The organism is Streptomyces sp. NPDC024555 (genome assembly GCF_055559335.1).
The window spans coordinates 397,992-455,356 of record NZ_JBVHKV010000004.1 but is presented as its reverse complement, the minus strand read 5'-3'; the positions used below and the strand labels follow the sequence as shown (position 1 = coordinate 455,356).

Sequence of the window (57,365 nt, the reverse complement as noted above, 5' to 3'; positions counted from 1 at the left end):
CAGAAGGACGAGATCGAGGCCGATCTCAAGAAGATGGACGTCGTCGACAAGGTCATCTACGAGTCGTCCGACGAGGCCTACAAGCACTACCAGGACGAGTTCGGCGACTCCCCGATGGCGGGCAACATCACGCCCGACCAGATGCCCGAGTCGTTCCGGGTGAAGCTGCACGACCCGACGAAGTACAAGGTCGTCGCCACCGCCTTCGCCGGGCGGGACGGCGTGCAGTCGGTCCAGGACCAGAGAAGCATCCTGGACAACCTCTTCGGGCTGATGAACGGCATGAACGTGGCCGCGCTCTTCGTGATGGCGCTGATGCTCGTCATCGCGCTGATGCTGATCGTGAACACCGTCCGGGTGTCCGCGTTCAGCCGGCGCAGGGAGACCGGCATCATGCGGCTCGTGGGGGCCTCCGGCTTCTACATCCAGATGCCGTTCATCATGGAGGCCGCGTTCGCCGGTCTGATCGGCGGTGTGCTGGCCTGTGTGATGCTGCTGGCCGGCCGCTACTTCCTGATCGACGGCGGTCTCGCGCTCAAGGACAAGCTCAACCTGATCGACTTCATCGGCTGGGACGCCGTCCTCACCAAGCTCCCGCTGGTCCTCGCGATCGGGCTGCTGATGCCCGCCGTCGCCGCGCTCTTCGCGCTCCGCAAGTACCTCAAGGTGTGAGATGCGCCCCGTGGGGCGCGCGGCCAACCCGCCGTGCGCCCCTGGGGCGTTGTCCTAGACTCGGCGCCATGCCGGACCCCGAGCACCGTGTGGGGCCCCGCGGCCTGCGCCGCGGGGCGGCCCTGACGTTGGTCTTCGCGGGCGTGCTCGCCACCGCCGCCGCCACCGGCTCGCTGCCGCGCGGCGCGGACCGGGACACCGAGATCGAGGCGCGCTCCGTCGCGGCCGCCGCCGACGGGGACACCGTGGCCGACGCCGCCGCCCGCGCCGTGGCCGACGGCAAGTCCGGCACCGAGGCCGCCGAGGAGGCCGTCAGCCGCAGCGGGGACCGCTGGGGCGCGGTCTACGACGAGCGGGAGTACGAGGAGTTCGAGCAGGCCCTGGACGGTTCGTACACCGGGGTCGGGCTCGCCGCCCGGCGCACCGCCGACGGGCTGGTCGCCGTCGGCCGGGTCCACCCCGGCGGGCCCGCCGCCCGCGCCGGCATCCGCCCCGGGGACCTGCTGCGCACCGTCGACGGCCGCGGGGTCGACCGCCGCCCCGTCTCCGACGTGGTGGCGCTGCTGCGCGGCGACCGCAGCGGGGCCGCCGCCGGGAGCACCGTGGTGCTGGGCGTCCAGCGCGGCGACCGGACCCGGACCGTGACGCTGCGGCGGGCCCGGCTCACCACCGAGGCCGTCTCCGTGAAGTCCGCCGGCCCCGGCCGCGCGGCCCCCTCCGCCGCCGTCGTGATCGATGTGGACGCCTTCACCAAGGGCTCCGGCGAGGCGGTCCGGGAGGCGGTGCTGAAGGCCCCGGCCGGGGCCGGGATCCTGCTGGACCTGCGGGGCAACTCGGGCGGTCTGGTCACCGAGGCCGTCACCGCCGCCTCCGCCTTCCTGGACGGCGGCCTGGTCGCCACGTACGACGTGCACGGCGAGCAGCGGGCCCTGTACGCGGATCCGGGCGGCGACACCGGACGCCCCCTCGTGGTGCTCGTCGACGGCGGCACCATGAGCGCGGCGGAACTGCTGACCGGCGCGCTCCAGGACCGGGGCCGGGCGGTCACGGTCGGCTCCCGGACCTTCGGCAAGGGGTCCGTGCAGATGCCGAGCCGGCTCGCGGGCGGTTCGGTGGCCGAGCTGACCGTGGGCCACTACCGCACCCCGGCGGGGCACAACGTCGACGGCCGGGGCATCACCCCGGACCTCGCCGTCGGCGCGCGGGCCCAGCAGCGGGCCGAGACGGTATTGAGTGGCCTCGGGGGCGGGTCGTAGTGCGAAAATGGCCGCACTATGGCTAAGGAAAAAGACACCGGGCGCAAGATGATCGCGCAGAACAAGAAGGCGCGGCACGACTACACCATCCTCGACACCTATGAGTGCGGACTCGTGCTCATGGGGACCGAGGTCAAGTCGCTGCGCATGGGGCGGGCCTCGCTCGTGGACGGCTTCGTGCAGATCGACGGCGGCGAGGCCTGGCTGCACAACATCCACGTCCCGGAGTACGTCCAGGGGACGTGGACCAACCACTCCGCCAAGCGCAAGCGCAAGCTGCTGATGCACCGGGCCGAGATCGACAAGCTGGAGTCGAAGGTCCAGGAGACCGGGCACACGATCGTGCCGCTCTCGCTGTACTTCGTGAACGGCCGGGTCAAGGCCGAGATCGCGCTGGCGAAGGGCAAGAAGGAGTACGACAAGCGCCAGACGCTCCGCGAGAAGCAGGACACCCGGGAGACGAACCGGGCGATCGCGGCGGCCCGCCGCCGCCAGCGGAGCGCCTGACCGGCCGGCCTCCCCGGACCGGTGGCCGGGGCGGAGGGAATACGCTGGCATCCGTGCGCGTTGGTCACGTACGATGGCGGAGCACCCCACGGGGGTGTGCACCACCTTTGAAAAATCAACATGGGGATGATCGGTTTCGACAGCGGATGTCGAAGCAGGGGAAGCGAGTCGAGGAAGCGGCAATGATCTCGTAAACCATATGTCGCAACCAATAATCGCCAATTCCAAGCGCGATTCCTCCGCCTTCGCCCTCGCTGCCTAATTAGCAGCTAGCGAAGACTCTGCGGAGTGTCAGCCCGGGGGTGATCCCGACCCGGATCCTGGCATCATTCAGGGATCTAAACTTCTGAGCCCGGTCACGGGGTTCAGAAGGAAATCAAACAGTGACTGGGCCTGTCGGAGGCTTGTCCGTGTGACCTCCGGGGCCGAGAAAAGCGCAGCGGACTGCACTCGGAGAAGCCCTGGTTCCGCACCGTTGGACGCGGGTTCGATTCCCGCCATCTCCACAATTCCCATGTGAACGAGGACCCCGTTGCCACCGGCAGCGGGGTCCTCGTCGTACCGGGCCGCGTGCCGTACCGGGGCATCCCCGGACCGACCGGACGGTCCGGGTGGGGCCCGAGCCACGGTTGGAGAACAACTGTGTCACTCATGATGAACAACACCTGTCCTCCGGCTCGGACCCTCCGCGGGGTGCGCTACATTCGTAGCCCGGGTGCACTGTGCTAGGGGGCGCGTGGGAGTCGGGTGGGGGCCCGGTCCGACGGCGCACAGACGGAACAGTTGCGAGCACCCCAGGTTCTGAGTGGGGGAAGTGCGGACAACTGTGGACACCTGGCGTGAAGGGGCCCGTGCGGGACACACCCACGAGCCTAACGAAGTCACCATCCAGCTCGACGGAATCGGCCGGCAGCTCTCCGAACTCCTCCCCGAACCGAACACCGCCCCCGAGGGCGACGGCCCCGTCTTCGTCGACGAGAGCGGCCGCCGCGGCAAGACGCTCCGGCGGCTCGGCTGGGTCCTCGCCGCGATCTGCGTCGCCTACGCCGTGACCCTCGTCGTCGCCGTGCTCGGCGGCAGCTCCAGCGCCCCCTTCCTGCCGATCTCCGGCCAGGAGGAGCACCGCAAGGCGGAGGACGTGACGACCCCGGCCACCCCGGGCGCCGGCCAGGACGCCTCCTCCTCGCCCGACGCGACGCCCGGCGCCTCGCCCTCCGCCTCGCAGGGCGGCCAGGACGCGGCCGCCACCACCGGCACCGGCGCCGGCACCGCGACCTCCGGCCCCGCGGGCGGTACCACCGCCCCGGCCACCGGAGCCACGGCCACCGATCCCACCGGCCCCTCGGGCCGGCAGACCACCGGCGCCACGACGGGCATCGGCGGCGATCCGGGCGGCGGGACGTCCACCACGCCCCCGGCCGCCGATCCCACGCCTCCGGACGGGGAACCCACGCAGTCCACCGCGGATCCCGTGACCCCGACCGCCGAGAACCCCGAACCCCCTGTGCAACAGCAAGAAGGCGCCAGCTAGATGACCACCCCCGCCCCGCGGGTCAGGCACCACCGGAAGAAGCCCAAGCGGCGGCGCAGACTGCCCATGCGCTACATGCTGCCGCTGCTTTTCCTCGTTGCCCTGCTCGCGATGTTGATGCTGCGCGGCTATGTGCACAGCGAGATCCTCGCCGACTTCCGGGTCCAGCCCCCGGCGGCCACCGACCAGGTGCCCGAGCAGGTGATGGAGGGCGGGCCGGTCATCGACGCCCGCTCCACCACCGAGCCCGCCAAGACGCTCCGGATACCCGACCACCGCATCGTGCTGACCTTCGACGACGGCCCGGACCCGGAGTGGACGCCGAAGGTGCTCGACGAGCTGAAGAAGTACGACGCGCACGGCGTCTTCTTCGTCACCGGCACCATGGCCTCGCGCTACCCCGAGCTGGTCGAGCGCATGGTCAAGGAGGGCCACGAGGTCGGGCTGCACACCTTCAACCACCCCGACCTCTCCTACCAGTCCACCCGGCGCATCGACTGGGAGCTCTCGCAGAACCAGCTGGTGCTCGCGGGCGCCGCCGGCATCCGCACCTCGCTGTTCCGGCCGCCCTACTCCTCGTTCTCCGACGCCATGGACAACAAGTCCTGGCCGGTCACCCAGTACGTCGGCAGCCGCGGCTACCTCACCGTCGTCAACAACACCGACAGCGAGGACTGGAAGCGCCCCGGCGTCAAGGCGATCATCGACCGGGCCACGCCGAAGCACGGCAAGGGCGCCATCATCCTGATGCACGACTCCGGAGGCGACCGGTCCCAGACCGTCGCCGCGCTGGGGAAGTTCCTGCCGAAGATGCAGGAGCGCGGCTACACGTTCGCCAACCTCACCGACGCGCTCGGCGCCCCCAGCGCCCACACCCCGGTCACCGGCTTCGCGCTGTGGAAGGGCAAGGCGTTCGTCACCGCCGTCGACGTCTCCGAGCACATCACGGACGTGCTGGTCGTCGGCCTCGCCGTCATCGGCGTGCTGGTCTTCACCCGCTTCGGCCTGATGCTGGTGCTCTCCTTCGTCCACGCCCGCAAGGTCCGCAGACGGAACTTCCGCTGGGGCGAGCCGATGACCCGCCCGGTCTCCGTGCTGGTGCCCGCGTACAACGAGAGCAAGTGCATCGCCAACACGGTCCGCTCCCTGGTGGCCAGCGACTATCCGCTGGAGGTCATCGTCATCGACGACGGCTCCACGGACGGCACCGCGGACCTCGTCGACCGGATGCGGCTGCCCGGTGTCCGGGTGGTGCGCCAGCGCAACGCGGGCAAGCCCGCCGCCCTCAACAACGGCATCGCGCACGCCCGCCACGACATCATCGTGATGATGGACGGCGACACGGTCTTCGAGCCCTCCACCGTCCGCGAACTGGTGCAGCCCTTCGCCGACCCGGAGGTCGGCGCCGTCGCCGGCAACGCCAAGGTCGGCAACCGCGACTCGCTGATCGGCGCCTGGCAGCACATCGAGTACGTGATGGGCTTCAACCTCGACCGCCGGATGTACGACATGCTCCGCTGCATGCCGACCATCCCCGGCGCCGTCGGGGCCTTCCGCCGCGAGGCCCTCGGCCGGATCGGCGGCATGAGCGAGGACACCCTCGCCGAGGACACCGACGTCACGATGGCGCTGCACCGCGACGGCTGGCGCGTCGTCTACGCGGAGAACGCCCGCGCCTGGACCGAGGCGCCGGAGAGCGTGCAGCAGCTCTGGTCGCAGCGCTACCGCTGGTCGTACGGCACCATGCAGGCGATCTGGAAGCACCGCCGCGCCGTGATCGAACGCGGCCCCTCCGGCCGCTTCGGCCGCGTCGGACTGCCCTTCGTCGCCCTGTTCATGGTCGTCGCCCCGCTGCTCGCCCCGCTGATCGACGTCTTCCTGCTGTACGGGCTGGTCTTCGGGCCCACCGAGAAGACGGTCGGCGCCTGGCTCGGCGTCCTCGCCGTGCAGGGCGTCTGCGCCGCGTACGCCTTCCGGCTCGACCGGGAACGCATGACGCACCTGCTCTCGCTCCCCCTCCAGCAGGTGCTGTACCGGCAGCTGATGTACGTGGTGCTGCTCCAGTCCTGGATCACCGCGCTCACCGGGGGCCGGCTCCGCTGGCAGAAGCTGCGGCGCACCGGAGCCGTCGAGGCACCCGGCACCCCCCAGAGCCACGGACGGCGCAGCAACGACCGGAGGCCCGTCGCATGACGTACCCGAGCCACCCCCCGGCGTACCCCCAGCAACCGCACGGGGACGCGTACACCATGCCGCTGCGCGTGGTGCCGCCCCCCGCCGCGCCCGAGCCGGCCGCCACCGCGGAGACCGCCCCGGCGAAGCCGGGCCGCGACCGCTACCTCGACCTGCTGCGGGCCGTCGCGCTCGTCCGCGTCGTGGTCTTCCACCTCTTCGGCTGGGCGTGGCTGACCGTCCTGTTCCCGTCCATGGGCGTCATGTTCGCCCTGGCCGGATCGCTGATGGCCCGGTCGCTGTCCCGGCCCGCGTGGAGCGTCATCCGCAGCCGGGTGCGCAGGCTGCTGCCGCCGATGTGGGCGTTCGTCGCCGTCACCGTCCCGATCGTCTTCGCGCTCGGCTGGAAGCCCGTCCGCGAGGAGGGCATCTGGTGGTTCCTCAAGCTGGGCTGCTACATCCTGCCGGTCGGCACCCCGCCCTTCCCGTGGGAGAACGGCTCCGAGGGCGGCTTCCTGGAGACGTCCTGGGCCGAACAGGCCATGGGACCGCTCTGGTACATCCGCGCCTACCTCTGGTTCGTACTGGCCTCCCCGCTGCTGCTGAAGGCCTTCCGGAAGCTGCCCTGGGCGACCCTGCTGGCACCGCTCGGCCTCACCGCCGTGATCGGCACCGGTCTGGTCACCGTGCCGGGCACGTTCGGGGAGGGGCTGGTCGACTTCGCGGTGTTCGGCTCCTGCTGGATCCTCGGCTTCGCCCACAACGACGGACTGCTGAAGACCGTCCCGCGCTACCTCACGGTGTCGATGGCGGCCTTCCTCATGGCCTTCGCCCTGTGGTGGGCCTCCGGACACCTCACCGAGGAGGGCTGGAACCTCGACGAGATCCCGCTCGCCCAGTCCGCCTGGTCGCTCGGCTTCTGCGTGATCCTGCTCCAGTACGCGCCCTCCTGGCGGCAGCTCCCGGGCCGGCTGGCCGGCTGGGACAGCCTCGTCACCCTGGCCAACAACCGGGCCGTGACCATCTACCTCTGGCACAACCTGCTGCTGATGGCCACCTTCCCGCTGATCGACCGCCTCTGGGACGTGCCGTGGGTCGGCGACCACCTCGGTACGTACATCGACGCCTCGTACAACACCCTGGCGCTGATCCTCATCTGGCCGCTGATCGGGCTGATGATCGTCTCCGTCGGCTGGGTCGAGGACGTCGCCGCCAAGCGCCGTCCGCGCCTGTGGCCCAACGGCACCGCCCGCACCCGGGACCGCGCCGCGGCCTGACACCGTGCCTCACCGGGCCGGCACCGGCCCGGTGAGAGCAAGGTTGCCCACCGGTCACCTCGCGGCACCGCACCGAAACGCGCGCTCCCTAGCGTCGGGGACAACACCCCCGACGACCCGTGGAGGCACGTGATGGCTGGCCGTTGGATCGAGCAGTGGGATCCGGAGGACGAGACCTTCTGGCAGGAGAAGGGCGAGCGCGTCGCCCGCCGCAACCTCTGGTTCTCCGTCCTGTCCGAGCACATCGGGTTCTCCGTCTGGACCCTGTGGTCGGTGATGGTCCTGTTCATGGGACCCGAGTACGGCGTCGACCCCGCCGGGAAGTTCTTCCTGATCTCCACCGCCACCCTGGTCGGCGCCCTGGTCCGGGTGCCGTACACCTTCGCCGTCGCCCGTTTCGGCGGCCGGAACTGGACCGTGTTCAGCGCCCTCACCCTGCTGCTGCCCACGGTCGCCGCGCTGGTGGTGATGGAGCCGGGGACCTCGTACACCACCTTCCTGATCGTCTCCGCGCTCACCGGCATCGGCGGCGGCAACTTCGCCTCCTCGATGACGAACATCAACGCCTTCTTCCCGCTGCGCCACAAGGGCTGGGCGCTCGGGCTCAACGCCGGCGGCGGCAACCTCGGGGTGCCCGTGGTGCAGCTCGCCGGACTGCTGGTGATCGGGACGGCCGGGGCCGCCCACCCGCGGATCGTGCTCGCCGCGTACATCCCGCTGATCCTGGTGGCCGCGGTGTGCGCCGCGCTCTTCATGGACAACCTGGCGCCCGTGCGCAACGACACCGGGGCCGCGAAGGACGCCGTGCGCGACGGGCACACCTGGATCATGGCGGTGCTCTACATCGGCACCTTCGGCTCCTTCATCGGCTACAGCTTCGCCTTCGGGCTCGTCCTGCAGACCCAGTTCGGGCGCACCCCGCTCCAGGCCGCCTCGCTGACCTTCGTCGGCCCGCTGCTGGGCTCGCTGATCCGGCCCGTCGGCGGCCGGCTCGCCGACCGGTACGGCGGCGCCCGCATCACCCTGGTGAACTTCGCCGCGATGGCCGCCGCGACCGGCGTCGTCGTCTACGCCTCGGGCATCGCCTCGCTCCCCGTCTTCCTCGTCGGCTTCACCGCCCTGTTCGCCCTCAGCGGCCTCGGCAACGGCTCGACGTACAAGATGATCCCGGGCGTCTTCCACGCCAAGGCGATCGCCCGGGGACTGCGCGGCGAGGAGGCCGCGGCCCAGGGGCGGCGGGTGTCCGGGGCGGCGATGGGACTCATCGGCGCGGTCGGGGCGCTCGGCGGACTCGCCATCAACCTGGCCTTCCGCCAGTCCTTCCAGAGCGCGGGCACCGGAACGGCTGCCTTCTGGTCCTTCCTCGCCTTCTACGGGGTGTGCTCGGTGCTCACCTGGGCGGTATACCTTCGCCGCGCCCGGACCGCACCCGCCACGCCCCGGCTCGGCTACGCCGAGGTCTGAGACGACGGCACGATGTCAGGTGACGTAACGGGCGGGAAATACGGGTGAACCGAGCCTGTCACGCTTCGTTGGCAGGCTCGGACCTCCGCATCATCGAGCAGCAGCGGGACGAGAGCCGGGTAGGGCACATGCACGACGAGGAACAGCACGGGCCCCTGGAGGGCTTCACGGTCGGGGTCACCGCCGCACGCCGGGCGGACGAACTCGGCACGCTGCTGCGGCGGCGCGGCGCCACCGTGGTGCACGCGCCCGCCCTGCGGATCGTGCCACTGGCCGACGACAGCGAACTGCTCGCCACCACCAAGGACCTCATCGACACCGTCCCCGACGTGGTCGTCGCCACCACGGCGATCGGCTTCCGGGGCTGGGTGGAGGCCGCCGACGGCTGGGGGGTGGGGGAGCGGCTGCTGGACACCCTGCGCGGGGTCGAACTCCTGGCCCGCGGCCCCAAGGTCAAGGGCGCGGTGCGGGCCGCCGGGCTCACCGAGACCTGGTCGCCGGCGTCCGAGTCCATGGCCGAGGTGCTGGAACGCCTCCTGGAGGAGGGGGTGGAGGGCCGCCGCATCGCCCTCCAGCTGCACGGGGAACCGCTCCCCGGCTTCGTGGAGTCCCTGCGCGCGGCGGGCGCCGAGGTCGTCGGCGTCCCCGTCTACCGCTGGATGCCGCCCGAGGACATCGCCCCGCTGGACCGGCTCATCGACATCACCGTCGCCCGCGGTCTGGACGCGCTCACCTTCACCAGCGCCCCGGCGGCGGTCTCCCTGCTGCGCCGGGCCGAGGAGCGCGGCCTGCTGAACGAGCTGATGGACGCCCTCCAGGGGGACATCCTCTCCGCCTGCGTGGGCCCGGTGACCGCACTGCCGCTCCAGGCCCGCGGCATCGACACCGCCCAGCCCGAGCGCTTCCGGCTGGGCCCGCTCGTCCAGCTGATCTGCCGCGAACTGCCCGCCCGCGCACGGACCCTGCCGGTCGCCGGGCACCGGGTCGAGATCCGCGGCCACGCCGTCCTGGTCGACGACGAACTCCGCGCCGTCCCGCCCGCCGGCATGGCCCTGCTGCACGCCCTGGCCCGCCGGCCCGGCTGGGTGGTGGCCCGCGCCGAACTGCTGCGGGCCCTGCCCGGCAGCGGTACGGACGAGCACGCGGTGGAGACCGCGATGGCCCGGCTGCGGACCGCGCTCGGCGCGCCCCGGCTGATCCAGACCGTCGTCAAACGGGGCTACCGGCTGGCGCTCGACCCGGCGGCGGACGCCAAGTACGCGGACTCCTGAGCCCGCCCGGCCCGCGTACGGGGGTGGCGGGCGACGAGGTACGCGGCCCGCAGCAGCAGGGCGAGCGCGGCGGTGCACAGGACCGCCCGCACGGCGTTCCAGACCACCCAGGTGTCCTCGAACCGCTCCCGGACGGCCGCCGGGTCCGCGATCCTCGCCGGGTCCCCGGCGTCCGCGAGGGTGTTGTTCAGCGGGACGTTGATCCCGCAGGTGAACAGGAACGCCAGCGCGTAGACCGCCAGCGCGGCGATGAGCCAGCCGCGCGGGCCGGGGGAGCGGCGCCACTGCCAGGCGGCCGCCGCGGTGAGGAACAGCGCACCGAGGAAGCCGGCGAAGAAGACCGGGTTCTCGATCACGTCGTTGATGTTCTGCATCACCTCGACGAACGTCCGGTCGCCGCTGCGGCCGAGCGCGGGCATCACCGCGCAGGAGAAGACGTAGAAGGTCCCGGCCATCAGCCCGGTGGTGACGGCGGCGCCGCCGAGGACGAGGTGGTGCAGTGCGGTGGTCGGCCGTCCGGCCCGGTTCTCTGTCATGCCCCCAGTCAAGCCAACGGGCCCGCGCCGTCCCATCGTTCAGACGCGCAGGAGCCTACGCGGGCGTCCACGCGCCGTCCCGAAGCCGCTCGTGGCGGTGGCCCTCGTCCGGCCACGGCGGGAACGGGGGCAGCACCTCCACGAGCGCGTACCCCGCCTTGTGCGCCACCCGGCAGGACGCCTCGTTCGTCACCTGGTGCAGCAGCTCCAGCCGGACGAGCCCGTCCCCGGCGAACGCCGTGAACGCCCAGTCGCCGAGCGCGCCCACCGCCCGGGGCGCCAGGGAACGCCCCCGGGCCCGCACCGACGTCCAGTACCCCACCTCGCCCGAGGCCGCGCCCGGTGCGGCCCGCATCAGCACCACATTGCCGACGGGCTCGTCCCCGAACTCCTCGTCCAGCACCGCGAAGGCGAACCGCCGCCCCGCCGCCAGGCCCTCCTCCTGCGCCCGCAGCCAGCGCTCCGCCGCCGCCTCGTCCTCCACCGGGGCACGCGACCCGGCCCGGATCGCCGGATCGCGGTACGCCTCGACCACCACCGCGAGATCGGCCGCGGTCCAGGGGCGGAGCGTCAGGGAACCGGCCAGGATCCGGATGCCGTGCGCGGGATCGCTCATCGGCTCATCGTACGAGGCGAGTTGACCGGACCGGACCCGGGGCGATGGGGGTTCCGGCCAAAGGCCCCAGGGGGCACTCTGGGGGGAACGGCGGCCGGACCGAGGCGGTGGCACGCGCATGGGAACGCGCAAGGGCTCGCGCGACTGGCGGTTCGACTCCGGGCGGCTCTGCCTCGACCTGGTCGCGACCGGGGCCGACGCACGCGGCGCGGGCGATCCGCTGGACCGGGCCGACCTCCTCGCGGACTGGCTCACGGCCGCCGGGGCCGTACCGCGCGGAACCCGGCTCGCCGGCGTCGACGGCCACTGGCTGACCCGCTTCCGGGAGCTGCGGACCGCCGTGGACCGGCTGCTGACCGCCCAGCTCGGCGGCCGGGGCGCGGACGGCGCTCTGGAGCGCGTCAACGCGCTCGCCGCGGGCGCCCCGCCGGGGCTGTGCGCCGTGCGCGCCCGCAACGGCGCGCTGGTGCGGGGGCTGAGCACGGAACCCGACTGCGCGGCGCTGCTGGCGGCCGTGGCGCGGGACGCGGTGGAACTGCTCACCGACCCGGCCGCCCTGGCCGGACTGCGCCGCTGCGAGGGCGACGACTGCCGCCGCGTCTACCTGGACACCTCGCGCGGCCGGCGCCGCCGCTGGTGCTCCAGCGAGGTCTGCGGAAACCGCGAGCGCGTCGCCCGGCACCGCAGACGCCACGCCGCCGGCCCCGGCCCGTGACATTCCCGCGCATCCCCCGCAACGCAATCGATATCGCGCCACGCGAGATCACGGCCCGCGGCGGATGCGCGGACGTTCCCCTTCGCATAAGGTTGACGGCTGCCCAATGCACGTCAGAAGGGGGCCTCGGTGGCCGCGCAGGATGCCGCTGTCGATTCGTTGCGGGACCGGGAGATCGGTGTCGAGCAGGAACATCTCGACCGGGTGTACCACCGTCTCGAGGAGAAGATCCACGAGGCGGAATTTCTCATGGACGACGCCGTCAAACGCGGCCAGGTCGGCACGCCCGGGGCGCTCGCCGAGCGCGACGCCCAGGTGTTCCGGGCCGGGATCCACCTCAACCGGCTGAACAGCGAGTTCGAGGACTTCCTCTTCGGGAGGATCGACCTGCTGCTCGGCAAGGACGGGGAGCGCGGCCCGGACGGCGCCTACACCTCCGTCGAACCGGCCGACGACGCCGTCCGCGAGGACGGCACCGCCGATATCGCCGAGACGCTGCACATCGGCCGGATCGGGGTCCTGGACGCCGACTACACGCCGCTGGTCATCGACTGGCGGGCGCCCGCCGCCGCGCCGTTCTACCGCTCGACGCCCAAGGACCCGGGCCGGGTCGTGCGCCGCCGGGTCGTCCGCTCCAAGGGCCGCCGGGTCCTCGGCGTCGAGGACGACCTGATGCGGCCCGAGCTGACCGCGTACCTGGACGGCCGGACACTGCCCGTGGTCGGCGACGGCGCGCTGATGGCCGCGCTGGGACAGGCCCGCAGCCACACCATGCGGGACATCGTCTCCTCCATCCAGGCCGAGCAGGACCTGGTGATCCGGGCCCCCGCCGCCTCCGTCACCGAGGTCTCCGGCGGCCCCGGCACCGGCAAGACCGCCGTCGCCCTGCACCGCGCCGCCTACCTCCTCTACCAGGACCGGCGGCGGTACGCGGGCGGCATCCTCGTCGTCTCGCCGACGCCCCTGCTCGTCGCGTACACCGAAGGCGTGCTGCCCTCGCTCGGCGAGGAGGGCCAGGTCGCCATCCGCGCGGTCGGCTCGCTCTCCGACGAGGCGGCCGGGCCCGAGGGCGCCACCGTCTACGACGAGCCCGCCGTGGCCCGGATCAAGGGCTCCTCCCGGATGCTCGCCGTGCTGCGCAAGGCGGCCCGGGGAGCCCTGGAGCAGCCGGCCCCCCGGCCCTCCGGCCAGGAGCAGGGACAGCTCTCGTTCGGGGAGGAGGAGGCGCCGCGCCCGGCGGGCACGCCGACCCGGCTGCGGGTGGTCGCCTTCGGCGCCCGCGTCGAGCTCCAGGAGGACGAACTGCGGCGCATCCGCAACAACGTCCTGTCCGGCACGGCCCCGGTCAACCTGCTGCGCCCGCGCGCCCGCAGACTGCTGCTCGACGCCCTGTGGAACCGCTCCTCGGGCCGGGGCCGCTACACCGATCCGGAGCTGGCGGCCGAACTGCGCTCCTCGTTCGACGAGGACGTGTCCACGGAGACGCCGTTCATCGAGTTCCTGAACGCCTGGTGGCCCGAGCTGGTGCCGCGCCGGGTGCTGGCCGCGATGGCGGACGAGAAGCGGCTCGCCCGGTGGGCCCGGCGCACGCTCAACCAGGGGGAGGTGCGCCGGCTCGCGCGCTCCCTGAAGCGGCTGGACGCCGAGGGGCGCGGTCCGGTGTCCGTGCACGACGTGGCGCTGCTCGACGAGCTCCAGACGCTGCTCGGCACCCCGCACCGGCCCAAGCGCAAGCGCGAGGCCGATCCGCTGGACCAGCTCACCGGTCTGGAGGAGCTGATGCCGCGGCGCGAGGAGACCCAGTGGGAGCGGGCCGAACGGCTCGCGGCCGAGCGCACGGAGTACGCGCATGTGATCGTCGACGAGGCGCAGGACCTGACGCCCATGCAGTGGCGGATGGTCGGGCGCCGGGGCCGGCACGCCACCTGGACGATCGTGGGCGATCCGGCCCAGTCCTCCTGGTCGGACCCGGACGAGGCGGCGGCGGCCCGTGACGAGGCGCTGGGCAGCCGTCCGCGCCGGAACTTCACCCTGACCGTGAACTACCGCAACCCGGCCGAGATCGCGGAGCTGGCCGCCAGGGTGCTGGCGCTGGCGATGCCCGGCATGGAGTCCCCGGCGGCGGTCCGTTCCACCGGGGTGGTGCCGCGGTTCGCGACGGCGGTGGGCGAGGACCTGGGCGAGGTGGTGCGCGCGGAGGCGCGGCGGCTGCTCGGCGAGGTGGACGGCACGGTCGGGGTCGTCGTGGCGATGAACCGGCGTGCGCAGGCGCGCGGCTGGCTGGCGGAGCTGGGCGACCGCGTGGTCGCGCTGGGCAGCCTGGAGGCCAAGGGTCTGGAGTACGACGCCACGGTGGTCGTCTCGCCCGCGGAGATCGCGGACGAGTCCCCGGCCGGACTGCGGGTCCTGTACGTGGCCCTGACCCGGGCGACGCAGCAGCTCACGGTGGTGTCGGGGGAGCGGGACCTGCCCGACGGGGACGGTGTGCCGGACCTCCTGAGGGACTGAGGACCCGCCCGGCGGACCGGTGCCGGGCGGGCCCCGGCATACCCGGGCGCGGGGCGGGGAAGGCTTCCTGCGGTCAACACGCGCTTCGGGAATCACTTCTCCGGGGTGTTTGTTAGCCTGGAGTCGGCACCGGCTCGATCCAAGCCCCCGGGCCCAACCTTCGTCGCTACGAGCGACCACTTGCCGCGAGGCGAGCATGGCGGGTCGGTGCCGCTCAAACCGCATAGACAGACTCGCGTCACCCTCCGGTGGCGCGGGTCTGTTTCCGTTTACGGGCCCGGTTCCGTCCATGCGTCCCGCGCGGGAGCCGCTGGGCCGTCCGAGGGGTTCCCTGAGGCCCTTCTATCTCGTATGGTGGAAAACTGTTTCCGAAGAGCGGCAGTCATTAACGGCTACTCGTCGGTAGGTGCGAATATCGGAAGGCGTGTCCGGGGCGACAGTTCCGGCCGTATAGCAACGAAGCTAAGGAAAGCGAAGGACTCGGCCATGGCAACGGCGCCCAGCGTCTCGTACTCGATGACGGTCAGGCTGGAGGTGCCCGCGAGCGGCACATCGGTCTCCCAGCTCACCACGGCCGTGGAGTCCTCCGGCGGTTCGGTCACCGGCCTCGACGTGACCGCCTCCGGCCACGAGAAGCTGCGCATCGACGTCACGATCGCCGCCACCTCCACCGCCCACGCCGACGAGATCGTCGAGGGACTGCGCGGGATCGAGGGCGTCGTCCTCGGCAAGGTCTCCGACCGTACGTTCCTGATGCACCTCGGCGGCAAGATCGAGATGGCGTCCAAGCACCCCATCCGCAACCGTGACGACCTCTCGATGATCTACACCCCGGGAGTGGCCCGGGTCTGCATGGCGATCGCCGAGAACCCCGAGGACGCCCGCCGCCTCACCATCAAGCGCAACTCCGTCGCAGTCGTGACGGACGGCTCCGCCGTGCTCGGCCTCGGCAACATCGGTCCCAAGGCCGCGCTCCCGGTCATGGAGGGCAAGGCGGCCCTCTTCAAGCGCTTCGCCGGCATCGACGCCTGGCCGCTCTGCCTGGACACCCAGGACACCGACGCCATCGTCGAGATCGTCAAGGCGATCGCCCCCGGCTTCGCCGGCATCAACCTGGAGGACATCTCCGCGCCGCGCTGCTTCGAGATCGAGGCCCGGCTGCGCGAGGCCCTGGACATCCCCGTCTTCCACGACGACCAGCACGGCACCGCCATCGTCGTGCTCGCCGCGCTCACCAACGCGCTGCGCGTGGTGGGCAAGGGGATCGGGGACGTACGGGTCGTCATGTCCGGCGCCGGAGCCGCCGGTACGGCCATCCTCAAGCTGCTCATCGCCGCGGGCGTCAAGCACGCGGTCGTCGCCGACATCCACGGAGTGGTGCACTCCGGCCGCGAGGACCTGGTCTCCGCCGACGCCGACTCGCCGCTGCGCTGGATCGCCGACAACACCAACCCCGAATCGGTCACCGGCACCCTCAAGCAGGCCGTGGTGGGCGCCGACGTCTTCATCGGCGTCTCGGCCCCCAACGTGCTCGGCGCGGAGGACGTCGCGGCCATGGCCGAGGGCGCGATCGTGTTCGCGCTCGCGAACCCGGACCCCGAGGTCGACCCGGCGATCGCCCGCCGGACCGCCGCGGTGGTCGCCACCGGCCGCTCGGACTTCCCCAACCAGATCAACAACGTGCTGGTCTTCCCGGGTGTCTTCCGCGGTCTGCTCGACGCCCAGTCCCGGACCGTCAACACGGAGATGATGCTCGCCGCCGCGCGTGCACTCGCCGGAGTGGTCGCCGAGGACGAGGTCAACGCGAACTACATCATCCCCTCGGTCTTCAACGACAAGGTCGCCGGAGCGGTCGCGGGCGCGGTGCGGGACGCGGCGAAGGCCGCGGGTGCCGCTGTGACGGGCCCCACGTCCGCCTGACGTACGGCGCGTCGCGTGTCGCGGCGCCCCAAACGCCCCTTTAGGGTGGGCGGGCGACGCGTCCCGCAGAGCCCCGCATGACAGGTGCGGACCGCTTTCGGGGAGTCGACGGAACGTCACCATGACGAGGCGATGGTGGTTTTCGGGCGGCTCCTGAGGGTGCCGGATTGGCTTTCCCGCCGCAGGTGGGGGCAGGATGCTTTCCCAAGGCTTCGTCCGGGGGAGACCCCACGGGGCGCGAAGGTCTGAAAAAACGGACCCGGGTCCGGGGACTGTCCGAGGGCCCTGGCAGCATCGGCTTGGATCTCACGCCTCACAGGCAAGAAGAACACGGGAGTAACAACATGAACCGCAGTGAGCTGGTGGCCGCCCTGGCCGACCGCGCCGAGGTGACTCGCAAGGACGCCGACGCCGTGCTGGCCGCGCTCGCCGAGACCGTCGGTGAGGTCGTCGCCAAGGGCGACGAGAAGGTCACCATCCCCGGTTTCCTGACCTTCGAGCGCACCCACCGTGCCGCTCGCACCGCTCGTAACCCGCAGACCGGCGACCCGATCAACATCCCGGCCGGCTACAGCGTGAAGGTCTCCGCGGGCTCCAAGCTCAAGGAAGCCGCCAAGGGGAAGTAACACCCCCTGAGCAGGACGAAGGGCGGTCACCCCGACCAGGGTGACCGCCCTTCGGCGTTCGGGCCCGCACAGGCCTTTCCAGGCCCGTGCGGGGCCGTTGCTCAGACCAGCGAGCCGCCCGGCAGCTCGACCTTCGCCCCGAGCTTCTCCAGCTTCTCCATGAAGTTCTCGTAGCCGCGGTTGATCAGGTCGATCCCGTGCACCCGGGACGTCCCCTGCGCCGCCAGGGCGGCGATCAGGTACGAGAAGCCGCCGCGCAGGTCCGGGATGACCAGGTCCGCGCCCTGGAGCTTCGTCGGCCCGGAGACGACCGCGGAGTGCAGGAAGTTGCGCTGGCCGAAGCGGCAGTCCGAGCCGCCCAGGCACTCGCGGTAGAGCTGGATGTGCGCGCCCATCTGGTTGAGCGCCGAGGTGAAGCCGAGCCGCGACTCGTACACCGTCTCGTGCACGATGGAGAGCCCCGCGGCCTGCGTCAGCGCCACCACCAGCGGCTGCTGCCAGTCGGTCTGGAAGCCGGGGTGCACGTCGGTCTCCAGCGCGATGGCGTTGAGCGCGCCGCCCGGGTGCCAGAAGCGGATGCCCTCGTCGTCGATCTCGAAGGCCCCGCCCACCTTCCGGTAGGTGTTCAGGAACGTCATCATCGAGCGCTGCTGGGCGCCGCGGACGTAGATGTTGCCCTCGGTCGCCAGGGCGGCCGAGGCCCAGGAGGCGGCCTCCAGACGGTCCGGGAGGGCCCGGTGGGTGTAGCCGTCGAGCCGGTCCACACCGGTGATGCGGATGGTCCGGTCGGTGTCCATGGAGATGATCGCGCCCATTTTCTGCAGCACGCAGATCAGGTCCTCGATCTCGGGCTCCACGGCCGCGTTGGACAGCTCGGTGACGCCCTCGGCGAGCACCGCGGTCAGCAGCACCTGCTCGGTGGAGCCGACCGAGGGGTACGGCAGCCGGATCTTGGTGCCGCGCAGCCGCTGCGGGGCCTCCAGGTACTGTCCGTCGGCCCGCTTCTCGATCGTCGCGCCGAAGCGGCGCAGCACGTCGAAGTGGAAGTCGATCGGCCGGCCGCCGATGTCGCAGCCGCCGAGGCCGGGGATGAACGCGTGGCCCAGGCGGTGCAGCAGGGGGCCGCAGAAGAGGATCGGGATGCGCGAGGAGCCCGCGTGGGCGTCGATGTCGGCGACGTTGGCGCTCTCGACGTGGGTGGGGTCGAGGACCAGCTCGCCGGGTTCGTCGCCCGGACGGACCGTCACGCCGTGCAGCTGGAGCAGCCCCCGGACCACCCGCACGTCGCGGATGTCGGGCACGTTGCGCAGCCGGCTGGGCCCGCTGCCCAGCAGCGCGGCGACCATTGCCTTCGGCACCAGGTTCTTGGCGCCTCGGACGCGGATCTCGCCCTCCAGCGGGGTTCCGCCGTGGACAAGCAGGACATCGTCTGTGCCGGTCATGAATCTCGCGTTCCGGAGTGGTCGGGCAGGGGGGCCAAACGAAAGGGTAATGGCCCCCCACCCCCCTTCCGTAAGGGAACGGGGGGTGTACGAACGTCATGAATCCGCCACAACACGCTGTGCTTCCCGGATCTTGCGGAGGGTCACCGTCCGGATCGGTTGCCCGGCCGTGCGCTCCTCGTGCACCCGTGCGCCCTGAGCTGCGCTCGGGCACGGAGTGCGACCGGGGGGCTACTTGGCCCCCGCGGAGGCCGAAGATGCGGGATCATTTCTGCCATGACGGAGGTGTCCTCGCTCACAGGGCGACTGCTCGTGGCCACACCCGCCCTCGCCGACCCGAATTTCGACCGTGCGGTGGTGCTGCTCCTCGACCACGACGAGGAGGGCTCGCTCGGTGTGGTGCTGAACCGGCCGACCCCGGTCGGCGTCGTCGACATCCTCGCCTCCTGGGCCGGGCTCACCGGTGAGCCGGAGGTCGTCTTCCAGGGCGGGCCGGTCTCGCTGGACTCCGCGCTGGGCGTCGCGGTGATCCCCGGCGACGAGGGCCCGCTGGGCTGGCGCCGGGTCCACGGGGCGATCGGCCTGGTCGACCTGGAGGCGCCGCCGGAGCTGCTCGCGGCGGCCCTCGGCTCGCTGCGGATCTTCGCGGGCTACGCGGGCTGGGGGCCCGGCCAGTTGGAGTCGGAACTGTCCGAGGGCGCCTGGTACGTCGTGGAGTCCGAGCCGGGCGACGTCTCCTCGCCCCGTCCGGAGAGCCTCTGGCGGGCGGTCCTGCGCCGTCAGCGCAGCGAACTGGCCATGATCGCCACGTATCCGGACGACCCTTCGCTGAACTGATGGCCGGGCTTTCAGTACGCTTGGCGTTTATGAGCACTCTTGAGCCCGAGCGCGGGGCAGGTACCGGAACCCTCGTGGAGCCGACGCCGCAGGTGTCGAACGGCGACGGCGACCACGAGCGCTACGCCCATTACGTCCAGAAGGACAAGATCATGGCGAGTGCCCTGGAGGGCACCCCCGTGGTGGCACTGTGCGGCAAGGTCTGGGTACCGGGGCGCGACCCCAAGAAGTACCCGGTGTGTCCCATGTGCAAGGAGATCTACGAGTCCATGGGCGCCGGCGGCGACAAGGACAAGGGCAAGGGCGGCAAGGACAAGTAGTCCGGCCGCACCACCGAACCACCCGGGAGGCCCCCGGGGCACGCGACGACGTGCCCCGGGGGCCTCTTCGTGTCGCGGGCCGCCCGGTCACGAAGTGGTCGAGACCACTTGTCCCCCCGGTGGTCCGGACCTAGTCTCCTGCCTGTTGTGCAGAACGAAACATGCGTTGCACATGTTGCAACGCCTACCGGTAGGGGTTCCGGATGAAGATTTCTGCCCGAACGGCCGCCCCGGTCGCGGCCCTCGTCCTGGCGGGGCTCACCGCCACCGCCTGCGCGCCGCAGACCTCCGACAACAGCGCGGACAAGGACGAGAAGTCCGGCACGCTGCGCGTCTGGCTCTTCCAGGAGGTCGGCAACAAGCCCAAGGAGAAGGTCGTCGACGCCGCCGTCGACGCCTTCCGGAAGAAGCACGAGGGCACGAAGGTCGAGATCGAGTACATCCCGGTCGAGACCCGCGCCCAGCGCGTCAAGGCCGCGTTCAACGACCCCAAGAGCGCCCCCGACCTCATCGAGTACGGCAACACCGACACCGCCGGCTACGTCAAGGACGGCGGACTGGCCGACGTCAGCACCGAGTTCGCCGCCTGGGACGAGGCCAAGGACACCGACCCGGCCGCCCGGCGGTCCGTCACCGTCGGCGGCAAGGTCTACGGCGCCCCGCTCTTCGTCGGCGTCCGCGCCCTCTACTACCGCACCGACGTCTTCGCCGAACTGGGCATACAGCCGCCGAAGTCCCAGGCCGAACTCGTCTCCACCGCCAGGAAGATCCACAAGAAGAAGCCCGGCCTCTACGGCCTCGCGGTCGGCGGCGCCTACACCTACGGCGCGATGCCCTTCATCTGGGCCCACGGCGGCGAACTCGCCGACGCGAGCGGCGGCACGTACAAGGCCGCCATCAACGGCGAGAAGGCCCGCAAGGGCATCGAGGCCTACACCTCGCTCTTCGGCGACACCAACTGCCCCGCCGCCAAGTGCGCGGCCATGGGCGGCAACGCGACCGTCACCGCCTTCGCCTCCGGAAAGGCCGCCATGGCCATCGGCGGCGACTTCAGCCACGCCGCCGTCGAGGCCGGGAGCGTCAAGGGCAAGTACGCCGTCGTCCCGCTGCCCGGCGTCACGGAGGGCTCGATCGCCCCGGCCTTCGCGGGCGGCAACAACATCGGCGTCCTGAAGAGCTCCGCCCACCGCACGCTCGCCGTCGGACTGATGAAGGAACTGACCGGCAAGGCCACCCAGGCGAAGATGTTCGACGCGATGGGCTTCCTGCCCACGTACAAGGACGTCCGGGACGACGCCGCCAAGCGCGAGCCGTTCGTCGCACCGTTCGTCGAGACCCTCGGTGCCGGCGCCGAGTTCGTCCCCGCCTCACCGGCCTGGGGGCAGATCGACTCCTCGCTGATCCTGCCGACGATGTTCCAGGAGATCGTCAGCGGCCGCAAGGACGTCGCCGCCGCCTCCGACGACGCCGCCAAGAAGATGGACGCGGCGTTCGCCGACGCGGGCTGACGATGACGGCGAACAGCACGGCGTACCAGGCGCCCCCCGCGACCGGCCCGGACGGCCCCCCTCCGCGCCCGCGCCGGCGCCGCCCGGCCTCCCCGGCCGGGCGGCCGGGGTGGACCCCCTGGCTCTATCTGCTGCCCGCGCTCGCCCTGCTGGGCGCGCTGCTGGTCTATCCCATCTACCAACTCGGCCTGATCTCCGTCCTGGAGTACACCCAGGCCCAGGTCAGCGGCGGCGAACCGGCCACCTTCCAGGGGCTGGGCAACTACGCGGAGCTCTTCGGCGACAGCCAGTTCTGGCAGGTGCTCCTCGCCACCGTGGTCTTCGCCGCCGCCTGTGTGCTGGCCACCCTCTTCACCGGCTGCGCCCTGGCCGTCCTGCTGACCCGGGTGCGGGCGGTGCCCCGGCTCGCCCTCACCCTGGCCGCGCTCGGCGCCTGGGCGACGCCCGCGATCACCGGCTCCACCGTCTGGGTGTTCCTCTTCGACGCGGACTTCGGCCCCGTCAACCGCGTCCTCGGACTCGGCGACCACTCCTGGACGTACGGGCGCTACAGCGCCTTCACGCTGGTGCTCCTCGAAGTGCTGTGGTGCTCGTTCCCGTTCGTGATGGTGACCGTGTACGCGGGCATCCGGGCGATCCCCTCCGAGGTGCTGGAGGCGGCCGCGCTGGACGGGGCCTCGCAGTGGCGGATCTGGCGCTCGGTCATGGCCCCGATGCTGCGGCCGATCCTGGTCGTCGTCACCATCCAGTCGGTGATCTGGGACTTCAAGGTCTTCACCCAGATCTACGTGATGACGAACGGCGGCGGCATCGCCGGCCAGAACCTGGTGCTCAACGTGTACGCGTACCAGAAGGCGTTCGCGTCCTCGCAGTACTCCCTCGGCTCGGCGATCGGCGTCGTGATGCTGGTGATCCTGCTGGCCGTCACGCTGGTGTACCTGCGCCTGATGCGGCGTCAGGGGGAGGCGCTGTGAAGATGCCCGAAGCCCTGCGGGTGCGCAGGCCCGGCCGGCTGGCCGCCGAGGCCGCCGCGCTCCTGATCGCCGCCCTCGTCGCCTTCCCGCTCTACTGGATGGTGCTCTCGGCCCTCAAACCGGCCGGCGAGGTCCAGTCCGCCCACCCCAGGCCGTGGACGCTCTCCCCGTCCCTGGACTCCTTCCGCCGGGTCTTCCAGCAGGAGGAGTTCGGCCGCTACTTCCTCAACAGCCTGATCGTCGCCGGCACGGTCGTCGTCGCCTCCGCGGTGATCGCCTTCCTCGCGGCGACGGCGGTGACCCGGTTCCGATTCCGCTTCCGGACCACGCTGCTCATCATGTTCCTGATCGCGCAGATGGTGCCGGTCGAGGCGCTGACCATCCCGCTGTTCTTCCTGATGCGGGACCTCGGCCAGCTGAACACCCTCGGCTCGCTGATCCTGCCCCATCTGGCGCTCTCGCTGCCCTTCGCGATCTGGATGCTGCGCGGATTCGTCGCGGCCGTCCCGGAGGCGCTGGAGGAGGCGGCGTACATCGACGGGGCGAGCCGCACCCGCTTCCTGTGGCAGATCCTCTTCCCCCTGGTTCTGCCCGGACTGGTGGCGACGAGCGTCTTCTCGTTCATCTCCACCTGGAACGACTTCCTCTTCGCGAAGTCGTTCATCATCAGCGACACCTCTCGGTCGACGTTGCCGATGGCGTTGCTGGTCTTCTTCAAACCCGATGAGAACGACTGGGGCGGGATCATGGCAGCCTCGACGGTGATGACCGTCCCCGTGCTGGTCTTCTTCGTACTCGTACAGCGACGCCTGGTCTCCGGACTGGGCGGAGCGGTTAAGGACTGACATGGTGCATCCGATCCCGGCGCCCCTGAGCGCCGCCTACCCCGCCGGCACGGCCGGATTCGTCCTGGACCGGGACACCGTGCTCGACGCGCCGGAGGGCACCGGGGGCGTCGCCTCGCTGCTGCGCTCCACCATCGGCGCCGCCACCGGGCTGCCCCTCGCCCCCGGCACCTCCGGCCCCGCCGTCCGGCTCCGCCTCGACGCGGACACCGCCGGGACCCTGGGCGAGGAGGGCTACCGCCTCGCGGCGGACCCGGACGGCGTCACGCTGACCGCCGCCGCCCCCGCCGGGCTGCACTGGGGCGTCCAGACGCTCCGCCAGCTGCTCGGCCCGGACGCCTTCCGGCGCGCCCCGGTGGACCCGGACCGGGTCTGGACGGTCCCGGCCTGCACGATCGAGGACCGCCCCCGCTTCGGCTGGCGCGGCCTCATGCTCGACGTGGCCCGGCACTTCATGCCCAAGACCGACGTCCTGCGCTACCTCGACCTGATGGCCGCCCACAAGCTCAACGTCTTCCACTTCCACCTCAGCGACGACCAGGGCTGGCGCGTCGAGATCAAGCGCCACCCCCGGCTGACCGAGGTCGGCGCCTGGCGGGCCCGCACCAAGTACGGCCACCGCGCCTCCGAGCTGTGGGACGAGACCCCGTACGGCGGCTTCTACACCCAGGACGACATCCGCGAGATCGTCGCCTACGCCGCCGCCCGGCACATCCGGGTGGTGCCCGAGATCGACATCCCCGGCCACTCGCAGGCCGCCATCACCGCCTACCCGGAGCTGGGCAACACCGATGTGATCGACACCTCGGCGCTGACCGTCTGGGACGACTGGGGCGTCACTCCGAACGTGCTCGCCCCCACGGACACCGTCCTGCGCTTCTACGAGGGCGTCTTCGAGGAACTGCTGGAGCTGTTCCCGGCGGACGTCTCGCCGTTCGTCCACGTCGGCGGCGACGAGTGCCCCAAGGACCAGTGGAAGCAGTCCCCGACCGCGCAGGCGCGCATCGAGGAGCTCGGCCTCGCCGACGAGAACGAGCTCCAGTCCTGGATCATCCGGCACTTCGACGCCTGGCTGACCGCGCGAGGCCGCCGCCTCATCGGCTGGGACGAGATCCTGGAGGGCGGTCTCGCCGAGGGCGCCGCCGTCTCCTCGTGGCGCGGCTACCGGGGCGGGGTCGCCGCCGCGGAGGCCGGGCACGACGTGGTGATGTGCCCGGAGCAGCAGGTCTATCTGGACCACCGTCAGCACGGCGGCCCCGACGAGCCGATGCCCATCGGCTACGTCCGCACGCTGGAGGACGTCTACCGCTTCGAACCGGTTCCGCCGACGCTGTCGCCCGAGGCGGCCCGGCACGTCCTGGGCACCCAGGCCAATGTGTGGACCGAGGTCATGCAGAACCGCTCCCGCGTCGACTACCAGGTCTTCCCGCGCCTGGCGGCCTTCGCCGAGGTGGCCTGGTCGGCCCTGCCCGCCCCGGACGAACGGGACTTCGCGGAGTTCGAGCGCCGGATGGCCGGGCATTATGCGCGCCTGGACGCGCTGGGGGTCGAGTACCGGCCGCCGGCCGGGCCGCTGCCGTGGCAGAAGCGCCCCGGGATCGTCGGCCGCCCGATCGAGGGAGCACCCCCGAACGTGTGAGTCCGCCCGCACTCCGGTTGCCGCCGCCCCCGTCCTCACGACGCGGGCGGCGGTGCCGTTTCCGGCGTGACCGCCGCCCGCGCGGGGCCCCGCGCACCGGTCGGCACATGTCCCCGTATAAGTTGTACAAGACCGCCCAGGAGTGGCAATTCACCATCCGCTCCGAATCTGGGTGAAAGCGGACCATCCCCCTGGTCAGGGACGGATGCTCCCTTCGTGGACCCTCGCGTCGGCCCGGTCCGAAGATGTGCCAGAGTTGCCACGTCCGGGCTTCGAGCACGTACCGTACGGCGAAACAGGCGGGACAGCCGGGACACCGGGAAGGGGCAGCTGGGTTGACCATGCACGCACCGCAGGCGACGCAGTCCGTCATGCTGCCTGCCTCGTTGGACGAGGCCGTGGCGGCCCTCGGCGCCATGCCCGCGGCCGTCCCCGTGGCAGGCGGAACGGACCTGATGGCCGCCGTCAACAAGGGGCTCCTGCGCCCCTCCGGGCTCGTCGGCCTCGGCCGGATCAGCGAGCTGCGCGGCTGGCACTACCAGGACGGCCACGCCCTGCTGGGCGCCGGTCTCACCCACGCACGCATGGGACGGCCCGATTTCGCCGCCCTCATCCCCGCGCTCGCCGCCTCCGCGCGCGCCGCGGGCCCCCCGCAGATCCGCAACGCCGGCACGCTCGGCGGCAACATCGCCACCGCGGCCCCGACCGGCGACGCCCTGCCCGTGCTCGCCGCCCTGGAGGCCGAGCTGGTCATCGCCGGCCCCGGCGGCGCCCGCCGCGAGATCCCGGTCTCCCATCTGCTGGCCGGCCGCGAGATGCTCCAGCCCGCCGAGCTGATCGGCTTCGTCCGGGTGCCGCTCCTGCACGCCCCGCAGGTCTTCCTCAAGGCCACCGGCCGCACCGGCCCCGGCCGTGCCACCGCCTCCGTCGCGATCGTCCTCGACCCGGCCCGGCGCGGGGTGCGCTGCGCGGTCGGCGCCATCGCGCCGATGCCGCTGCGTCCGCTGGAGGCGGAACGCTGGATCGCCTCGCTGATCGACTGGGACGGCGAACGGGCCCTGGCCGCCGACGCGCTGGCCGCCTTCGGCGAGTACGTCGCCGCGGCCTGCATCCCGGACCAGGCGCCGCCCGCCGACGGGGGAGAGGCACCACCCCTGCCCCCGGCCGTACTGCACCTGCGGCGCACCGTCGCCGCACTGGCCCGACGCGCGCTGGGGAGGGCACTGTCGTGAGCAACGAGGACCGCGCCGCACAGGGGCACGGGGGCTGGGAGCCGACCGCGCACGGCGAGTACGACGCCGACGCGACCGCGTTCGTCCAGCTGCCGCCCGAGGACCTGGCGAACATTCCGCTGGCCGCGCCCGGCCAGGGCTACGTGCCGCCGATGATCCTGCCGCTGACCCCCGCGCCCGGCGTCGACCCGGCCACCGGCGGCTGGCCCGCCCCGCAGCCGGAGCCCGGCACCGGGCCCGCGCCCGCCCCGGTGCACTGGCCCGACCCGAACCAGCAGAACCAGCAGCCCGCGTACGGCTACCCGCAGCCCGCGCGGGAGCCCGAGCGTTACGCCGACGACCCCGGCGCCACCGCCCACTGGAACTTCGCCGAGGCCGGCGGACCGGCCGAGCCCGCCGGCCACACCGGCCAGTGGACGATCCCGGTCGCGAACGGGGACCTCCCCGAGGAGTCCGGGGAGTTCTCGGCCTCCGCCCTGGCCGCCGGCTGGTACGCGGACCGCACCCCGCCGGCCACCCTGCCCGGCGGCGCCCCCGCCCCGTGGGCCACGCAGCCCGAACCGGAACCGGAGCCCGCGCCCGCCCCGGCCGACGACCCCGCCGCCGAGGCGGAGGCCGCCCCCGCCGAGGCGGAGAGCACCGCGGCGGACGGCCAGGCACCGGAGCAGGCGACCGCGCCCGCCCCCACCGGGCCCGCGCCCGCCGACGAGGAGCCCCCCGCACCGGAGCGGCCGCGGACCGAGGACGCCGACCGGACCGCCGAAGAGCCCGCGCCGGAGGCCGGGGCCGAGCCGGAGACCGACGCCGCCCCCGAGGCGGCCGCGCTCCCGGAGACGGACACCGCCCCGGCACCGGACGCCCCCGCCCCCGTACCGGACGCCCCCGCCCCCGTACCGGCCGATCTGCCCAGCGAGCACCCGGCCGTCTCCTACGTCCTCCACGTCAACGGCGCCGACCGGCCGGTCACCGACGCCTGGATCGGCGAGTCGCTGCTCTACGTGCTGCGCGAGCGCCTCGGCCTCGCCGGGGCGAAGGACGGCTGCTCCCAGGGCGAGTGCGGGGCCTGCAACGTCCAGGTCGACGGGCGCCTCGTCGCCTCCTGCCTGGTCCCCGCGGCCACCGCCGAGGGCAGCGAGGTCCGCACCGTCGAGGGCCTCGCCGTCGACGGCGAACCCTCCGACGTCCAGCGGGCGCTGGCCGCGTGCGGGGCCGTCCAGTGCGGCTTCTGCATCCCCGGCATGGCCATGACCGTCCACGACCTGCTGGAGGGCAACCACGCCCCCAGCGAGCTGGAGACCCGCCAGGCGCTCTGCGGCAACCTCTGCCGCTGCTCCGGCTACCGGGGCGTCCTCGACGCCGTCAACGAGGTCATCGCCGGCCGCGAGGCCGCGGCCGAGGCGGCCGCCGCACAGGAGGCCGCCGGTCAGGACGAGGCCCGCATCCCGCACCAGGCGCCACCCGGCGCGGGTAGTGTGCAGGCCCATCTCCAGGACGGAGGCATGGCGTGAGCAACGACGCGGCCACCGCGGCGGGCGCGACCCACACGGCGATCAGCATCCCGGCACTGGACGGTGCCGGAGGCCCCGCCCCCGAACGCCCCCGGCTCGGCATCGGCGCCTCGCTGCCGCACGCCGACGCCCGCCCCAAGACCGAGGGCACCTTCCCGTACGCCGCCGACCTGTGGGCCGAGGGACTGCTCTGGGCGGCCGTGCTGCGCTCCCCGCACCCGCACGCCCGCATCCTGTCCGTGGACACCTCCGGCGCCCTGCGGATGCCCGGGGTGCGCGCCGTCGTCACGCACGAGGACGTCCCCGGCGACGGCTCCTACGGGCGCCGCGTCGCCGACCGCCCGGTCTTCGCCTCCGACCTCGTCCGCCACCACGGCGAGCCGATCGCCGCGGTCGCCGCCGACCACCCCGACACCGCCCGGCTGGCCGCCGCCGCGATCGCCGTCGAGTACGAGGTGCTGGAACCGGTCACCGACCCGGAGAAGGCGTTCGCCGCCGAGCCGCTGCACCCCGACGGCAATCTGATCCGCCACATCCCGCTGCGCTACGGCGACCCGGAGGCCACCGGCGAGGTCGTCGTCGAGGGGCTGTACCGGATCGGCCGCCAGGACCCCGCGCCCATCGGCGCCGAGGCCGGGCTCGCCGTGCCCCGCCCCGACGGCGGCGTGGAGATCTACACCGCCTCCACCGACCCGCACACCGACCGGGACCTGGCCGCCGCCTGCTTCGGCCTCGAACCGGACCGGGTGAAGATCGTCGTCACCGGGGTGCCCGGCGCGACCGGCGACCGCGAGGACCCCGGCTTCCAGCTCCCGCTCGGGCTGCTCGCCCTGCGCACCGGCTGCCCGGTCAAACTGGCCGCCACCCGTGAGGAGTCCTTCCTCGGCCACGCCCACCGCCACCCCACCCTGCTGCGCTACCGCCACCACGCGGACGCCGAGGGCCGGCTCGTCAAGGTCGAGGCCCAGATCCTGCTGGACGCGGGCGCCTACGCGGACGCCTCCTCGGAGTCCCTGGCCGCCGCCGTCGCCTTCGCCTGCGGTCCGTACGTCGTCCCGCACGCCTTCATCGAGGGCTGGGCCGTCCGGACGAACAACCCGCCCTCCGGCCATGTCCGGGGCGAGGGCGCGATGCAGGTCTGCGCCGCCTACGAGGGCCAGATGGACAAGCTCGCGGCCAAGCTGGGCATCGACCCGGCCGAGCTGCGGCTGCGCAACGTCCTGGCCACCGGCGACATCCTGCCCACCGGCCAGACGGTCACCTGCCCGGCCCCCGTCGCCGAACTGCTGCGCGCCGTGAGCGAGGCCCCGCTGCCCGCGCTCCCCAAGGACTCCCCGGAGGACGACTGGCTGCTGCCCGGCGGACCCGAGGGCGCGGGCGAACCCGGCGCCGTGCGGCGCGGCGTCGGCTACGCGCTGGGCATGGTCCACATGCTCGGGGCCGAGGGCGCCGACGAGGTCTCCACCGCCACGGTCCGGGTCCACGACGGCGTCGCCACGGTCATCTGCGCCGCCGTCGAGACCGGACAGGGCTTCTCCACCCTGGCCCGCCAGGTGGTCCAGGAGACCCTGGGCATCGAGGAGGTGCACGTCGCCTCCGTCGACACCGACCAGCCCCCGGCCGGCCCGGCGACGCACGGCCGCCACACCTGGGTCTCCGCCGGAGCGGTCGAACGCGCCGCGAAGATGGTCCGCACCCAGCTGCTCCAGCCGCTGGCCCACAAGTTCGGCATGTCCACCGAACTGCTCCAGATCGCCGACGGCAAGATCACCTCGTACGACGGGGTGCTCTCGACCACCGTCACCGAGGCGATGGACGGCAAGGAGCTCTGGGCCACCGCCCAGTGCCGCCCGCACCCCACCGAACCGCTGGACGAGTCCGGCCAGGGCGACGCCTTCGTCGGCCTGGCGTTCTGCGCGGTCCGCGCGGTCGTGGACGTCGACGTCGAGATCGGCTCCGTCCGGGTCGTCGAGATGGCCCTGGCCCAGGACGTCGGGCGGGTCCTCAACCCCGCCCAGCTGGCCGCCCGCATCGAGGCCGGCGTCACCCAGGGCATCGGCGCGGCGCTGACGGAGAACCTGCGCACCGCCCGCGGTCTGGTCCGCCACCCGGACCTCACGGGCTACGCGCTGCCGACCTCCCTGGACGTCCCCGAGATCCGCATCGTCAAGCTGGTCGAGGAACGCGACGTGGTCGCCCCCTTCGGCGCCAAACCCGCCTCCGCCGTCCCCGTCGTCACCTCGCCCGCGGCGGTCGCGGCGGCCGTCCGCGCCGCCACCGGCCGCCCGGTCAACCGCCTCCCGATCCGCCCGCAGGCGGCGGTCGCGACGCCCAAGGCGTGACCGGCCGCACACCACCGCCCTCCTGGTCGCGGCGGTGTGCGGCAATCATGGGGGTATGCACACCCGCGCAACGGACGGTCCGGGCCACGGCGCGACCCTGGCCCAGCTCCTCGCCCTGATCTCCGCCGGAACCCTCGACGTCGTCGCCGCCCCGCTCGGCACGGCGGTGCCCGTCCTCGACGTGGTGCTGCACGACGCCGGCGAGGACCGGGACGACGAGGCGTGGGCGGCCGCCGGACTGGTCCTGCTCGCCGTCGGCGTCGACGCCGGCACGGCCGAGGCGGCCGACGTGCTGCGCGCCGCCGACCGGGCCGGCGCGGCCGCCCTGATCGTCCGGCGCGGCGGCCGGGGCCCCCGGGCGTCCCTGGTGGAGGCCGCCGAGCGGGGACGCACGGCGCTGCTGACCCTGCGGCCAGGACAGGGCTGGACCGAGGCGCTGGGCCAACTGCGCACGGCCCTGGTGCACAGCGTCCCGGACCGGTCCGCCGACGCGGCCGGGGTGGCCGGACTGCGGCTCGGCGATCTGCCGGGCCTGGCCAACACCGTGGCGGATCTCGTCGGGGGAGCGATCACGATCGAGGACCCGCAGTCCCGGGTGCTGGCGTACTCCCGCATGGACCACGAACCCGACCCGATGCGCCGGCTGACGATCCTCGGCCAGGAGGTGCCCCGCTGGCGGGTCGTCGAACTCCGCGAGAGCGGCTTCTTCCGGACCCTGTGGAACACCGACGACGTGGTGCGGCTGCCCGCCGACGACCGCTACGCCGAGCGGCTGGCCGTCGCGGTGCGGCACGGCTCCGAGGTCCTCGGCTCGATCTGGGCCGCCGCCGACGGACGGCCCCTGGCCGGGGACGCGGCGGCCGCGCTGCGCACGGCGGCTCGCGCCGCCGTCCCGCACCTGTCGCACCACCGGACCTGGGGCCGGGCCGCGGCCCGGGCGCGCGAGGGAGCCGTGCACGCGCTGCTGGCGGGCGGCGACCGGGCGGCGCACGACGTCGGGATCCTCCCGGACCGGCCGTACGCGGTCATGGTGGCCGAGGCGCACCTCGCGCCGCCCGGCCCGGGGACCGCCCCCGACGGCCTCGGGGACCGGGTCCTGGACGTCCTCGCGCTCCAGGCCGCCGCCTACCGCCCCGGCTGTGTGACCGCGCGCTCGGGACGGCGGCTGTACGTGCTGGTGCCGGCCGCGGACGGCGAGACGGACCCCGCGCGCACCCTGCTCACGACGGCCCGCGCGGTGCCGCGCGGCGCGGTCCTCGCCGGGGCCGGTCCGGTGGTGGCGGACCTCGCGGAGCTGCCCGCCTCCCGCGAGGCGGCGGAGCTGGTGGTGCGGGTGCTGCGCGAGCGCGCCGGGGAGCGGCCGGGCGGCGGATCGGCGGTCGCCTCGTACGCGGAGGTGGCGGCCGAGGCGGCGGTGCTGCGGCTGCTCGACCGGGTGGAGCCCCTGTGGGACGCGGTGCCGGGGCCGGTGCACGCGATGCTGGCGCACGACGCCGCGCACGGCTCCTCGTTCGGCGACTCCGTCGCGGCCTACCTCGACGCCTTCGGCGACACGGCCGGGGCCGCCCGACGGCTCAACGTGCACCCCAACACGCTGCGGTACCGGCTGCGCCGGGCCCGTGAGCTGTTCGGCGTGGACCTCTCCGACCCGGCCCTGCGGCTCCTGGCCGACCTGGGGCTGCGCCTGGCCCGCCGCACCGGCTGAAGGGCCCGGCCGGCACCCCGTTCAAGATCATTCGGTTGTGAGGAACGACAACCCAACCGGTCCGGACTGGTCGCTGCCGACGAAGACAGGCCGGGCACCGCGCACCGAAGCTGAGCACATCGCCCCGCGCCCCGACGCGTGCGGGGCGGAGCGACCCGGCAGGTAGGAGTGTGGTTCAGGTGATGTCCTCTTCGGTCTCCCCGCGCGAGCGCGCACGGGAGGCGGCCCTCTCCCGCGCGGTCGAGGAGGGGCTGCTCGGCCCCGGCGCACCGCTCGTCGGCCTGCTCGACGTCGACGGCGTCCTGGCCGCCGTCGACGCGCTGAACGAGGCCTTCGCGGGCCCGGCCACCGTCCAGCACACCTTCGCCGCCAAGGCCTGCGGACTGGTGCCGGTCCTGCGGCTGCTCGCCGAGGCCGGCATGGGCTGCGAGGTGGCCTCCCCGGGCGAGCTGGAGCAGGCGCTCGCCGCCGGTTTCACCCCGGACCGGCTGGTCTTCGACAGCCCCGCGAAGACCGTCGAGGAGCTGGAGTTCGCCCTGGAGCACGGCATCGCGATCAACCTGGACAACTTCCAGGAACTGGAGCGCGTCGACCGTCTGCTGGCCGGCCGTGAGCCGTCCGGCCCCATCGGTCTGCGGATCAACCCCCAGGTCGGCGCCGGTGCCATCGGGGCGATGAGCACGGCCACGGCGACGAGCAAGTTCGGCGTCGCGCTGCGCGACCCCGGGGCCGTGGACGCCGTGATCGACGCCTTCGTACGGCACAGGTGGCTGAACCGGCTGCACGCCCACGTCGGCTCCCAGGGCTGCCCGCTGCCGCTGATCGCCCGGGGCATCGGCGCCGCGTACGACCTCGCCGAGCGCGTCAACGGCCGGCTGGGGTACGCCCGTATCACCGGTCTGGACATCGGCGGCGGGCTGCCGGTCAACTTCGACGACGAGGACGACCGCCCCACCTACGCCGACTACGTTGCCGCGCTGCGGGCCGCCGTCCCCGGGCTCTTCGACGGCCGCTACACCCTCGTCACCGAGTTCGGCCGCTCCCTGCTGGCGAAGAGCGGCACCGTCGCCTCGGTCGTCGAGTACACCAAGTCGGCCGGCGGCCGGCGGATCGCCGTCACCCACGCCGGGGCCCAGGTGGCGACCCGCACCGTGTTCATGCCCGAGGCCTGGCCCCTGCGCGTCGGTGTCCTCGACGCCGCGGGCCGCCCCAAGCACGGCCCCACCGAGATCGTCGACATCGCGGGCCCCTGCTGCTTCGCCGGGGACCTGACCGCGACCGCCCGCGAACTCCCGGTCATCGAACCGGGGGACGTGGTCGCGCTGTACGACACCGGGGCGTACTACTTCTCGTCGCACTTCTCATACAATTCCCTGCCCAGGCCCGCTGTGTACGGTTATCGCGCGGATTCGGCCGGACAGATCCGTCTCGCCCTGATCCGCGCCGCCCAGAGCGTGCGCGAGGTCGTCGAGGAGAGCGGACTCTCCCAGGTGGACTCCCTGGTGGCGCTGTGCGCGGACGGCGCGGAGCACGGAACGACGAAGGAGGTGGCGGAGTGACGCGCGTCCTCATATCCGCCGATATGGAAGGAGCGACGGGAACGGTCTCGCCCGCCGACGTCGCCGCGGGAACCCCGCGCTACGAGCGGTTCCGCCGGCTGCTCACCGGGGACGTCAACGCCGCCGTCGCCGGGTTCGCCGAGGCGGGCGCCGACGAGATCGTCGTCAACGACGCGCACTGCGGCATGGACAACGTCCTCATCGAGGAACTCGACCCGCGCGCGGTGCTGATCGTCGGCCGGCAGAAGCCCCTCGGCATGCTGGAGGGCCTGGAGGAGGGCGTCGACGCGGTGGCCTTCGTCGGCTACCACACCGGCGCCGGCGAGGACGGCGTGCTCGCCCACACCTACCTCTCCCACAGCATCACCGGCGTCCGCATCGACGGCGACCCCGTCGGCGAGGGCGGGTTCAACGCCCTGGTCGCCGCCGAGGCCGGCGTCCCGGTCGTCCTCGTCACCGGCGACGACCTCACCTGTCGCGAGGCATCCGGCTACGCCCCCGGCTGTCGGACCGTCGCCGTCAAGAAGGCGATCTCCCGGCACGCCGCCGTCTGCCGCACCCCGTCCGTCACCGCGGCCGACATCCGCCGCGAGGCCGCCGCCGCACTGGCCTCGCCCCCGCCCCGCCCCGCCCGGCGACCCGCGCCGCACGTGGTGGAGGTCGACGTGGACAGTCCCCACCTCGCGGACCGCGCGTGCGCACTGTCCGGAGTCGAACGGTCCGGCTCCCGCACCGTCCGCGTCGCCACCCCCGACGCCATGACGGCCCTGCGCCGCTTCCGCGCCCTCAGCTGGGTGATCGGCGGCGGTCGCGAGGGCGACTGGACCTGATCAGGCGTTTCCCCCCCCCGGCGGCCCGGACCCCCTTCCCGGGCCGCCGCCCTCCCGGCGGCACCCCCCGAGCGGTTCCCCTGCCCGCGCCCCGCCGCCCCCTCCCCGTCGTCGCCCCGTGACTGGAGCTGCCATGTCCTCTTCCGTACCGCAGAAGGAACCGCTGAGCCCGCAACCGCCGCTCAGCCGCTCGCTGCGCAACCGCCACATGTCGATGATCGCGATCGGCGGCGCGATCGGCGCCGGACTGTTCGTGGGCAGCGGCTCGGTCATCAAGACCGCGGGTCCGGCGGCGATCGTCTCCTACTGCCTGGCCGGCGCGCTCGTGCTGTGCACCATGCGGATGCTCGGCGAGATGGTCGTGGCCAAGCCGTCCGCCGGTTCCTTCGCCGACTACGCCCGCACCGCGATCGGCCCCTGGGCGGGCTTCACCATCGGCTGGCTGTACTGGTACTACTACGTGATCATCGTGGCCGTGGAGGCCGTCGCGGGAGCGGCGATCCTGCACGCCTGGCTCGATCTGCCCCTCTGGGTCCTCGCCATGGGCCTGATGGTCGTGATGACCGCGACCAATCTGCTCTCCGTGAAGTCCTTCGGCGAGTTCGAGTTCTGGTTCTCCTCGGTCAAGGTCGCCGCGATCGTGGCGTTCCTGATCGTCGGCGGACTGTACGTTTTCGGCGCCTGGCCGGGCGCCTCCTTCGACTTCTCCAACCTGACCGCGCACGGCGGCTTCGCCCCCAACGGGTTCACCGCGATCTTCTCCGCGATCGTCGTGGTCATCTTCGCCTTCGGCGGGGCCGAGATCGTCACCATCGCCGCCGCCGAGAGCAAGGAGCCCGAACGCTCGGTGGCACGTGCCACCACCGGGATCATCTGGCGGATCATCCTCTTCTACGTCGGCTCCATCGTGCTGGTCGTCACCATCGTGCCGTGGGACAGCGCCAAGGTCCTGGCCAGCCCGTACGTCGCCGCCTGGAAGATCATCGGGCTGCCGGGCGCGGGCGTCGTGATGGACATCGTGATCCTCACGGCCGTCCTGAGCGTGCTCAACTCCTCGGTCTACGTCTCCTCCCGGATGCTGCGCGCCCTGGCCACCCACGGCGACGCCCCCACCTGGCTGGTGGCGACCAACAAGCGCCAGGTCCCGGCCCGCGCGATCCTCGCCGGAACCGTGGTGGGCTGGATCTCGGTGCTGCTGGCCTATCTCTCCCCGGACACCGTCTTCACCTATCTGGTGAACTCCTCGGGCGCGATCGCCATCTTCATGTACCTGATGATCGGCGTCTCCCAGCTGCGCATGCGGCGGAGGCTGGAGCGCGAGGCGCCCGAGCGGCTGACCCTGCGCATGTGGCTCTTCCCGTATCTGACCTGGGTGGTCATGGCCGGATTCGCGGCGGTGCTGGTGGCCATGGCCGTCATCGCCGACCAGCGCACCCAGCTCTTCACCAGCCTCGGCAGCCTGGCCGTCGTCCTCATCGCGTACGCGGTGCGCAGGGCGCGCGGCACCCGGCCCGAGCCTGCCGCCCAGAGCCGCGAGGCGGATCCGGTCGCTCAGTCCTGACCTGCGAGAACGACGAACCGCCCGCCCCGGGTGCCGGGAGCGGGCGGTTCGTCCGTGGAGACCGTGACCGGATTCGAACCGGTGTAACTCGAGTTGCAGTCGAGCCCCTGAGCCTCTCGGGCACACGGTCCTGCGCTGGTGCGATGCCCCGACGTTAGGCCCGCGGCGGGCGGGGGCTCAAGGGTGCGGGCCGCCGTGCCATACGACTGACACACGCCGTTCATGTCCGGCCCGGTGGTCCTACGACCAAGGGCGGAGAACGGAGGCGACCCGCGACAGGGCCCACACACGTTTTAGGCCCTTACTCTTGAGCGCATGACCGTCCTGGAACCCCGTGACGCCGACGTCGCGCCGCAGCTCGAAGACTCCGCAGCACCTCCCGGGGCGGCCGAAGGGGTTCTCGGGCGGACCTACCGGGCGCTCAGCGTCGGCATCGTCTCGGTGGTCTTCCTGATCGCCTTCGAGGCGACCGCCGTGGGGACCGCGATGCCGGTCGCCGCCCGGGAGCTGGACGGCATCCCGCTGTACGCGTTCGCCTTCTCCGCGTACTTCACCACCAGCCTGTTCGCCATGGTGCTCTCCGGCCAGTGGGCCGACCGGCGCGGACCGCTCGCCCCGCTGGCCACCGGCATCAGCGCCTTCGGCGCGGGGCTCCTGCTGTCCGGGACGGCGGGGAGCATGTGGCTCTTCATCGCCGGGCGTGCGGTCCAGGGGCTGGGCGGCGGGCTGGTGATCGTCGCGCTGTACGTGGTGATCAGCCGGGCCTATCCGGAGCACCTGCGCCCGTCGATCATGGCCGCCTTCGCCGCGAGCTGGGTGATCCCGTCGGTCGTGGGGCCGCTGGCCTCCGGAAGCGTGACCGAGCACCTGGGCTGGCGCTGGGTCTTCGTCGGCATCCCCGTGCTGGTCGTCTTCCCGCTGGCGCTCGCGCTGCCCGCGATCCGGCGCAGGGCCTCGGGGCCGGCGGACCCGGAGGCGCCGGTGGAACCGTACGACCGCCGGCGCATCGTGCTCGCGCTGGGCATCTCGCTGGGCGCCGGACTGCTCCAGTACGCCGGGCAGGAGCGGAACTGGCTCTCCCTGCTGCCGGCCGCCGCCGGAATCGCCCTGCTCGTCCCCGCGATCCGCGGCCTGCTGCCCCCGGGCACCGGACGCGCGGCCCGCGGACTGCCCGCCGTCGTGCTGCTGCGCGGGGTGGCGGCCGGTTCGTTCATCGCCGCCGAATCGTTCGTCCCGCTGATGCTCGTCACCGAGCGCGGCCTCTCCCCGACCCTGGCCGGCCTCTCCCTCGCCGCGGGCGGCGGCACCTGGGCCCTGGGTTCGTACGTCCAGTCCCGCCCCCGCCTCGAACCGCACCGCGAACGGCTGATGGTCGGCGGCATGGTCCTCGTCGCCGCGGCGATAGCCGCCGCCCCGGCGGTGCTCATCCACGCGGTCCCCGTCTGGACCGTCGCCGTCGCCTGGGCCTTCGGCTGCTTCGGCATGGGCATGGTGATCGCCTCCACCAGCGTCCTCCTCCTCAAGCTCTCCGCCCCCGAGGAGGCCGGCGCCAACTCCGCCGCCCTCCAGATCTCCGACGGCCTCGCCAACGTCCTCCTCCTCGCGGCCGGCGGTGCCGCCTTCGCGGCCCTCGGCGGGGGAGCGGTCGGCGCCGTCCACGACGCGGTGGAATCGACCGCCTCGGGCTCGCACCCGGGCGCGTTCGCGGTGGTCTTCCTCCCGATGGCCGTGGTGGCGCTGGCGGGGGCGTGGGTGGCGGGGCGGGTGCGGGCGATCTAGCTGGTACTAGTCTGGCCCCACCCGGTGGTACCGTTCTGGTATGGCCATGAACCTGCGTCTGCGCGACGACCAGACCGAAGCCCTCAAGCAGCGTGCCGAGCAGGAGGGCACAAGCATGCACGCCATACTGCTCCAGGCCGTGGACGACTACCTGGCCCGGACCGCTCAGCAGGCCATCGTTCGCAAGACCGCCAAGGAGCAGGCCGCCAAGTGGAGCGAGCTCATGGAGCGGCTCAAGTGAGCTGTGTCTATCTGAGCGCGGAGGACATCCTCGTCATCGCTGATCACGCCTGCCCGGACATGCAGATCGTCGTCCGCGACGCCGGGCTCCTGGAATCCGCCGCGCACCGGCCGTCGGCCGCCATGTTCGGCGAGGAGGCGTATCCCGACGTCGTCGACAAGGCGGCCGCGCTGCTTCAGTCGCTGGCGATCAACCATCCGCTCTTCGACGGGAACAAGCGCACCGCCTGGCTGTCGTGCGTGACGTTTCTGGCGATGAACGGGGTCGACCTCCGCCCTGATATCGACGCGGCGGAACGCCTGGTCATCGCGGTTGCCACGGGTGAGACGGACGAGGTGAAGGCCATCTCCCAGGGGCTGCGGGAGCTGGTCGTCGGCCCGGTGTGAGAGCCGTCGCACTTCCGTGCGGGGCGGTGCGGTCCGCGGTGGATCGGGGGCCGCCCCCCGGTAGGGTGGCCCGGTTGTCGTATCGCGTACGGGCCCTCCGGTCCGCGCGGACAGCGCCCCACGTACCCGAGAGACCCGAACCGGAGACCGTGACTACTACCGCCTCCCACCACCTCTCACCCGCCTTCCCCGGCCGCGCCCCCTGGGGCACGGCCGGCAAGCTGCGAGCCTGGCAGCAGGGCGCCATGGAGAAGTACATCCAGGAGCAGCCGCGCGACTTCCTCGCGGTCGCCACCCCCGGCGCGGGGAAGACCACCTTCGCGCTGACCCTCGCGTCGTGGCTGCTGCACCACCACGTCGTGCAGCAGGTCACCGTCGTCGCCCCGACCGAGCACCTGAAGAAGCAGTGGGCGGAGGCGGCGGCCCGCATAGGGATCAAGCTGGACCCCGAGTACAGCGCGGGCCCGCTGAGCAAGGAGTACCACGGCGTCGCCGTGACGTACGCGGGCGTCGGGGTCCGCCCCATGCTGCACCGCAACCGCTGCGAGCAGCGCAAGACGCTGGTGATCCTCGACGAGATCCACCACGCCGGCGACTCCAAGTCCTGGGGCGAGGCCTGCCAGGAGGCGTTCGACCCGGCGACCCGGCGGCTCGCGCTCACCGGCACGCCGTTCCGTTCGGACACCAACCCGATCCCGTTCGTCGTCTACGAGGAGGGCAACGACGGCATCCGCCGCTCCTCGGCCGACTACACCTACGGCTACGGGAACGCGCTCGCCGACGGCGTCGTCCGCCCGGTCATATTCCTCAGCTACAGCGGCAACATGCGCTGGCGCACCAAGGCCGGCGACGAGATCGCCGCCCGCCTCGGCGAGCCGATGACCAAGGACGCCATCGGCCAGGCCTGGCGCACCGCGCTGGCCCCCACCGGCGAGTGGATCCCCAATGTCCTCGCCGCCGCCGACAAGCGGCTCACCGAGGTCCGCAAGGGCATCCCCGACGCCGGCGGCCTCGTCATCGCGACCGACCAGGAGTCGGCGCGCGAGTACGCCAAGATCCTGAAGCGGGTCACCGGCGAGAAGGCCACCGTCGTCCTCTCCGACGAGAAGGCCGCCTCCAAGAAGATCGACAGGTTCAGCGAGGACGACTCCCGCTGGATGGTCGCGGTCCGCATGGTGTCGGAGGGCGTCGACGTGCCCCGCCTGGCCGTCGGCGTGTACGCCACCACCATCTCGACGCCCCTCTTCTTCGCCCAGGCCGTCGGCCGCTTCGTGCGCTCCCGCAGGCGCGGCGAGACCGCGTCCGTCTTCGTCCCCACCATCCCGATGCTGCTCGACTTCGCCAACGAGATGGAGGTCGAGCGCGACCACGTCCTCGACAAGCCCAAGAAGGGCAGCGACGAGGAGAATCCGTTCTCCGAGGAGGACAAGCTCCTCGCCGACGCGGAGCGGCTGGAGGACGAGGAGACCGAGGAGCAGCTGCCCTTCGAGGCGCTGGAGTCCGACGCCGTCTTCGACCGGGTGCTGTACGACGGTGCCGAGTTCGGCATGCAGGCCCACCCGGGCAGCGAGGAGGAGCAGGACTACCTCGGCATCCCCGGCCTCCTCGAACCCGACCAGGTGCAGCTGCTGCTCCAGAAGCGGCAGACCCGGCAGATCGCGCACAGCCGGCAGAAGCCCGCGGCCGAGGCCGACCTCCTGGAGAAGCCCGCCCACGAGCGGCCGGTCGTCACCCACAAACAACTGCTGGAGCTGCGCAAACAGCTCAACACGATGGTGTCCGCCTACACCCACCAGAGCGGCAAGCCGCACGGCGTCATCCACACCGAACTGCGCCGGGTATGCGGCGGACCGCCCAGCGCGGAGGCCACCGCCGGCCAGATCGAGCAGCGGATCAAGAAGGTCCAGGAGTGGGCCACCCGCATGCGGTGAGCGTGCGGGCGCGCACGCACCGGCCCGGTACGGGGACACGAGTCCGCGTACCGGGCCGGTTTCATGCCGGGGGTGCTACCAGGTGAACGACGACGACTGGACCGACGTCGCCACGCAGTACACGGTCGCGACCGTCGGGGACGAGGTCACGATCTTGAGCGTGTAGTTCGTGGCGCTCGCCGGGGGCGTCAGCACCGTGAGATTGGTGGTGTCGCCGGCCGCCAGGGTGCCGGAGCTGAGCTTCAGCGGCCCGAGGGTGATCGGGTTGGGGTAGGTCATCCCCGGGTTCGCCTTGGCGGAGAACTCGACGACGCCGCCCCCGGACTTGGCGACCCTGAGCGTCGCCGTGATGCTGTTCGGGTCGGCACTCGACCCGGACGGCATCGTGATCGCCGACGACGTCAGCTTGATGGACTTGGTCGTGCCGTTGTCGGCCGCGGTCAGCGTGGCCAGGCCACTGCCCCAGGAACCGCAGTCGAAGCTGGCCGTCGCCGTGGTCGGGGTCACCGCGAACGCCGTCGGTGAGGACAGCGAGAGCAGCGCGCCGACCGAACACGCCGCGCCCAGTGCCAGCGGCAGGTGTCTTCGGGCGGACCTACGGGTGGTGCCACGGATCGAAGAGATCGACATGACGGGTGGAACTCCTTCCGGTGTGAATTCCGCGTTGTCTTGGTCCGCCGCAGTCGGTGCATTCGGCGGACGTGCGGATCTGCCTGCCGGGCCCGGCATGTCGGGTGCAGTGAAACGGTGATCTTCGAAGAAGTCAACAGACATGAGGAAAACGCCTGGAGAAATGCTTTTCGGGCATTTCAGAAAGGATCAATCGGCCTTCTCTTGACTTCTCTGCACGTGCCCTCCTCAATGTGCGCAATCAATGGTCCATGAAAGGGTGTCAGGTGATCCGACGACGAAGACCCGGTGTGACCGGCCTGCTCGCGGCCTGCTTCGTACTGTCCCTGGGCTGCGCGGGCGCCGCGGCCTCACCGGTCTCGCCCGGCAGCGGCTCGGCCGCCGCCGGAACGGTGACGCCGACCGTCCACTGCACCCTGCCCGCGGGCCAGGGCGAGGCGACGGGACCGCAGGACATGACCGTGGAGCTGTCGCCGGCCGTCGTCGAACCGGGCGGCAAGGTGCACGCCAAGGTGACGCTCGGCCCGTCCCCGGCCACCAGCGGGCTGCCCCTGGAGGACGTGCCGACCATCCCCAGCCTGGACCTGGCGATGTCCGGCGGGGCCACCGGGACCGTCACCGTACGGGGGCCGGAGATCGCCCTGGACATCCCGTCCGGGGTGCCCATCGAGATCCCGCCGTACGAGGGCGACTTCCTGGTGCCCGCGGACGCCTCGGGCGACGTCTCGTTCGCACCCATCCGCACGCTCACGCAGACCAAGGTGCTCGGCTCGGTCTTCGAGACGCCCTGCGACGTGGTGTCCGGCGGCGACTCGTTCGGCAGCGTCACGGTGGAGGGCTCGGCGGCCGAACCCGCCACCCTGACCGCCCCGGCCGCCCCGGTGCGCCCGAGCACCGCGGTGAAGCTGGGCGGCTCCGGGTGGACCCCGGACGCCACCGCCGTGCCCTCGCTCTGCGCGGTCGGCGGGGGCGGCTGCGATCCGCTGAAGTTCACCGCGAACAGCCTGCGGATCGACTCCTACGGCACGCTCACCGGCACCGCGACGCTCGGCCCGTCCGGGGCCGTGCCGAACGGCTCCTACGAGGTGAAGGTCAACGACGGCACCAAGGAGGCCACCGCCCCCCTCACCGTCGAGGCCGTCGCGGCCGGCGACCGGGAGATGGCCCTGTCCCCGGACCGCGGACCGGTCGGCAGCGTGATCACCGTCAGCGGCCGGGGCTACAACCCGGACCGCTGGATCAACATCATCGGGCTCGACGCCTCGGGCACCGCGCTCGACGACAGCGCGGTCTACGTCAAGAGCGGCTCGGACGGCACCTGGTCCACGGAGTTCACCGTGATCTCCGACGCGGTCGCCGCCGTCCAGTCCGACGAGGGCAACGACCCCGCGACCGTCCGCACCGTCCCCTTCACCGTCACCACCGAGGGTGGCGGCGGGGACGGGGCCACCGCCGAACAGCGGCTGACCACCCAGGTCAGGGCCGGGACGCTGAGCATGAAGCAGGCGGGTGACACCGTCGACTTTGGCACCACCATCCTCGGCGACGGCACCGGCGACCAGCACGCCCGGCTCAACCGGATCGAGGTCGAGGACGCCCGCGGCGTCAACAGCGGCTGGTCCCTGACCGCCACCCTCACCGGGTTCACCGGCCCCGACGGGAGCACCATCCCGGCCGGAGCGGTGCGCTGGACCCCGGCCTGCACCGCGCAGGCCGGCAGCGTGGGCACCCCGGTGGCCGGAGCACCCACCGCCCTCGGGAGCGAGGCGGCGAGCCTCTGCCGGATGAACCCGGACGGATCGCGTCCGTTCACCGGCGGAACGTTCGACGCCGACGCCGATCTCGCCCTCACCGTTCCCGAATTCACCCGGCCCGGAGATTACAGCGCCACCCTCACCCTGACCCTGCTGTAAAGGGGATCGGGGGATATCCCGAAGGCGCCCGCCTGTTCCGTACGGCAATGGAGCAGGCGGGCGTCCCCCATTTCGCAGGCGGAACACTCGCATTCCGTTTTCCTGGGAGGAGTCATATGTTCGCGCACCGCAGATCCGCCGGAGGACGGGCCCGCCCGGCCTGGCGGCGGGCCGTCGCCCTGGGCGCCGGAGCCGTTCTCGTCTGGAGCGGGGGCGCCGTCGCCCTCGCCCCGCTCGCCCACGCGGGCACCATCACCCCGACCGTCCACTGCACCCTGCCCGCGGGCCAGGGCCAGGCGGACGGGCCGCAGCAGTTCGGCGTGGAACTGACCCCCGACGTCGTCGACCCCGGCGGCAAGGTCCACGCCAAGGTCACCCTCGGCCCCTCGCCCGCCACCAGCGGGCTCAGCCTCAGCGACGTGCCCACCACACCCAGCCTCGACCTCGCCATGTCCGGCGGCGCCACCGGCACGGTCACCGTCACCGGCCCCGAGGTCTCGCTCGACATCCCCTCCGGGAAGCCCATCGAGATCCCGCCGTACGAGGGCGACTTCCTGATCCCCGCCAACGCCAGCGGCCCCATCACCTTCACCCCGCTGCGCAACCTCACCCGCACCAAGGTGCTGGGCTCCACCTACGAGACGGCCTGCGTCGTCACCGCGAACGGCGGTTCCATCGGCACCGTGACCGCGGAGGGCAGCGCCGGGCAGCCGCCGACGCTGATCGCCCCGACCGCCCCGGTCCGCCCGTCCACCGCGGTCACCCTGTCCGGCAGCCGCTGGACGCCCGGCGGCACGCCCGTGGCCCAGCTCTGCGCGGCCGACGGCGGCGGCTGCGACGCCGCGAAGTTCGGCGCCTCCACCCTCGCCGTCAACGCGTCGGGCCAGTTGACCGGCAGCGCCACCCTCGCGGCGGCGGGCGCGGTGCCGAACGGCTCGTATCTGGTGAAGGTCGGCGACGGTACGAAGGAGGCCACCGCGCCCCTGACCGTCCAGGCCTTCGTGCCCGACGGGCCGCGCGCCATCGCCCTGTCCCGGGGCAGCGGACCGGTCGGCAGCGTGATCACCGTCAGCGGCAGCAACTACTACCAGGACCGCTGGATCAACACCGTCGCGCTCGACGCGGGCGGGGCCACCCTGGACGACACCGCCGTCTATGTGAAGAGCCGCCCCGACGGCACCTTCTCCGCCGAGTTCACCGTCTCCGACCCGGCGATCGCCGCGATCCAGGTCGACGAGGCCAACGACCCGGCGACCGTGCTGACCACGCCGTTCACCGTCACCGAGGCCGAGGCCACGCTCTCCGCCGGCACCGCCAAGGTGAAACCCGGCGGGACCATCGGCGTCTCCGGCGACGGCTGGCCCTCCGGCACCGCCCCCGCGGCCGCCCTCTGCGCGGCCGACGGCACCGGCTGCAACGCCGCCGGGATCAGCGGCTCCACCCTGCGGATCAACGCCGACGGCACCCTCTCCGGCACCGTCACCCCGGCCGGGTCCACCGCCCGGGGCGTCTACGCCCTGCGGGTCACCGCCGGCGTCTCCCAGGCCCTGACCCAGCTCACCGTCGCCCCCACCTTCGTCGTCCTCACCCCGGACTCCGGACCCAGGGGCACCGCGGTCACCGTCCTCGGCCAGGGCTTCGCCAAGGTGGCGACCGTGTCCATCGTCGGGCTGCGCGCCGACGGCTCGCAGACCTCCGACTCCGTACGCACCAAGGTCGTCGGCCTCGACGGGGCGTTCTCGCAGACCTTCACCGTCAACGCGGCCGACACCGTCGCCCTGCGGGTCCGTGAGGTCCTCGTCAACCCCCGTACCGAGACGGCCGCGTTCACCGTCCAGGACGGCTCCGTCCCGGCCGGTGCCTCCTTCGCCCTCTCACCGCCCGAAGGGCCGCCCGGCACCGTGGTCCAGGTGACCGGCCGGGGCTTCGCCCCCGTCGCCACCGTCTCCGTCACCGGGCGCACCGCCGACGGCAAGCAGACCTCCGACTCCTATGTCACCCGGGTCATCGGACTCGACGGCACCTTCGCCCTCAACTTCACCGTCCGCGACCCGGCGACGAAGGCGATCAGGGCCTGCGAGGTCCTCGTCAACGGAAAAACGGTCCAAAAAATGTTCACGGTGAGTTAACGCCGGTTCACGTCTGATACACAGAGCGTCGCGAGGGCGTCGGCCGACATGGACGCGCGTAGATGCGTCCGATTCGGTCGGCGCCCCGCTGACCGGCACTTATGCTCGTTCCCCACAAGCCGATTTCTCCGGACGCCCGGATTCTGGACGAGGTCTTCCGCTGAGCGGACTGGCTCGCTACTGTCCCAAAAAAGTGAACGCGCCGTGGCAGTGCCGCCGCGGAGCGCAGCCGGTGCCTTGGCCAGGCCGGCGGCCTCTCGATGCGTTGCCGCTGGGACCGGTGACGCAGCACATCATGGGAACCAGCCGCCGCCGCTCACCGAAGAGGAGAGGGCGTCGTGACCGCGGAGACCTCCCAGACGCTCGACCGGGGACTGCGTGTCCTCAAACTGCTCGCCGACACCGACCACGGTCTGACGGTCACCGAGTTGTCCAACAAACTCGGCGTCAACCGCACGGTGGTCTACCGTCTGCTCGCCACCCTGGAGCAGCACACCCTGATCCGCCGCGACCTCGGCGGCCGGGCCCGCGTGGGGCTCGGCGTGCTGCGCCTGGGCCGCCAGGTCCACCCGCTCGTCCGGGAGGCGGCGCTTCCCGCGCTGCGCTCGCTGGCCGAGGACATCGGGGCCACCGCCCATCTCACCCTGGTCGACGGCGCCGACGCGCTCGCGGTCGCGGTCGTCGAACCGACCTGGACGGACTACCACGTCGCCTACCGGGCCGGCTTCCGCCATCCGCTCGACCGGGGCGCCGCCGGCCGCGCGATCCTGGCCGCCCGGCAGAAGCCCGTCGGCGAGACCGCCTTCACCCTCACCCACGGGGAGCTGGAGGCCGGGGCCAGTGGCGCGGCCGCCGCGCTCATGGGGGTCACCGGGGTCGAGGGCAGCGTCGGTGTGGTGATGCTCGCCGACGCGGTTCCGGAGCGGGTGGGACCCCGCGTGATCGACGCGGCCCGCGAGGTGGCGGACGCCCTGCGCTGAGGGTTCCGTCCTCAATCTCCCCCATAGCCTCAAGGGCATGGGGGGACCCCCTCGACGGGCTTGTGTGTGCGGGTTCCCCGCAGGGCGCCTGATGTTCGGTGGGTGGGGGTCCGGGGTCCCTCCGGGGAGACTCCTCGAACGACGAACGTGCGGGCCCGACGCATACGTACCCGGGTCTGTGTTCGTCGTTCTGCGGGGACTCCCCTGCACGCCCCCGGACCCGGCCGTCGTGCGTCTGCGACAGCGTGATTCACCGGCGGAAAGACGCCGAACCGGCCGGGTGGGGGCGTGCAGGGGTGTCCCCGCAGGAAATGGCGTACGACCCGGCCCACCCCTCGTACCGGGGTGAACACGCCATTTCTGAGGAGTCACCCCGGAGGGACCCCGCCCCCACCCACCGGACACACGGCGCACCCACCCCAGGCGCCCCAGGGCGCCCCCGCACGCGGGCCGGTTAGATTGGGCGGGTGTCCACATCTCGTTCGCGCCCCCGCACCCTCGCCCTGTGCGCCCTGCCGGTCCTCGCCCTGTTCGGCGTGGCCGCCTTCGCGCCGCTGCCGTTCACGCTGGCGCAGCCGGGTACCACGGCGAACGTGCTGGGGGAGGACCACGGCACCCCGGTGATCAGCATCGAGGGCACGCCCACCCGGACCACCACGGGCCAGCTGCGGATGACCACGATCGTGGCGACCGGGCCGGACGCGAAGGTCGGCTTCGGGGATGTGCTGGACAGCTGGTTCCGTACGGACCGGGCGGTCATGCCGCACGACTCGGTGTACCCGAGCGGCGGCTCGGAGAAGGAGATCGAGCAGCACAACCTGGACGACATGGCGAAGTCGCAGGACGCGGCCGTGGACGCGGCGCTGAACTACCTGGGGCGCAAGCCCGGTTCGGTGGACGTCACCCTGCATCTGGCGGATGTGGGCGGTCCGAGCGCGGGGCTGTTCTTCGCGCTCGGCATCATCGACAAGCTCGACGGCGACGGTTCCGGCGGGGACCTCACGGGGGGCCGGACCATCGCCGGGACGGGCACCATTCAGGCGGACGGGGACGTCGGCGCGGTGGGTGGGGTGTCGCTCAAGACGCAGGCGGCCCGGCGGGACGGGGCGACCGTCTTCCTCGTACCGAAGGCCGAGTGCTCGGAGGCGAAGGCCGAGCTGCCCGAGGGGCTGCGGCTGATCCCGGTCACGACGCTGAAGGACGCGGTGTCCTCGCTGCGGGCCCTGGAGCACGGGGGGAAGGTCCCGGGCTGCTGAGGCCGGGGCCGCCGGCTCCCGGCCGGGACCGGACCGGGCGGCGGGGGTCAGACCAGGCGCGGCGCGCGGGTCCGGACGACCGGGGTGCGGGGGATCATGCGGAGGCCCAGCTCGACCAGGCCCCAGCCCAGCCGGGTGCGCAGGTCCTGACGGGGGGCGGCCAGCAGGCCGAGGCGGAACTCGTCGGCGTGGGAGCGCAGTTCGGCGGCGCGGATGCGGTGCAGCTGGAGGTGGTTCTCGGCGTTCATGTCGGGTGTTCCTCTCAGTGGCGGGGCGCGGAAGGTCAGCTGGTGGAGCGCGGGAACATGTGGAGATGAGTGCGGACGACGGCGGACCCCTCGGTGTCCTCGGACACGCGGCCCCGGTAGCTGTTGATCAACGCGTGGATCTCGTCCGCGAGTTGGCGGGAGAGCTCGGGGGTGAGGCGGACCTTGAAGTCGCTGAGGTCCGAGGCCTCGAACCATGCGCGGGACCAGTCCTGCGTGGTGCCGATCCAGTGGCCCACCTCCTGGGCGTGGACCGAGGCGACCCACTGGAGGACGTTGCCCATGGCGCCGCGCACCTCGGGGTCCGGGTCGTACAGGAACTCCGGGCCGAAGGTGGCGCCCACGTGCACCGCGCGCCACCACCGTTCGCGGCCCTTGCCGAGGGTGGGGTCGTCCTCGACGAATCCGTACGCGGCGAGTTGGCGCAGGTGGTAGCTGGTGGCGCCGCTGGACTCGCCGAGCCGTTCCGCGAGGCCGGACGCGGTGGCGGGGCCGGACTCGCGGAGGCTGTTGAGGAGGCTCAGGCGGAGCGGGTGGGCCAGGGCGCGCAGTCCGCGGGCGTCGATGTCGAGCAGTTGCGGGGGCTTCGCGACCGGGTCGCCGTCCTGGGGGTCCGTCGTTGGCATGCCCCAACCATAGAGTTGCAAAGGAACCTTTGCAACAGTCTTTTGCAAAAGAGTTTTGCAACCCGTCGGTGCGGTGCCGGGCGGACCCGGCCGCCCCCGGTTCAGCCGTTCTTGATGAACCCCTGCTCGATCAGCCAGTCCTTGGCCACCTCGTGCGGATCCTCCCCGTCGACGTCCACCTTGGCGTTCAGCGCCTGGCCGACCTCGGTGGTCAGCCTCTTGCTCAGCGGGTCCAGGAGACCGGCGATCTCCGGGTACTTGTCGAAGGTCGCGGTGTGGATGACGGGCGCCGCGTTGTAGTTGGGGAAGAAGTGCTTGTCGTCCTCCAGCACCTCCAGGTTCATCGCCTTGATGCGCCCGTCCGTGGTGTACACCTCGCCCAGGAGGCAGGAGTTCGACTTGGAGACCTGGGTGTAGATGATCCCGGCGTCCATCTTCTTGATGTTGGCCGCCGGGAGGGACATCCCGTACGCCTTCTCCATCCCGGGCAGTCCGTCGTCGCGCGAGGCGAACTCGTTCTCGACGCAGACCGTCACCGCCGAGGGCTTCTCCTCGGCGAGCGCGGCCACGTCGGAGAGCGTCTTCAGGTGGTACTTCGCGTTGTTCTTCCGGCTGATGGCGAGGGCGTAGGTGTTGTTCAGCGTCGACTGGGGGAGCCAGGTCACCCCGTTCTTCCGGTCCTCGTCGCGGACCGCCCGCCACTGGGCCTGCGGGTCGGTGATCGGCTTCGTATGGCCCAGATAGGTGATCCAGCCGGTGCCCGTGTACTCGTACATCGCGTCGGCGTCGCCCTTGACGATGGCCTCGCGGGCGCTGATGGAACCGGGCAGGTTCGTCCGGTCCAGGACCTCGGCGCCGGCGGCCTTGAAGATCAGGCCGATCATCTGGCCGAGGATGATGTTCTCGCTGAAGTTCTTCGAGGTGACCGTCAGCGAGGCGCCCTTCAGGGGCTCGCCCTGTCCGACCGAGCCGGGCCGCACGTCGTCCACCATCGGCGAACCGCTCTTCAGCCCGCACCCGGCCAGCACCAGCGCCAGCGCGGCCCCGGCCGCCAGGCCCGTACGCCACCGCCTCATCGCTCCACCTCCAGGCCGCGCGGCGTCAGCGCCACCTCGGCCAGCGAGGCCAGCCAGTCCACGAGCAGGGCCAGCACCACGGTGAGGATCGAGCCCAGCACGAGGACCTGCATGCGCTGGGTCTGGATGCCGGTGGTGATCAGGTCGCCCAGCCCGCCGCCCCCGCCGAAGGTGGCCAGCGTCGCGGTGCCCACGTTCAGCACCAGCGCGGTCCGCACCCCGGCCAGGATCAGCGGGACGGCGAGCGGCAGTTCGACCTTGCGCAGCGTGCCCATCGCGGACATCCCGATCCCGCGCGAGGCCTCCACCAGCGTCGGTTCGATGGCCCGCAGACCGGCCACCGTGTTGGAGAGCACCGGCAGCACCGCGTAGATCACCATGCCGGTGATCGCCGTGGACGGGCCGATGCCCAGCCAGATCACCAGCAGCGCCAGCAGGCCGATGGCCGGGGTCGCCTGGCCGATGTTGGCGATCGCCGTGACGACCGGGGCGGCCTTGCTCAGCCCCCGCCGGGTCAGCGCGATGCCCAGCGGAATCGCGATGATCAGCACCCAGAACGTGGAGATCGCGGTGAGCCGGACGTGCTGCCACCACCGCACCTCCACCACGTCCCCGGCCAGCGAGTTCTCCGCGATCGAGTCCAGGTCGGCGTTGCTGATCCAGAGGTACGTGACCACCAGCACCACGGCCAGCGCCGCCGGGACGGTCACCAGCTTCTGCCAGGTGATCCGGCGGCGCGGCCCGGCCGGCGACGCGACGGGCTCCTCCTCCTCGTCGCGGAAGGCGTGGCCCTTGACGTCGTGCTCGCCCGGCGGCCGGTCGCGGTCGGCCGACGGGGGCGCGCCGCCCGTACGGCGGCCGGAGGAGTCGTTCATGCGCCCGCACCGCCCTCCAGCTCCTGGGCGGTCTGATGGGTGCGCAGCTCCTCCAGCTCGTGCTGGTGCTCGATGGCGGTGAGCCGGTCGGCCTCCAGCAGTTCGTGCACCGAGTTCATCAGGGTGTGCATGTCGACGACGCCGATGAACTCGCCGCGCCGCCCGGTCACCGCGACCCGCCCGCCGCTGTCGGTCAGCACCGCCTCCAGCGCGTCGTGCAGCGTCGCGTCCCGGGTCACCGTGTCGTGCACCAGCTGCCCGGCCCGCGCCAGCGAGCCCCGGGCCCGCATCAGGTCGCCGCGCCGCAGCCACTTGTAGGGGCGGTTCCTGCGGTCCAGCATCAGCAGTTCGTTGTGCGGGCCGCTGCGCAGCTTGTTGAAGATCGACTGGAGCGGGTCGTCCACCGTCACCGTGGGGAAGTCGGCGACCTCCACATCACGTACGCGGGTGAGGTTGAGCCGCTTGAGCGCCGCACCGGCCCCGACGAAACCGGAGACGAAATCGTCGGTCGGGTTGGTGAGGATGGCCTCCGGGGTGTCGAACTGCGCGATGTGGGAGTGCTCGCGGAGCACGGCGATCCGGTCGCCCAGCTTGATCGCCTCGTCGAAGTCGTGGGTGACGAAGACGATTGTTTTGTGCAGTTCGTGCTGGAGCCGGATGAGCTCGTCCTGGAGGTGGTCGCGGGTGATCGGGTCGACCGCGCCGAAGGGCTCGTCCATCAGCAGCACCGGCGGATCGGCGGCCAGCGCCCGTGCCACGCCGACGCGCTGCTGCTGGCCTCCGGAGAGCGCGCGCGGATAGCGGCCGTGGAACTCGCGCGGGTCCAGGCCCACCAGGTCCAGCATCTCCTCGACCCGGTCCTTCACCTTCGCCTTGGACCAGCCGACCATTTTGGGGACGAGGCCGATGTTCTCCGCGACCGTCATGTGCGGGAAGAGGCCGGAGGACTGGATCGCGTAACCGATCTTGCGGCGCAGCTTCACCGGGTCGATGTCGGTGACGTCCTCGTCGCCGATCCTGATCCGGCCGGAGGTCGGCTCGATCAGCCGGTTGATCATCTTCAGCGTGGTCGACTTCCCGCAGCCGGACGGGCCCACGAAGATGACGGTCTCCCCGGCCCTGATGTCCATCGAGACGTTGTCGACGGCCGGGCTCGGATTGCCCGGGTACTGCTTGGTCAGGTCCTCCAGTTGGATGGTGGCGCCGGAGGCGGTGTGGTCGGCCGGCTCCTCGGTGGCCGGTGCCGCGGTCTCAGACACGGATCCCCCTCGGGATGGTGAGCCGTCCCAGCAGGACGTAGGCGGCGTCGAAGAGCAGGGCCAGGATGACGATGCCGACCGTGCCCGCGAGGACCTGGTTGATGGCGTTGGCGCTGCCGAGCGAGGCGATCCCGCGGAAGATCTCGTTGCCCAGACCGGGCCCGGAGGCGTACGCGGCGATGGCGGCGATGCCCATCAGCATCTGGGTGGAGACCCGGATGCCGGTGAGGATCGGCGGCCAGGCCAGCGGCAGTTCGACCCGGCACAGCCGCGCGGTCCGCGACATCCCGATGCCCTTGGCCGCGTCCACCAGCGCGGGATCGACCCCGCGCAGCCCCACGATGGAGTTGCGGACGATCGGCAGCAGCCCGTACAGGGTCAGGGTGATCACCGTCGGTGCCACCCCCAGCCCGACCAGCGGGATCAGCAGACCGATCGCGGCGAGCGACGGAATGGTCAGCACGGTCGCCGTCGAGGTGATCGCCACCGAGGAGCCCCAGCCGCTGCGGTAGCTCACCACCCCGATCAGCACCCCCAGCACGGTGGCGATGACCATGCACTGGAAGACGGCGCTCGCGTGCTGGAACGCGTCGGTGAGCAACTGCTGGTGCCGATTCCCCAGGTACTCCCAGAAGCTCACCCGTCACTCCTCGGCTCAGTCGGTGTCCTGCGCCGCCTGTTCCACGAGCGGGATGACGCGCAGGGGGACCGGGTTCTCCATGACGATGGCCGTGGAGGCCCGGACGATGCCATCAAATCCGACAACCCGGTCGATCACCCGCTGGAGATCGGCGTTGGAACGGGCCACCAGCCGGCAGAGCATGTCGCCGTGCCCGGTGGTGGTGTGCAGCTCCAGCACCTCCGGCACCCCCCTCAAATGCGCCCGTACGTCGGCGCCTTGGCCCTGTTTGATCTCCAGCGTCGCGAACGCGGTGACCGGATAGCCGAGCGCCGCCGGGTCCACGTCGGGGCCGAAACCCCGGATGACGCCATTCGACTGAAGGCGGTCCAGCCGCGCCTGTACGGTCCCGCGCGCCACGCCCAGCCTGCGCGACGCCTCCAGGACGCCGATCCTGGGTTCACGGGCCAGCAGCACGATGAGCCGGCCGTCCAGATGATCGATCGCCATGGGTCCCCTCCGAGGTGCACTGTGATGGTCATCATGTACAGATAGCCCGCTCATCATGGGCATGTGCTAGTCAAAGTGACCAGCGATTTCACGAAGTGTTGCGCACCTTGCGGAGCGGCGGGAACCTTCAGACATGACTGAGACGATGCACAACACCCCCGACACCGTCCGGCAGGCCGACCCCTTCCCGGTCAAGGGAATGGACGCCGTCGTCTTCGCCGTCGGCAACGCCAAGCAGGCCGCGCACTACTACTCGACGGCCTTCGGCATGAAGCTGGTCGCCTACTCCGGACCGGAGACCGGCAGCCGCGAGACCGCGAGCTACGTCCTCACCAGCGGCTCCGCCCGCTTCGTCCTCACCTCCGTCGTCAAGGCGTCCACCGACTGGGGCCACTTCCTGGAGGACCACGTCACGGCGCACGGCGACGGCGTCATCGACCTGGCCATCGAGGTCCCCGACGCGCGCGCCGCGTACGCCTACGCCGTCGAGCACGGCGCCACCGGCATCGAGGAGCCCTACGAGACGAAGGACGAGCACGGCACCGTCGTGCGCGCCGCCATCGCCACGTACGGCAAGACCCGCCACACCCTCGTCGAGCGCACCGGCTACGACGGCCCCTACCTCCCCGGCTACGTCGCCGCCGACCCGATCGTCGAGCCCCCGGCCAAGCGCTTCTTCCAGGCCATCGACCACTGCGTCGGCAACGTGGAACTCGGGAAGATGAACGAGTGGGTGGCGTTCTACAACAAGGTCATGGGCTTCACGAACATGAAGGAGTTCGTGGGCGACGACATCGCGACCGAGTACAGCGCCCTGATGTCGAAGGTCGTCGCGGACGGCACGCTCAAGGTCAAGTTCCCGATCAACGAGCCCGCGATCGCGAAGAAGAAGTCGCAGATCGACGAGTACCTGGAGTTCTACGGCGCCGCCGGCGTCCAGCACATGGCGCTCGCCACCAACGACATCGTCGCCTCGGTCAAGGCCATGCGCGCCGCCGGTGTGCAGTTCCTCGACACCCCGGACTCCTACTACGACACCCTCGGCGAGTGGGCCGGCGAGACCCGGGTGCCCATCGAGACCCTGCGCGAGCAGAAGATCCTCGTCGACCGCGACGAGGACGGCTATCTGCTGCAGATCTTCACCAAGCCGGTCCAGGACCGGCCGACCGTCTTCTTCGAGATGATCGAGCGCCACGGCTCCATGGGCTTCGGCAAGGGCAACTTCAAGGCCCTGTTCGAGGCCATCGAGCGCGAGCAGGAGAAGCGCGGCAACCTCTGATCCCCGGATCCACGGGGGAGCACGACGACGGGCGGGCCGGATCTCCGGCCCGCCCGTCGGGCGTGGGGCGGACCGTCAGCCGAACAGCCCGACATCGCCGTCGACGCCCTCGACGCAGCTGTCCTCGGCGGCCTGCAGGGTGATCACGCCGTTCAAGACGTCCTGGTACGACGCGATCAGCGTCCAGCCGCGCTGTTCGAGGACCACACGGGCCTCGGCGACGGATCCTCCGCGTGTGTCTTCCTCCCGTTGACGGGACTCCCGCCAGTCGCGTTCGTGGAGCCCGCTCACCACTCGGTCGAAGAGGGCGGGGTCGGCGGGCTCGGCCTTGGTCCCGTAGCCCTTGAAGGCGACGGTGCACGAGGCCAGTGAGCCGTCCGTCCGGTTCTCGGCCGAGCGGGCGTAGTCCGGGGCGTTGTTCAGGACCCCCGCCTCCGCGGCCGTGGTGTCGAGGTCTGCGCGTACGACCTTCTCCGGGAGAGGTCCGGTGCCTTGGGGCCGGGGCGCCACCGACTTCGGAGCGGAGGTTCCGGCGCCCGTGCCGCCCGTGCCGCAGCCCGTGGCTCCCACGGCGATGACCGCCAGTACCCATGCGATCCACGTCGTTCTGTTCACGTACCCCCCTCAGGACCCCGACGGGGCCGGCCGATTCCGGTCCGCCCGTCATGCGGCGTCGTGGCAGACCTTGACGTCGACCTCGCCGGAACGCTCCCGGGCGGGTTTCCCGAGGTCGCGCGAAGATCGAATGAGCGCACGATACTGGTGACGGAAAAGTCTCGTGCGCGAGCCCCTCGGGCACGGTGAGTTCTGCGGCGAACGTGCGCAATGCCCGTACACGGAGTCATTCATCCGGTGAGGACAGAGGCTGTGGTGGTGCCCGTCCGGCCGACGGGACGCGGACGGGCGGGCCGGATCTCCGGCCCGCCCGTCGGGCGTGGGGGCGTGATCGCGTCAGTGGCCCGCCGGTGAAGCGGTGGCCGCCGGTGAGGCGGTGGGCGCGGGTGCGCCCGTGCCGGCCGGGTGCCCGGGTGGGCCCGCCGCCGGGGCCGGAGCCTCGCCCGGTGCCTGCGGGGCTTCCACGGCCGGTGCCGCCGGGTCGGGCGCGTCTTCCCGGGGCGCCGACGAGGGCTGCGCCGAGGGGGCCGGATCGGGCGCCGCCGGGGCCTCGCCCGGACCGCCCGCCGGGGGCTGTCCCAGTGTGTCCAGCGCCTCCTGCGCCCGGGGGGCGTCCAGCGGCGAGAAACGGGGGTTGGTGCGCAGCGCCTCCTCCAGATGGCGGCGCGCCGGACCGACGTCGTTCAACGCCCGCTGGACCATGCCCAGGTGGTACGCGAACGAGGCGTTCCGCCCGCCCGAGTCCACCGCGCGCTGCGCGTACTCCAGCGCCCCGTCCGAGTCGCCCGAACGCTGGAGCGCCCAGCCCAGCGCGTCGGCCACCTCCGCGCTGTGGTGCCCCCGGTCCCACTCCGCCCGCAGCAGCTCCACCGCCGCGGAGGCGTCGCCGTGCGCCGCCTCGAAACGGCCGAGCAGCAGGGACGCGTCGACCCCCTGCTTCTCCTCCTTCGCGAGCGCCGCGCGCAGCCGGGTGTACTGGTTGACCGAATCGCCGTCCAGCCCCAGCGACTCGTACAACTCGCCCAGCTCCAGCAGGTACTCCGGCCCCGGCGCCGCGCGCAGCGCGGCCTGGTAGTCGCGCTGGGCCTCGTCGGCGCGGCCCAGGGCCGCCAGCGCGCGGGCCCGGCCGGCCAGCGCGGGATGGTGCGAGGCGTCGGTGCGCAGGGCCGCGCCGTACTGGGCGACCGCCTCCTCGGGCTCCCCGCGCTCCCACGCCAGATCGCCCAGCCGGGACAGGCACGCCGCCTTCTCCGCCGGGGTCTTCGCCCGGCCCGCGGCGTCCTGCGCGGTGGCCAGGGCGTCCTCGCGCCAGCCCCGCACCCGGTACATGTCCGCCGTCCGCCCGAGCGCGGGCACGCCCGAGCGCAGCGCCGCGTACTTCTCGGCCGCCTTGGTCGCCGAGGTGTACTCGCCCAGGCCGTTGTAGGCGTCGATCAGTTCCGGATAGACGGTCCACTCCTTGGGCCGCCGGGCCCGGACCGTCTCGCCCCACTTCTTCGCCGTCACGAAGTCGTGGCGGGCGTTGGCCAGCGCGGCCAGGCCCACCCAGGCCGCCTCGTTGCCGTTCTCGCCCGGCTGCACGGACAGCGACCGCTTCAGCGCCTGCTCGGCCCGCGGGAAGGACCCCGGGTCGGCGGCCCGCCGCCCCCACCGCACGTACGCCGTACCGAGCACCGCCCAGGACGCCGCGTCCGAGGGATGCGTCTCCACCCAGGACCGCCGGTCCCCGATCAGGGCCTTCAGATCGGCGAGCGAGGCGGGGGAGCCCGCCGCCGTCGCGCCCATCGCCCGCGCGACCGGTCCCGAGACCGGCGGCGCCCCGTCCCCGTCCTCGTCGGGCACCGCGACCACCGCCCCGGTCACCAGCACCGCCCCCGCCACCACCCCGAACGCCGCCCTGCGCAGCGTGGTGCGCAGCGAGACGGGCGGCGGGTCGGCGAGGTCACCGGGGTCGTGCGGGAGATGCCCCGCGGGGTCGTACGGCGGATCGCTGGTGGCGCGGGCGGAGGGGCCGGGCCCGGGGGCCTTGGGCGGCTGCTGTGGCGTGACGTCCATGCCGATCACTCTGCGTCAGTACGAAGAGCACACCGCGCCTTGCGATGGCCACCGCCGACGGGTTCACACCAATGGGCCCGGATGCCAGTCTTGGATCATGGACGATCTTCTCGAACTGCTGCGCGCGGGCCTGCCGGCCGAAGCCCTGATCACCGACCCGGACGTCACCGCCTCCTACGCCCACGACATGGCGAGCTTCTGCGAGGCCGGCACCCCGGCCGTCGTCGCGCTGCCCCGCACCGTCGAGCAGGTCCAGCACGTCATGCGCACCGCCACGGCGCTGCGCGTCCCCGTCGTCCCCCAGGGCGCCCGCACCGGGCTGTCCGGCGCCGCCAACGCCACGGACGGCTGCATCGTGCTCTCCCTGGTCAAGATGGACCGCATCCTGGAGATCGACACCGTCGACCGCGTCGCCGTCGTCGAGCCGGGCGTCGTCAACGCCGTGCTCTCCCGGGCCGTCGAGGACCGGGGCCTGTACTACCCGCCGGACCCCTCCAGCTGGGAGATGTGCACCATCGGCGGCAACATCGGCACCGCGTCCGGCGGTCTGTGCTGCGTGAAGTACGGGGTCACCGCCGAATACGTCCTCGGGCTCGACGTCGTCCTCGCCGACGGACGCCTCCTCAGCACCGGCCGCCGCACCGCCAAGGGCGTCGCCGGATACGACCTGACCCGGCTCTTCGTCGGCTCCGAGGGGAGCCTGGGCGTCGTCGTGAAGGCCGTGCTCGCGCTCAAGCCGCGACCGCCCCGGCAACTCGTCCTGGCCGCCGAGTTCCCCAGCGCGGCGAGCGCCTGCGACGCCGTCTGCCGGATCATGGAGGACGGCCACACCCCGTCACTCCTCGAACTGATGGACCGCACAACAGTCCAGGCCGTCAACCGCCTGGCGCAGATGGGCCTCCCCGAGACCACCGAGGCGCTGCTGCTCGCCGCCTTCGACACCCCCGACCCCACCGCCGACCTGGCCGCCGTCGCCGCCCTCTGCACCGCCGCCGGGGCCACCGAGGTCGTCCCCGCCGAGGACACCGCCGAGTCCGAACTGCTGCTCCAGGCCCGCCGGATGTCGCTCACCGCCCTGGAGACCGTCAGTTCGGCCACGATGATCGACGACGTCTGCGTCCCGCGCTCGAAGCTCGGCGCCATGCTGGACGGCACCGCGGACATCGCCGCGAAGTACGGCCTCACCATCGGCGTCTGCGCGCACGCGGGCGACGGCAACACCCACCCCGTCGTCTGCTTCGACCACACCGACCCCGACGAGTCCCGGCGCGCCCGCGAGTCCTTCGACGCGATCATGGCGCTCGGCCTGGAACTCGGCGGCACCATCACCGGCGAACACGGCGTGGGCGTCCTCAAGAAGGAGTGGCTGGCCCGCGAACTCGGCGACGTGGCCGTCGAACTGCACCGGGGCATCAAGCACGCCTTCGACCCGCTCGGCCTCCTCAACCCGGGCAAGGTCTTCTGACGCCGCGCGGCCGCCCAGGGACGGACAGGTGCCGAGGGCGGGCTCCGGGGCCACCGGCCCCGGCCGCGCCCCGCCGCCCGCCACCCGTACCCCTCAACCCTC

At 72.3% G+C, this 57,365-nt stretch carries 49 protein-coding genes, 1 tRNA gene and 1 other RNA gene (2 of these 51 cut by a window edge); 36 read left to right on the top strand and 15 right to left on the bottom strand.

Annotation, left to right across the window (positions count from 1 at the left end; translation table 11 throughout):
- The 9 genes from ftsX to ACZ4FH_RS09645 all read left to right on the top strand — a co-directional run.
- On the top strand, nt 1-672 hold the 3' portion of the coding sequence (ftsX, locus tag ACZ4FH_RS09685) for a permease-like cell division protein FtsX (protein ID WP_467303539.1). The gene continues 246 nt to the left of window position 1, outside the view; the window shows 672 of its 918 coding nt (coding positions 247-918); the start codon falls outside the window, past its left edge; its stop codon occupies nt 670-672.
- 68 nt (nt 673-740) lie between these two features.
- Nucleotides 741-1,928, top strand: coding sequence for a S41 family peptidase (locus ACZ4FH_RS09680; RefSeq protein ID WP_467303537.1), 1,188 nt, complete (start codon nt 741-743; stop codon nt 1,926-1,928).
- Nucleotides 1,929-1,946: 18 nt separating this feature from the next.
- The gene (gene smpB, locus ACZ4FH_RS09675; RefSeq protein WP_383640949.1) at nt 1,947-2,435 is read left to right on the top strand and encodes an SsrA-binding protein SmpB; all 489 of its coding nucleotides are present in this window, start codon (nt 1,947-1,949) and stop codon (nt 2,433-2,435) included.
- A gap of 122 nt (nt 2,436-2,557) precedes the next feature.
- Nucleotides 2,558-2,944, top strand: a transfer-messenger RNA (tmRNA) gene (gene ssrA / locus ACZ4FH_RS09670).
- Nucleotides 2,945-3,261: 317 nt separating this feature from the next.
- A complete protein-coding gene (locus ACZ4FH_RS09665; RefSeq protein ID WP_467303535.1) occupies nt 3,262-3,966 on the top strand; it encodes a hypothetical protein in 705 nt (234 codons plus the stop codon).
- Entirely contained in the window at nt 3,967-6,159 is a 2,193-nt protein-coding gene (locus tag ACZ4FH_RS09660; protein ID WP_467303533.1) for a glycosyltransferase, read from the top strand. It abuts the gene before it with no gap.
- On the top strand, nt 6,156-7,415 hold the full coding sequence (locus tag ACZ4FH_RS09655; RefSeq protein ID WP_467303531.1) for an acyltransferase family protein: 1,260 nt from the start codon (nt 6,156-6,158) through the stop codon (nt 7,413-7,415). Before ACZ4FH_RS09660 ends, ACZ4FH_RS09655 begins: the two co-directional genes overlap by 4 nt.
- 132 nt (nt 7,416-7,547) lie before the next feature.
- Nucleotides 7,548-8,879 carry a nitrate/nitrite transporter gene (locus ACZ4FH_RS09650; RefSeq protein WP_467303530.1) on the top strand — a complete coding sequence of 444 codons (1,332 nt, stop codon included), beginning with the start codon at nt 7,548-7,550 and terminating at the stop codon, nt 8,877-8,879.
- Nucleotides 8,880-9,007: 128 nt separating this feature from the next.
- Nucleotides 9,008-10,150, top strand: a complete 1,143-nt coding sequence (locus ACZ4FH_RS09645; protein WP_467303561.1) for a uroporphyrinogen-III synthase — start codon at nt 9,008-9,010, stop codon at nt 10,148-10,150.
- Here the strand turns inward: ACZ4FH_RS09645 and ACZ4FH_RS09640 are convergent.
- Nucleotides 10,099-10,686 (bottom strand): anthrone oxygenase family protein, encoded by a 588-nt coding sequence (locus ACZ4FH_RS09640; protein WP_467303529.1) that lies wholly within the window; start codon nt 10,684-10,686, stop codon nt 10,099-10,101. The two genes, ACZ4FH_RS09645 and ACZ4FH_RS09640, sit on opposite strands and share 52 nt — an antisense overlap.
- A gap of 55 nt (nt 10,687-10,741) precedes the next feature.
- Nucleotides 10,742-11,302: a GNAT family N-acetyltransferase gene (locus ACZ4FH_RS09635; RefSeq protein ID WP_467303527.1), complete on the bottom strand. Its 561-nt coding sequence runs from the start codon at nt 11,300-11,302 to the stop codon at nt 10,742-10,744.
- 118 nt (nt 11,303-11,420) lie between these two features.
- On the opposite strand from ACZ4FH_RS09635, the gene ACZ4FH_RS09630 reads away from it, so the two are divergent.
- The 4 genes from ACZ4FH_RS09630 (at nt 11,421) to ACZ4FH_RS09615 (ending at nt 17,071) form a co-directional block, all read left to right on the top strand.
- The gene (locus ACZ4FH_RS09630; protein ID WP_467303526.1) at nt 11,421-12,017 is read left to right on the top strand and encodes a CGNR zinc finger domain-containing protein; all 597 of its coding nucleotides are present in this window, start codon (nt 11,421-11,423) and stop codon (nt 12,015-12,017) included.
- 129 nt (nt 12,018-12,146) lie between these two features.
- The gene (locus tag ACZ4FH_RS09625; RefSeq protein ID WP_467303524.1) at nt 12,147-14,525 is read left to right on the top strand and encodes a HelD family protein; all 2,379 of its coding nucleotides are present in this window, start codon (nt 12,147-12,149) and stop codon (nt 14,523-14,525) included.
- 486 nt (nt 14,526-15,011) lie between these two features.
- Nucleotides 15,012-16,445, top strand: a complete 1,434-nt coding sequence (locus tag ACZ4FH_RS09620; protein WP_383640922.1) for an NAD-dependent malic enzyme — start codon at nt 15,012-15,014, stop codon at nt 16,443-16,445.
- Nucleotides 16,446-16,789: 344 nt separating this feature from the next.
- Nucleotides 16,790-17,071: an HU family DNA-binding protein gene (locus tag ACZ4FH_RS09615; RefSeq protein WP_017237029.1), complete on the top strand. Its 282-nt coding sequence runs from the start codon at nt 16,790-16,792 to the stop codon at nt 17,069-17,071.
- 101 nt (nt 17,072-17,172) lie between these two features.
- On the opposite strand, the gene murA is transcribed toward ACZ4FH_RS09615, so the two are convergent.
- Complete coding sequence (gene murA, locus ACZ4FH_RS09610; protein ID WP_383640919.1) at nt 17,173-18,513, bottom strand: UDP-N-acetylglucosamine 1-carboxyvinyltransferase; 1,341 nt, start codon at nt 18,511-18,513, stop codon at nt 17,173-17,175.
- A gap of 276 nt (nt 18,514-18,789) precedes the next feature.
- Between murA and ACZ4FH_RS09605 the strand changes: the two genes are divergently transcribed.
- From ACZ4FH_RS09605 to ACZ4FH_RS09545, 13 genes are all read left to right on the top strand, one after another.
- Nucleotides 18,790-19,350: a YqgE/AlgH family protein gene (locus ACZ4FH_RS09605; RefSeq protein WP_383640916.1), complete on the top strand. Its 561-nt coding sequence runs from the start codon at nt 18,790-18,792 to the stop codon at nt 19,348-19,350.
- A 29-nt stretch (nt 19,351-19,379) separates the two neighbouring features.
- Nucleotides 19,380-19,670, top strand: coding sequence for a DUF3039 domain-containing protein (locus tag ACZ4FH_RS09600; protein WP_352126806.1), 291 nt, complete (start codon nt 19,380-19,382; stop codon nt 19,668-19,670).
- Between the two features lie 203 nt (nt 19,671-19,873).
- A complete protein-coding gene (locus ACZ4FH_RS09595) occupies nt 19,874-21,178 on the top strand; it encodes an extracellular solute-binding protein (RefSeq protein ID WP_467303519.1) in 1,305 nt (434 codons plus the stop codon).
- 2 nt (nt 21,179-21,180) lie between these two features.
- Nucleotides 21,181-22,152 carry a carbohydrate ABC transporter permease gene (locus tag ACZ4FH_RS09590; RefSeq protein ID WP_467303517.1) on the top strand — a complete coding sequence of 324 codons (972 nt, stop codon included), beginning with the start codon at nt 21,181-21,183 and terminating at the stop codon, nt 22,150-22,152.
- Nucleotides 22,153-22,154: 2 nt separating this feature from the next.
- On the top strand, nt 22,155-22,997 hold the full coding sequence (locus ACZ4FH_RS09585) for a carbohydrate ABC transporter permease (protein WP_467303559.1): 843 nt from the start codon (nt 22,155-22,157) through the stop codon (nt 22,995-22,997).
- Nucleotide 22,998: 1 nt separating this feature from the next.
- On the top strand, nt 22,999-24,636 hold the full coding sequence (locus ACZ4FH_RS09580) for a beta-N-acetylhexosaminidase (protein ID WP_467303515.1): 1,638 nt from the start codon (nt 22,999-23,001) through the stop codon (nt 24,634-24,636).
- A gap of 335 nt (nt 24,637-24,971) precedes the next feature.
- Nucleotides 24,972-25,868 (top strand): FAD binding domain-containing protein, encoded by an 897-nt coding sequence (locus ACZ4FH_RS09575; protein ID WP_467303514.1) that lies wholly within the window; start codon nt 24,972-24,974, stop codon nt 25,866-25,868.
- The gene (locus tag ACZ4FH_RS09570; RefSeq protein WP_467303512.1) at nt 25,865-27,376 is read left to right on the top strand and encodes a (2Fe-2S)-binding protein; all 1,512 of its coding nucleotides are present in this window, start codon (nt 25,865-25,867) and stop codon (nt 27,374-27,376) included. Before ACZ4FH_RS09575 ends, ACZ4FH_RS09570 begins: the two co-directional genes overlap by 4 nt.
- Nucleotides 27,373-29,718 (top strand): xanthine dehydrogenase family protein molybdopterin-binding subunit, encoded by a 2,346-nt coding sequence (locus ACZ4FH_RS09565; RefSeq protein WP_467303511.1) that lies wholly within the window; start codon nt 27,373-27,375, stop codon nt 29,716-29,718. Before ACZ4FH_RS09570 ends, ACZ4FH_RS09565 begins: the two co-directional genes overlap by 4 nt.
- 55 nt (nt 29,719-29,773) lie before the next feature.
- The gene (locus ACZ4FH_RS09560) at nt 29,774-31,423 is read left to right on the top strand and encodes a PucR family transcriptional regulator (RefSeq protein WP_467303509.1); all 1,650 of its coding nucleotides are present in this window, start codon (nt 29,774-29,776) and stop codon (nt 31,421-31,423) included.
- Nucleotides 31,424-31,605: 182 nt separating this feature from the next.
- Entirely contained in the window at nt 31,606-32,982 is a 1,377-nt protein-coding gene (locus ACZ4FH_RS09555; RefSeq protein ID WP_467303557.1) for a diaminopimelate decarboxylase, read from the top strand.
- Nucleotides 32,979-33,812, top strand: a complete 834-nt coding sequence (locus tag ACZ4FH_RS09550) for a M55 family metallopeptidase (protein ID WP_467303508.1) — start codon at nt 32,979-32,981, stop codon at nt 33,810-33,812. The genes ACZ4FH_RS09555 and ACZ4FH_RS09550 overlap by 4 nt, the downstream gene beginning before the upstream one ends.
- A 133-nt stretch (nt 33,813-33,945) precedes the next feature.
- On the top strand, nt 33,946-35,373 hold the full coding sequence (locus tag ACZ4FH_RS09545) for an amino acid permease (RefSeq protein WP_467303507.1): 1,428 nt from the start codon (nt 33,946-33,948) through the stop codon (nt 35,371-35,373).
- A 55-nt stretch (nt 35,374-35,428) separates the two neighbouring features.
- Here ACZ4FH_RS09545 and ACZ4FH_RS09540 read toward each other — a convergent pair.
- A tRNA-Cys gene (locus tag ACZ4FH_RS09540) sits at nt 35,429-35,503 on the bottom strand.
- A 185-nt stretch (nt 35,504-35,688) separates the two neighbouring features.
- Here ACZ4FH_RS09540 and ACZ4FH_RS09535 point away from each other — a divergent pair.
- From ACZ4FH_RS09535 to ACZ4FH_RS09520, 4 genes are all read left to right on the top strand, one after another.
- Nucleotides 35,689-37,152 carry an MFS transporter gene (locus tag ACZ4FH_RS09535; RefSeq protein WP_467303506.1) on the top strand — a complete coding sequence of 488 codons (1,464 nt, stop codon included), beginning with the start codon at nt 35,689-35,691 and terminating at the stop codon, nt 37,150-37,152.
- A 40-nt stretch (nt 37,153-37,192) separates the two neighbouring features.
- A complete protein-coding gene (locus ACZ4FH_RS09530; protein WP_026290595.1) occupies nt 37,193-37,393 on the top strand; it encodes a ribbon-helix-helix protein, CopG family in 201 nt (66 codons plus the stop codon).
- Nucleotides 37,390-37,779 (top strand): type II toxin-antitoxin system death-on-curing family toxin, encoded by a 390-nt coding sequence (locus ACZ4FH_RS09525; protein ID WP_467303505.1) that lies wholly within the window; start codon nt 37,390-37,392, stop codon nt 37,777-37,779. Before ACZ4FH_RS09530 ends, ACZ4FH_RS09525 begins: the two co-directional genes overlap by 4 nt.
- Before the next feature lie 149 nt (nt 37,780-37,928).
- Nucleotides 37,929-39,710, top strand: a complete 1,782-nt coding sequence (locus tag ACZ4FH_RS09520; protein WP_467303504.1) for a DEAD/DEAH box helicase — start codon at nt 37,929-37,931, stop codon at nt 39,708-39,710.
- 75 nt (nt 39,711-39,785) lie between these two features.
- On the opposite strand, the gene ACZ4FH_RS09515 is transcribed toward ACZ4FH_RS09520, so the two are convergent.
- Nucleotides 39,786-40,340 (bottom strand): hypothetical protein, encoded by a 555-nt coding sequence (locus ACZ4FH_RS09515; RefSeq protein WP_467303502.1) that lies wholly within the window; start codon nt 40,338-40,340, stop codon nt 39,786-39,788.
- Nucleotides 40,341-40,630: 290 nt separating this feature from the next.
- Between ACZ4FH_RS09515 and ACZ4FH_RS09510 the strand changes: the two genes are divergently transcribed.
- The 4 genes from ACZ4FH_RS09510 (at nt 40,631) to ACZ4FH_RS09495 (ending at nt 46,618) form a co-directional block, all read left to right on the top strand.
- Nucleotides 40,631-42,253 (top strand): WxL domain-containing protein, encoded by a 1,623-nt coding sequence (locus ACZ4FH_RS09510; RefSeq protein WP_467303501.1) that lies wholly within the window; start codon nt 40,631-40,633, stop codon nt 42,251-42,253.
- Between the two features lie 116 nt (nt 42,254-42,369).
- On the top strand, nt 42,370-44,382 hold the full coding sequence (locus tag ACZ4FH_RS09505) for a hypothetical protein (RefSeq protein WP_467303500.1): 2,013 nt from the start codon (nt 42,370-42,372) through the stop codon (nt 44,380-44,382).
- A 338-nt stretch (nt 44,383-44,720) separates the two neighbouring features.
- Nucleotides 44,721-45,362, top strand: a complete 642-nt coding sequence (locus tag ACZ4FH_RS09500) for an IclR family transcriptional regulator (RefSeq protein WP_383640860.1) — start codon at nt 44,721-44,723, stop codon at nt 45,360-45,362.
- 467 nt (nt 45,363-45,829) lie between these two features.
- Nucleotides 45,830-46,618, top strand: coding sequence for a YlbL family protein (locus tag ACZ4FH_RS09495; protein ID WP_467303499.1), 789 nt, complete (start codon nt 45,830-45,832; stop codon nt 46,616-46,618).
- Nucleotides 46,619-46,665: 47 nt separating this feature from the next.
- Here the strand turns inward: ACZ4FH_RS09495 and ACZ4FH_RS09490 are convergent, their stop codons facing one another.
- The 7 genes from ACZ4FH_RS09490 to ACZ4FH_RS09460 all read right to left on the bottom strand — a co-directional run bounded on the left by ACZ4FH_RS09490 (nt 46,666) and on the right by ACZ4FH_RS09460 (nt 51,849).
- A complete protein-coding gene (locus ACZ4FH_RS09490) occupies nt 46,666-46,866 on the bottom strand; it encodes a hypothetical protein (RefSeq protein WP_467303497.1) in 201 nt (66 codons plus the stop codon).
- Between the two features lie 35 nt (nt 46,867-46,901).
- A complete protein-coding gene (locus tag ACZ4FH_RS09485; RefSeq protein ID WP_467303495.1) occupies nt 46,902-47,510 on the bottom strand; it encodes a helix-turn-helix domain-containing protein in 609 nt (202 codons plus the stop codon).
- A gap of 101 nt (nt 47,511-47,611) precedes the next feature.
- Entirely contained in the window at nt 47,612-48,586 is a 975-nt protein-coding gene (locus ACZ4FH_RS09480) for a glycine betaine ABC transporter substrate-binding protein (RefSeq protein ID WP_467303493.1), read from the bottom strand.
- Nucleotides 48,583-49,461, bottom strand: coding sequence for an ABC transporter permease (locus tag ACZ4FH_RS09475; protein ID WP_383640845.1), 879 nt, complete (start codon nt 49,459-49,461; stop codon nt 48,583-48,585). Before ACZ4FH_RS09475 ends, ACZ4FH_RS09480 begins: the two co-directional genes overlap by 4 nt.
- Nucleotides 49,458-50,720 (bottom strand): ABC transporter ATP-binding protein, encoded by a 1,263-nt coding sequence (locus ACZ4FH_RS09470; protein ID WP_467303492.1) that lies wholly within the window; start codon nt 50,718-50,720, stop codon nt 49,458-49,460. Before ACZ4FH_RS09470 ends, ACZ4FH_RS09475 begins: the two co-directional genes overlap by 4 nt.
- Nucleotides 50,713-51,360, bottom strand: coding sequence for an ABC transporter permease (locus ACZ4FH_RS09465; protein WP_383640839.1), 648 nt, complete (start codon nt 51,358-51,360; stop codon nt 50,713-50,715). Before ACZ4FH_RS09465 ends, ACZ4FH_RS09470 begins: the two co-directional genes overlap by 8 nt.
- A 15-nt stretch (nt 51,361-51,375) precedes the next feature.
- Nucleotides 51,376-51,849 (bottom strand): Lrp/AsnC family transcriptional regulator, encoded by a 474-nt coding sequence (locus ACZ4FH_RS09460; protein ID WP_383640836.1) that lies wholly within the window; start codon nt 51,847-51,849, stop codon nt 51,376-51,378.
- Nucleotides 51,850-51,982: 133 nt separating this feature from the next.
- Here ACZ4FH_RS09460 and hppD point away from each other — a divergent pair, with 133 nt between their 5' ends.
- A complete protein-coding gene (hppD, locus tag ACZ4FH_RS09455; RefSeq protein WP_383640833.1) occupies nt 51,983-53,128 on the top strand; it encodes a 4-hydroxyphenylpyruvate dioxygenase in 1,146 nt (381 codons plus the stop codon).
- Nucleotides 53,129-53,203: 75 nt separating this feature from the next.
- Here the strand turns inward: hppD and ACZ4FH_RS09450 are convergent, their stop codons facing one another.
- Nucleotides 53,204-53,743, bottom strand: a complete 540-nt coding sequence (locus ACZ4FH_RS09450; RefSeq protein WP_467303489.1) for a hypothetical protein — start codon at nt 53,741-53,743, stop codon at nt 53,204-53,206.
- A 336-nt stretch (nt 53,744-54,079) separates the two neighbouring features.
- On the bottom strand, nt 54,080-55,798 hold the full coding sequence (locus ACZ4FH_RS09445; RefSeq protein WP_467303488.1) for a tetratricopeptide repeat protein: 1,719 nt from the start codon (nt 55,796-55,798) through the stop codon (nt 54,080-54,082).
- 97 nt (nt 55,799-55,895) lie between these two features.
- Between ACZ4FH_RS09445 and ACZ4FH_RS09440 the strand changes: the two genes are divergently transcribed.
- A complete protein-coding gene (locus ACZ4FH_RS09440) occupies nt 55,896-57,263 on the top strand; it encodes an FAD-binding oxidoreductase (protein WP_467303486.1) in 1,368 nt (455 codons plus the stop codon).
- A 93-nt stretch (nt 57,264-57,356) separates the two neighbouring features.
- Here ACZ4FH_RS09440 and ACZ4FH_RS09435 read toward each other — a convergent pair whose 3' ends face one another.
- A protein-coding gene (locus ACZ4FH_RS09435) for an SsgA family sporulation/cell division regulator (protein ID WP_383640819.1) crosses the window boundary here: on the bottom strand, nt 57,357-57,365 show its 3' end. 468 nt of this gene lie beyond the right edge of the window; 9 of the gene's 477 nt are visible here — the last part of the coding sequence; the start codon falls outside the window, past its right edge; the stop codon is at nt 57,357-57,359.

Bases quoted from the DNA above. Each gene is read 5' to 3' on its own strand.
- ACZ4FH_RS09580 (WP_467303515.1), top strand. From the start codon at position 22,999: ATGGTGCATCCGATCCCGGCGCCCCTGAGCGCCGCCTACCCCGCCGGC.
- ACZ4FH_RS09585 (WP_467303559.1), top strand. From the start codon at position 22,155: ATGCCCGAAGCCCTGCGGGTGCGCAGGCCCGGCCGGCTGGCCGCCGAG.
- ACZ4FH_RS09460 (WP_383640836.1), bottom strand. From the start codon at position 51,849: ATGGCGATCGATCATCTGGACGGCCGGCTCATCGTGCTGCTGGCCCGT.
- ACZ4FH_RS09475 (WP_383640845.1), bottom strand. From the start codon at position 49,461: ATGAACGACTCCTCCGGCCGCCGTACGGGCGGCGCGCCCCCGTCGGCC.
- ACZ4FH_RS09650 (WP_467303530.1), top strand. From the start codon at position 7,548: ATGGCTGGCCGTTGGATCGAGCAGTGGGATCCGGAGGACGAGACCTTC.
- ACZ4FH_RS09445 (WP_467303488.1), bottom strand. From the start codon at position 55,798: ATGGACGTCACGCCACAGCAGCCGCCCAAGGCCCCCGGGCCCGGCCCC.
- ACZ4FH_RS09480 (WP_467303493.1), bottom strand. From the start codon at position 48,586: ATGAGGCGGTGGCGTACGGGCCTGGCGGCCGGGGCCGCGCTGGCGCTG.
- ACZ4FH_RS09595 (WP_467303519.1), top strand. From the start codon at position 19,874: ATGAAGATTTCTGCCCGAACGGCCGCCCCGGTCGCGGCCCTCGTCCTG.
- smpB (WP_383640949.1), top strand. From the start codon at position 1,947: ATGGCTAAGGAAAAAGACACCGGGCGCAAGATGATCGCGCAGAACAAG.
- ACZ4FH_RS09640 (WP_467303529.1), bottom strand. From the start codon at position 10,686: ATGACAGAGAACCGGGCCGGACGGCCGACCACCGCACTGCACCACCTC.
- ACZ4FH_RS09545 (WP_467303507.1), top strand. From the start codon at position 33,946: ATGTCCTCTTCCGTACCGCAGAAGGAACCGCTGAGCCCGCAACCGCCG.
- ACZ4FH_RS09655 (WP_467303531.1), top strand. From the start codon at position 6,156: ATGACGTACCCGAGCCACCCCCCGGCGTACCCCCAGCAACCGCACGGG.
- ACZ4FH_RS09560 (WP_467303509.1), top strand. From the start codon at position 29,774: ATGCACACCCGCGCAACGGACGGTCCGGGCCACGGCGCGACCCTGGCC.
- ACZ4FH_RS09645 (WP_467303561.1), top strand. From the start codon at position 9,008: ATGCACGACGAGGAACAGCACGGGCCCCTGGAGGGCTTCACGGTCGGG.
- ACZ4FH_RS09505 (WP_467303500.1), top strand. From the start codon at position 42,370: ATGTTCGCGCACCGCAGATCCGCCGGAGGACGGGCCCGCCCGGCCTGG.
- ACZ4FH_RS09515 (WP_467303502.1), bottom strand. From the start codon at position 40,340: ATGTCGATCTCTTCGATCCGTGGCACCACCCGTAGGTCCGCCCGAAGA.
- ACZ4FH_RS09660 (WP_467303533.1), top strand. From the start codon at position 3,967: ATGACCACCCCCGCCCCGCGGGTCAGGCACCACCGGAAGAAGCCCAAG.
- ACZ4FH_RS09620 (WP_383640922.1), top strand. From the start codon at position 15,012: ATGGCAACGGCGCCCAGCGTCTCGTACTCGATGACGGTCAGGCTGGAG.
- ACZ4FH_RS09635 (WP_467303527.1), bottom strand. From the start codon at position 11,302: ATGAGCGATCCCGCGCACGGCATCCGGATCCTGGCCGGTTCCCTGACG.
- murA (WP_383640919.1), bottom strand. From the start codon at position 18,513: ATGACCGGCACAGACGATGTCCTGCTTGTCCACGGCGGAACCCCGCTG.
- ACZ4FH_RS09485 (WP_467303495.1), bottom strand. From the start codon at position 47,510: ATGCCAACGACGGACCCCCAGGACGGCGACCCGGTCGCGAAGCCCCCG.
- ACZ4FH_RS09530 (WP_026290595.1), top strand. From the start codon at position 37,193: ATGGCCATGAACCTGCGTCTGCGCGACGACCAGACCGAAGCCCTCAAG.
- ACZ4FH_RS09615 (WP_017237029.1), top strand. From the start codon at position 16,790: ATGAACCGCAGTGAGCTGGTGGCCGCCCTGGCCGACCGCGCCGAGGTG.
- ACZ4FH_RS09535 (WP_467303506.1), top strand. From the start codon at position 35,689: ATGACCGTCCTGGAACCCCGTGACGCCGACGTCGCGCCGCAGCTCGAA.
- ACZ4FH_RS09605 (WP_383640916.1), top strand. From the start codon at position 18,790: ATGACGGAGGTGTCCTCGCTCACAGGGCGACTGCTCGTGGCCACACCC.
- ACZ4FH_RS09680 (WP_467303537.1), top strand. From the start codon at position 741: ATGCCGGACCCCGAGCACCGTGTGGGGCCCCGCGGCCTGCGCCGCGGG.
- ACZ4FH_RS09590 (WP_467303517.1), top strand. From the start codon at position 21,181: ATGACGGCGAACAGCACGGCGTACCAGGCGCCCCCCGCGACCGGCCCG.
- ACZ4FH_RS09490 (WP_467303497.1), bottom strand. From the start codon at position 46,866: ATGAACGCCGAGAACCACCTCCAGCTGCACCGCATCCGCGCCGCCGAA.
- hppD (WP_383640833.1), top strand. From the start codon at position 51,983: ATGACTGAGACGATGCACAACACCCCCGACACCGTCCGGCAGGCCGAC.
- ACZ4FH_RS09555 (WP_467303557.1), top strand. From the start codon at position 31,606: ATGTCCTCTTCGGTCTCCCCGCGCGAGCGCGCACGGGAGGCGGCCCTC.
- ACZ4FH_RS09600 (WP_352126806.1), top strand. From the start codon at position 19,380: ATGAGCACTCTTGAGCCCGAGCGCGGGGCAGGTACCGGAACCCTCGTG.
- ACZ4FH_RS09630 (WP_467303526.1), top strand. From the start codon at position 11,421: ATGGGAACGCGCAAGGGCTCGCGCGACTGGCGGTTCGACTCCGGGCGG.
- ACZ4FH_RS09440 (WP_467303486.1), top strand. From the start codon at position 55,896: ATGGACGATCTTCTCGAACTGCTGCGCGCGGGCCTGCCGGCCGAAGCC.